Source organism: Ectothiorhodospira marina (assembly GCF_900109495.1).
GTDB classification, from domain to species: domain Bacteria; phylum Pseudomonadota; class Gammaproteobacteria; order Ectothiorhodospirales; family Ectothiorhodospiraceae; genus Ectothiorhodospira; species Ectothiorhodospira marina.
In genome coordinates this window covers 57,672-114,145 of record NZ_FOAA01000001.1, presented here as the reverse complement: position 1 = coordinate 114,145, position 56,474 = coordinate 57,672, and the positions used below count along the sequence as shown (strand labels likewise).

Below are 56,474 nucleotides of genomic sequence, written 5' to 3'. Positions count from 1 at the left end.
GTGATCAGGGTGACCCGGTCGCCCAGCCCCACGCCCAGGGCCAGGGCCAGCTCCTTGCCCAGCACGACGCCAAAGCCGCGGCCCCGTAGGTCGTTCATGCTACCGAAGATGATGTGTTCACCCACCTGGGAGACGCGTGCCTCCAGATCGGGTATGACCCCTCGCACCATGGCGCCACTGACCTGACGGCCACTGGAGAACATGCCCTCGCCCTCCACATAGGGTGCCACGCCCACCACCCTGTCAGCCTCTTCCGCCTGGGCCATCACAGATTCCCAGTTGCGCAGTTGGCCACCGAATTCGGCGATGGTGGCATGGGAGGCCATGCCCAGGATGCGTTCGCGCAACTCCTTTTCGAACCCGTTCATCACCGAGAGCACGGTAATCAGCGCCGTCACGCCCAGGGCGATCCCCAGCATGGAGATCAGGGAGATGAAGGAGATGAAGTGGTTGCGGCGTTTGGCGCGGGTGTAGCGCAGGCCGATGAAGATTTCCAGGGGTCGGAACATGACGGGATTAAATCACAGGTTGTGTGGGATGGATACGGGGGGGGGTTGGTTTGGGGACGTGGACCGCCCTTCCCTCACCCCAGATCCACCGGCAGGGCCCGGTGCAGTGTGATATCCCGGGTCGACACCCGGGCACCCAGGGCCAGGATCTCCACGCCGGCCTGGGCGGCGCGGCGCAGCCAGTGGCCGTAGTCCGGGTCGATCTCGTCGGCGGGGCGTACGCGGGTGACATCCTCCCGCTGCACGCAGAAGACCAGGGCGGCCCGGTGTCCGTCCTCAATCATGGCCATCAGCTCCTGCAGGTGACGGGTGCCCCGGGTGGAGACGGCGTCGGGAAAGATGGCGACGCCGTTGTCCACGGCCGCCGTGACGTTCTTCACTTCCACATAACAGGGGGTGTCATCCAGGGTGAGCAACAGGTCGATGCGGCTGCGGAGGCGGCCGTAGCGGACCTCTCGGCGCAGTTCGGTGGGGTCGGCCAGGGTGGGCAATTCACCGTTGCGGATGGCCTCTTCCACCAGGGCATTGCTGCGGCCGGTGTGGATGCCGACCAGGACGCCCTCCCCGGCCTCGACCAGTTCCCAGGTGTGGGGATATTTGCGTTTGGGGTCGTCACTGTGGCTGAGCCAGACCCGGGAACCCGGGGCCATGCAGCCCATCATGGAGCCGGTGTTGGGACAGTGAGCGGTGATGGTCTGACCATCGTCGAGTGTGACATCAGCGAGGAAGCGCTTGTAGCGTCTTTGCAGGGTGCCAGGGATCAGGGGGTCAGGCAGGATCATGGGCAACTCCGGTTAGGCGGCTGGGCATGATACCGCCGAATATCCCGCCCCACCCCCTTCACAAGGGCAAAAGCGACTCGAGCCGTTGCCCTTGTGAAGGGGGCGAAGGGCTGAGTGAGGCGTTTTCAAGTCCTCGGCGTGGTTTTCTCCCCTCAGAGCCAGTGCTATATTGAGGCCACCCCCTACCGCTGGAGTCCATGATGTCCAGAGTGTCCGCCTCCTGCACGGGTCTTGTCCTTGCCTTGTGCCTGGTGCCCGCGGCATCGGCGGATATCCTGATGCTGCCCAGCGGTGATCCCCAAGTGGTGGAAAAGCCCGAGCAGCCGGTGCGTGGCATGCATCAGCGCACCGTGGTGCAGCGCTTCGGTGAACCCCTCAGTCGCCACCCCACGGTGGGCGAACCGCCCATCACCCGGTGGGATTATGAAGGCTTCTCCGTGATCTTTGAGGGCCGTCACGTCATTCACACCGTGGTGGATGCCAAGCGCGTCGCGCTGCCGCGACGCTAAAACCCCTTCCCCCGAACATCCCGATGAAACACACCCTCCCCCCCGAATGGGCGCCGCAGGATGGCGTGATGCTCACCTGGCCCCATGGCGATTCCGACTGGGCCTCCATCCTGCCCGAGGCCGAGGATGTGTTCGTGCGCATTGCCCGGGAGGTGACCCGCCGCGAGTCCCTTATCGTGGCCTGCCGGGACGAGGACCACGAAATCCACGTGTGTGGCCAGTTGGCGCAGTCCCAGGTGGACATGGGGCGGGTGACCACGGCCCTGGCCCCGGGCAATGACACCTGGGCCCGGGATCATGGTCCCCTGACCATCCTGGAGAACGGCGTCCCCGTCATGCTCGATTTCACCTTCAATGGTTGGGGGGGGAAATATCCCGCGGAGGCGGACAATCGCATCACCGCATGCCTGCACGACCAGGGGGTCTTTGGCGAGCGGGCGCTGCGCCCGGTGGATTTCGTCCTGGAGGGGGGGGCCATCGAGTCCGATGGTCTGGGGACCTTACTGACCACCCACGGCTGCCTGATGACGCCCTCGCGCAATCCCGGGCTGGATACCCGGGCCGTGGAATCAGTGCTCAGACGTGAACTGGGTGCGCAACGGGTGCTGTGGTTGAAGCATGGCCACCTGGAGGGAGATGATACCGACGGGCATGTGGACACGCTGGCCCGCCTGTGCGACCCGGATACCATTGCCCATGTGGTCTGTGAGGATCCGGAGGATCCCCATCACGGTCCATTGCTGGCCATGACGCGGGAGCTGGCCGCCCTGCGCACGCCCCAGGGGCACCCTTACCGTCTGGTCCCCCTGCCCTTGCCGGCCCCCATCCACAACGAGGAGGGTCAGCGACTGCCGGCTACCCATGCCAATTTCCTGATCATCAACGGGGCCGTGCTGGTGCCCACCTACAACGACCCCGCTGATGAGGTGGCACTGGAGGCGTTGGCGGGGGTGTTTCCGGATCGGGAGATCATCGGCATCGACTGCCGGGCGCTGATCCGCCAGTTCGGAAGCCTGCATTGCGTAACCATGCAAATTCCCTCACTTCCCCCCTTACCCGGGCCATCATTGCCCACCCCCGAATAGCCACCCGGGCTGCGACGCCTCCTCCGGCGGCGTTTGCACGCCGCACTCGGAGCGCTGCGTGGGGGCTGAGCCATCGATGAACGGCATCCACTGGGCCGTTTCGCAGTCCTCCTCGGCCAGCAGGCCGGTGTCCTGGTCAATCAGACGCCAGGTCACGCCCTCGGGAACCGAAGGGACCAGGCCGCGGTGTGAAACCGCCTGCATCACATCACTCCACACCGGCAGGGCCCCGCTGGAGCCCGTCAGCCCCATGGGCTGATTGTCGTCCCGGCCCACCCACACCACGGCCAGGGCATCGCCGCTGTAGCCGGCAAACCAGGCATCCCGCATCTCGCCAGTGGTGCCGGTCTTGCCGGCCACGGCCAGTTCCGGGGGCAGACTGGATTGCAGCCTGCGGCCGGTGCCACTGCGGGTCACCTCGTGCAGCGCAGCAGTCACCAGATAGACGGCCTTGTCGTCCGCCGCCTTATTCAGCGACAGGGCATAACGCTGCAGCAATTGTCCCTCCCGATCCATCACCTCACGGATGGCACGCAGGGGCACGTGATACCCCCCGGAGGCCAGCCCCTGATACAGACCGGTCACCTCCAGCGGACTCATCTCCACCGCCCCCAGTAACAGCGAAGGATAGGCGGGCAGATCCTGCCTGATGCCCAGACGCCGCATCTGCTCCACTACCCGAGTCACGCCCAGATCCATGCCCAGACGGGTAGTGGCCACATTGTAGGACCGCACCAGGGATTCCTGGGCGGTGACCTGCCCATGGAATTCGCGGCTGGCATTGCGCGGTGTCCAGAGATCGCCGTTATCCAGTTCCACGGTGAAGGATTCGTCCTCCAGTAGGGTGGCCAGCGAGTAACGCTGTGGATGGGACAGCGCCGCCAGATAGACCATCGGCTTGATCACCGACCCCACAGGTCGACGCGCCTGCAAGGCCCGGTTGAAGCCGGCCTGGCGCACTTGGCGATCCCCCACCACAGCCAGCACCTCGCCATTGTCGGGGCGAGTGACCACCACGGCCCCCTGCAAGCTGCCTTCGGGCAGACCCCGGGACGCTTCCAGACGCGCCAGACGACGCACCAGGGCCTCCTCCGCGGCCAGCTGTTTGATGGGATCCAGCGTGGTGAAAATCAGCAACCCCTCTTCCTGGAGGTCTGCGTCCCGGTAATCCCGACGCAGCTGTTCCCTGAGCAGTTGCACGAAGGCCGGGAACGGCGTCACCCCGGAAGGCGGGTTGGCGCTGACGTTCAGCGGTTGCTGGCGTGCCTCGCGGGCCTGATCGGCCTCCAGGTGGCCCTCCGACTCCAGCAGGGTGAGCACCAGATTGCGGCGCTCCAGAGCCCGCTCGGGCCGACGACGCGGATCGTAGTAACTGGGACCGCGGATAATGCCCACCAGGAGAGCTATCTCGTCGGTGCTCAGTTCACTCAATTGGCGCTGGAAATAAAACTGGCTGGCCATGCCCACCCCATGGATGGCCCGCATACCATCCTGACCCAGGAAGACTTCGTTGAGATACGCCTCGAGGATTTCATCCTTGTCGTAGCGCCATTCCAGCAACAGGGCCATGATGGCCTCGTTGAATTTGCGCCTCCAACTGCGATCCTGGGTGAGAAAGTAGTTTTTCACCAACTGCTGGGTCAGGGTACTGCCGCCCTGCACGGTGCGACCCGCCCGCAGGTTGGCCAAGGCCGCCCGGGCAATGCCTGCCGGATCCAGCCCCCGGTGTTCGTAGAACTTCCTGTCCTCCACCGTGAGCAGGGTGCGGATCAGTTCCTCGGGGACGTCGTCCAGTTGCACCAGCAGGCGGTCTTCGCCGTGGCTGGGGTAGATATTGGCGATCAGTGCCGGTTCCATCCTCAGCAGGGGCAGAGAATCACCACTCTCCAGGTCCTCAAGCCCGGTCACATGGCCATCATTGAAGGACACGCGCACGCGACGTGGAGGCTCGTAGCCATCCGCAAAAGGAAACCCCCGGGTGTTGAGAATCAGGTGGCCGCGCTCCCGTGCATAACGGCCCACCCCCTCGCGCCCCGGATGGTAATGCAGCCACTGCAACTCCTGCTCCAGGGTTTCACGGTCCAGGTCCAGCCCCGCATAGATCTCCAGCGGGCGGGCAAAGACCCGAGCCGGCAGTGACCAGCGCTTGCCTTCGAACTGGGAGCGGATCTGCTGATCCAGGTGCAGCGCGTACCCTCCCAGCCCGACCAGAGCCACCAGCCCCACCAGGGCGGTGAACGCCAGCACGGGGCCCAGCCGGGAACGGCGGCTGCTGCGGCGCTTGCTGCGGGATGTGCGGTGACCCGATCCACGTCGGGAGGCGGGCTTGCTGTCCTTCTTGGACGACGTGCGTCGGGTGGTTCGTTTTGCCATGGTCCTGGGATCGGGTAGGATTCTTGGGGTTCCACTACACTATACCCACACAGGCCCTCACGCGGTCGAAGCCACATCACACAATCATGACCGATCAACGGACCCTTCAGCAGCGGCTGATCCACACCCTCGAACAGCCCCAGGTGTATCCCCATCCCGTGGAGAAGGTGGAGCACATCGAGACCCATATCTCCACGGTGCTACTGGCAGGCGACTTCGCCTACAAGATCAAGAAGCCTCTGGATCTGGGCTTTTTGAACTTCACTCAACTGGAGCGCCGCCGGTTCTATTGCGAGGAGGAACTGCGCCTGAACCGGCGTCTGGCCCCCCAGATCTACGATGATCTGGTGGCCTTCTCCGGCAGCCCTGAAGACCCGATCTTCAACGGCCCGGACACACCCTTCGAGTATGCCGTGCGCATGAAGCGCTTCGACACGTCGCTGATGCTGGACCGCCTGCAGTCCGAGGGCCACCTGCCCATCGAACGCATGGAGGATCTGGCGCGCCGCGTGGCCACCTTCCATGAGCGGATCGCCGTGGCCCCACCGGAGAGTGACTATGGGGAACCGGACAAGGTTCTCCATCCCATGCAGCAAAACGTCGACCAGATCCGCCAGCGGCTCGGCGATACCGACCGGCTGGCACAACTGGACCGGGTAGAAGCCTGGACCCTGGCACAGTTTGAGGCGCTCCGCCCCCTGTTATTGGAGCGCAAGCAGCGCGGCTTCATTCGGGAATGCCATGGAGACATGCATCTGGGCAACATGGCCCTGGTGGACGACGAGCCAATGCTGTTCGATGGGATCGAGTTCAATCCCTTCATGCGCTGGATCGACATCATCAGCGAAGTGGCCTTCCTCACCATGGACCTCAAGGACCGAGGCGCCTCGGCCCACGCCAATCGTTTCCTGAATATCTGGCTGGAACACACGGGGGACTACCGGGGGCTGCGCCTGCTGGACTTCTATCAAGTGTATCGGGCCATGGTGCGGGCCAAGGTGGCCGTGATCCGCCTGGGCCAGGACGCCTTGGCGGAGGATGAGCGGGACGAGCTCACCCAGGAATGCCACACCTATCTGGATCTGGCCGAGCACTTCACGCAATCCCGTGGCAAGGCGCTGTTCATCAATCACGGTTTCTCGGGCAGCGGCAAGACCACCCTGAGCCAGCCGCTGATGGAGGCCATTGAGGCCATCCGTGTGCGCTCCGATGTGGAGCGCAAGCGAATGGCAGGCATTCGCCCCACCGAGCGGCGCAGCAATGGGACCCATCAGGGCCTGTATTCACCGGACCTGACGGAAAGGACCTATGGGCGGCTGGGAGAACTGGCCACCGAGGTGCTGGAAGCCGGCTATCCGGTCATTGTCGATGCCACCTTTCTCAAGACGGCTCAACGGGCGCGTTTTGCCGACCTGGCCCGAACCCGCGGACTGCCCTTCCGGGTGCTGGACTATCGGGCGGACCCGGAACAGTTACGGGCCCATATCGCCGAGCGTACCCAGGCCGGCGATGACGCCTCCGATGCGGACATGAGTGTAGTCAATCATCAGTTGGACAGCCATGAACCCTTGCTGCCGGCCGAACCGGTGATCACCATCGACACCTCCGCCCCGCTGCCGCTGCAGCAGGTTCAAGCAGCCCTGGGATCGACAGCTCACGACCCGGGTAGCTCCGGCGACCCAGGGGGATGACGATGCCGGCCCGAAGCCCCGGATGGAAATGGAGGGGACGGATCACCGCAGGGATGGCCCGGACCCTCCGGGGCGGTGCCCTTTTCGCGCTCGGCATGACCCTGATGGCCTGCAGCACGGCGCCGGAACGCCCCGAGACAGCATTGCCACCGGTCAACTCCGATTCACTGTCGGAACAGCGTGCGGGAGTGGTGTTTGCCGCCCTGAATCAGGTGGGCACGCCCTACCAGTATGGTGGCCAGTCCCCCCGCGAAGGCTTCGATTGCAGTGGTCTGGTGTGGTACACCCATCAGCACGCGGGCCTCTCCGTGCCCCGCACCGCCCGCGAGCAGAGTGGCCGCATGAAACCGGTGGCCACCCGCTCGCTCAAGCCCGGTGATCTGCTGTTTTTCCGTACCAAAGGGGCGGGACCGAGCCACGTGAGCATCTACATCGGCGATGGCCATTTCGTGCATGCCCCCTCCAGTGGGCGCAGCGTCAGCACGGAGCGTCTGGACAACCCTTACTGGAGTCGCCGTTTCCTGCATGCCGGGCATTACTACGAGCAGGACTGAACTCACCCGGGTTGCAAGCCCCCCATTGATCCAATCCCCCATTGATCAAGGAGTCGACACCATGCCACGCACCCTCATCCTCCTGAGCGCCCTGATGGGCCTTATCCTTGCCGCACCTGCGCCAGCCACGGAACCGCATCGGGACACCGATCACCTGCGCGTCTACAGTATCGAAGGGGATTTCGAGTGGTATCGGGAGGCCCTGGAGATGGCCATCGTCAACCGGGGCATCGTGATCAACAACGTGGCCCACATCGGCGCCATGCTCTCACGAACCGGCGCCGATGTGGGCGGCGAAGCCTTGTTCAAGGATGCCCAGGCCCTGGAATTCTGCAGCGCCGGGTTGTCGCGGGGCATGATGGAGGCGGACCCGCACAACATTGTCTTCTGCCCCTACGTGGTGGCCGTCTATGAGACCGAGGAGGCCCCCGGCGTGATCCATTTGGGCTATCGTCGCCCCGCGATGGTAGGTGACGCGAACTCCCGACAGGCGCTGCAGGCGGTGGAAGATCTGCTGGACGATATCGTCCGCGAGGCCCTGATGTTCTGACCTTCACCCTTCACTCGCCACCGGCAGCACCGCACCCTCAGGTGTGGTGCGTTTCAGGCGCTGATGCGGCGCTTCACGAACCGAATGGCGGAGGACAGGACCGGGATCTGTTCATAGAGGTATTCGGCCGCATCCCAGTAATCCACATGGGTGATGACCAGGCCGGATTCATTGAAGAGCACCCGGCTCATGCCGTCCACATCCAGCCGCAAGCCGCCCACGCCATCATCCTGGCGATCCGTGAAGCGCCAGTGGAAATAGGCGGTGTTGTCCTTCAGTGCCCAGGCGTGGATGTAAAAGCGCGGGGCCGGACAGTTCTGGAACATGTGGCGAAACACCATCTCGATCTGATCCAGCCCGCTCACGTCGTTGAAAGGGTCCTTGAAGCGGGCATCAGGCGCGAAGACTTCCCCCAGCCGATTCAGGTCCGTCTCCTTGAGATGGGTAAAAAACCCCGCGTAGCGGCGTGCCCAGGACTCCATGACATCATTCATCAGTTTTCACCCTCATCGGCTTTCACCATCCTCAGGGTGAGCCACAGGAACAGACCATAAGGCAGCAGGCGCAGAGTCTTCATGATGATGGCAAAGGGCCTGGGAAAGCTGATCTCGAAACCCTTCCGATCCAGGCCTTTCATGATGGCATCCACCGCAGCATCGGTCTCGATGAGAAAGGGCATCTTGAACTGGTTCTTGTCGGTCATGGGCGTTTTCACGAAACCGGGGTTGATCAGCCTCAGGCTGACCCCCTTTTGCGCCAACTCAGGCTGCAGGGATTCAGCCAGATTGATCACCGCCGCCTTGGAGGCGGAATACGGAGCAGCCCGAGGCAGGCCCCGGTATCCGGCCAGACTGGCGGTGACCAGGATTCGCCCTCGGCCACGCTGGATCATGGGCGGCATGATCGCAGCCAGTCCATTCACCACACCCAGGTAATTGATCTCCACGATGCGCCTGAACAAGGCGGGGTCGAATGCCTCCAGTCCCATGGGTTCGTAGTCCCCCTGGTTGAGGATGGCCATGTCCACCGCCCCTAGCTGCGCCTCGATGTCCTCCACCAGCCCCTTCAGCCCGGCATCATCAGTGACATCTCCTGGAAACGCCTGGATGCGCCCTGATCCGGAGGCCTCGGCGGCCAGCGCCTCCAGTTTATCCCGACTGCGGGAGGTGACTGCCACGCACCAGCCGGCGGCTGCCAGGCGCAGGGCCAGGGCGCGTCCGATGCCGGTACTGGCTCCCACCAGCCATACGACCCCGGTAGGGTTGGCCGTGCCTTCCATTCGAGTCTGCTCTGCCATGGCCTGCTACCTCCCGCCTCTTGCAAGGCTACACAAAAATTATACAGCGATTGTACAATCACGAAATGACGCCCACACCCCGAGCCCAGGTCTCGCCGCCCGAAACCGATGGACTGTTCCCCATCCGTACGGTGGCCTCCATGACCGGGGTGCATCCCGTGACCCTGCGCGCCTGGGAACGGCGTCATGGACTGATCCGTCCGCAGCGCACACCCAAGGGACACCGACTCTACAGCACCGGGGACATCGACCGCATCCGCCAGGTGCTCGGCCTGCTGGAGCAAGGCATCTCCATCGGCCAGGTGGGCCAGCTACTGGACGCCCCCGACCCGGCAACGCTGGAGGACAACCCGCCCGCCCGGGGCCCTTCCGCCGCCTGGCCCGATTACCACTCCCGGCTGACCGCCGCGGCTCTGCAGTTCGACAGTCACACCCTGGAGCGGGTTTATGCGGATGCCATGTCGGTCTTCCCGGTGCAACAGGTCATCTCACAGTTGCTCTGGCCCACCCACACTGTGCTTGGGGATCAGGCCGGGGACTCGACCCTTTCGGCGGCGGCCCAGGCCTTCTTCCGGGGCTGGGCCCGCTACACCCTGGGATGCCGGTTTCGTCACGAACTGAGCCACGCCCAGGGACCGGCGCTGGTGCTCGCCCCCTTCCCGGAACAGGGCGATACTCTGGAGATGGACATGCTGGCCCTGCTGACCGCCACGCAGGGGGTACGGGTGTTGTGGCTTGCGGGGCCCATCACCCTGGACACACTGGAGGCAACGATGAATCACGTCCCGGCCCGGGGACTGACCCTGGTGGGGGAAAACCGCCTGTCCCGCGAGCTGCTCACCCGGGGCCTGCCGACGTGGTCGGGAAAGATCGGCAGCCCGGTTTTCGCCGCCGGCCCCAGCGCCCATCACCATCGCCGCGCCCTGACCGGGGCCGGCCTGATCCCCCTGGAGCGTGATCCCTGGCAGGCGACGCGGCAACTGGAGAAACATCTGCTCACCCCTCAGGCGGATTGACGCAGGGTCTCCCAGGCTGCCAGGGCCTGGCGGCGACTGGCGGCCAGATCCACGATGGGTTGCGGATAATCCCGCCCGAGCCGGACACCCGCACCGCGCAACACCGATTCCGGTGCCTGCCAGGGTTTGTGCAGGTATTTGTCCGGCAAGGCCTTGAGCTCCGGCACCCAATGACGCACATAGCCCCCACCGGGATCAAAACGCTCACCCTGGAGCACCGGATTGAAGACTCGGAAATAAGGGGCAGCATCCGCCCCGCAACCTGCCGTCCACTGCCAACCCAGGGTGTTGCTGGCCAGATCCGCGTCCACCAGGGTGTCCCAGAACCAGCGGGCACCCTCACGCCAATGAATGAGCAGGTTTTTGGTGAGCAGTGAGGCGGTGATCATCCGTACCCGGTTGTGCATCCAGCCGGTGGCCCACAACTCGCGCATCCCCGCATCCACGATGGGCAGGCCGGTACGGCCCCGCTGCCAGGCCCTGAGAGCATCGTCATCCCGCGGCGGCCAGGGGAAGTCCTCGAAACGGGCATCCAGGGGCTGCAAGGGGGTGTGGGGGAAATGAAACAACAGGTGATGCCCGAACTCCCGCCAGCCTATTTCGCCGAGAAACCCCTTCACCGAAGCATCCGCCCCCGAGTGCCTGCCCTCGGCCACGGCCCGCTGACAGGCATGCACCACCTGTCGGGGGCTGATCTCGCCAAAGTGCAGATGCGGTGAGAGATGGGAGGTGCCCAACCGGTCGGGAAGATTGCGGGCCTCCCCATAATCGGCCAGGGCACGGTCCAGGAAGGCCTCCAGCGCCGTGTGAGCCCCCTCCTCCCCTGGTGTCCAGGCCTTTGCCAGCCCCGCATCCCAGGGAATGAGGGGCAACAACCCCAGGCTTTCGAGAGGGTCGCTGCGACTCCCCTCGGCAGTCAGCACCCCTGGCCCGGGCCGGGGCTGCAAACTCACGTCCAGGGCGCCCTGGGCCTGACAGGCTTTCCAGTAGGGGGTGAACACCCGATAGGGCTCCCCGGAGCGGTTCTGCACCACCCATGGCTCCAGCAGCAGCGCAGCATTGAAACTGCGCACCTGCACCCCCTGTGCCTGCAGGGCCTGCTTGATATGGGTATCACGGCGGACAGTGTCCGGCTCATAAAGCCGATTCCAGTACACCTGCGAGGCACCGGTCTCACGAAGCAGCTCCTGGAGTGTGTCCAGGCTGGGGCCGCAACGCATCACCAGGGGGGCTCCCAGCGCCGCAAGGTCGTGGCCCAGTTGCTTCAGGCTGTGATGCAACCACCAGCGCGAGGCCTCACCCGGCGCCCAATCGCCCTCCTCGTCCCGGGCGTGAATATAGACCGGCACAACGCGCTCCGCCTGCTCCAGGGCCGCACACAGAGCGGGATTATCGGCCAGCCGCAGGTCACGTCTGAACCAGATCAGGGCAGTGCTCATCAATACGCTCCCTTGCTACGTCCGAATCCAGGGACAGGACGGCAAACCTCTTCAACGGTCGCGGCGGATCAGGTCCAGGAACTCCGCTCGGGTACGGGCATCATCACGGAAGTTACCCAGCATCACCGAGGTGAGCATGGCGGAGTTCTGCTTTTCCACGCCGCGCATCATCATGCACATGTGGCGGGCCTCGGCCACCACGCCGACCCCCCGCGCGCCGGTGACGTCCATCACCGCCTGGGCAATCTCGCGGGTCAGGCTCTCCTGAATCTGCAGGCGCCGGGCAAACATGTCCACGATGCGGGCGATCTTGGACAGACCGATCACCTTGCCATCGGGGATATAGGCCACATGACACTTGCCGATGATCGGCAACAGATGATGTTCGCAGATGGAATAGAGCTCGATGTCCTTGACCAGCACCATCTCGTCGCTGTCCGACGTGAACAGCGCCCCGTTCACCAACTCGTCGAGGGACTGATGATAGCCACTGGTGAGATATTGCATCGCCTTGGCAGCCCTGAGCGGTGTGCCCTTGAGCCCTTCGCGCCCCGGATCCTCCCCCAAGCCCGCAAGGATCAGGCGATAGTGTTCGGCAAGTTCATCGGCCGACAGGGATGCATCAGCTTCCACCGGATCTTCGCCTCCGGCAATCTTCGCGACAGTCTTTGTCATGGCCTTTTCCCCGTGCAGGTGACAGCATGTATGTATTCTCGGTGCATGTTCCCATTGCCCAGGCATCGGGCATCGCCCTGTGCTCTGGGTTGACGCGATCACCGGTGCTCAACCCTTGTACCGGGTCTTGCCACCATCGTATGGTCACGGTCTGCGGAACCACCCTCGAAAACCTTGTACAACAAAAATCAAAGCTTGTACAGTTAATGTATAAGAATCCTTTTTCAGGACCAGGGGAATGACATGGCTCGCGAACGTATCGCCATCATCGGCGCAGGGATCTCGGGATTGGCCAGCGCCTGGCTGCTGTCACCACAACATGATGTGACAGTATTCGAGAAGAATGATTACATCGGCGGCCACACCCATACCGTCGATGTCCCCGGGGATCAGGGGCCCCGGGGTGTGGATACCGGATTCATGGTGTTCAATCACCGCAACTACCCTCACCTCAAGGCCCTGTTTGCCCATCTGGGCATTGAATCCCAACCCACGGACATGTCCTTCTCGGCCTCCGTGGGCGAAGGTCGGCTGGAGTACGCAGGCTCGGACCTGAACACCCTGTTTGCCCAGCGGCGCAATCTGTTCAAGCCTCGCTTCCTGCGCATGCTGCGTGACATCGTCCGGTTCAACCGCACCGGCAAGGCCCTGCTTCAGCACGGCAGCGTGCCCCAGGTGACCTTGGGTGGCTATCTGATTCAGGAGCGGTACGGCCCGGGTTTCCGTGATGACTATCTGCTGCCCATGGCCGCGGCGATCTGGTCCTGCCCCACCCATCGCATGCTGGATTTCCCGCTGGAATCCTTCCTCAATTTCTTTTCCAACCACGGGCTTCTGGATCTGGCCGACCGCCCCCAGTGGCATACGGTGAAAGGCGGGAGCCGACAGTATGTCCGGGAGATGCTCAAGGCCCTGCCCGACGATGTGCACGTGCGTCGACGGGTCGTGGCCGTGCAGCGTCAGGAGGCACAGATACGGGTGATCACCGATGACAGGGGCGAACATCGGTTTGACAAGGTGGTTTTCGGCTGCCATGCCGATGAGGTGCTGGGCATGCTGGAGGATCCGACCGAAGCGGAATCCCGCATACTGCAATGCTTCACCTACCAGCCCAACCGGACACTGCTGCACACCGATACCCGCCTGATGCCGCGCCTGAAGCGTGTCTGGTCCTCCTGGAACTACATGGCCCGGCAGCGCTCCGCCGATACGCCAGCCAACGCCGTCTCGGTGACCTACTGGATGAATCGCCTGCAGGCCCTGGAGGAATCCCGGGACTACCTGGTGAGCCTCAACCCACTGATTGAGCCGCGGGAAGACACCATCATCCGGGAGATCAGCTACCACCACCCGGTGTTCGACCAGCGCGCCATGGAGGCCCAGAAGCAGCTCCCCGACCTGCAGGGGGCCGACCGGATCTTCTTCTGCGGCGCCTGGACGGGATACGGCTTCCACGAGGACGGCCTGCGATCGGCCATTCAGGTGGCCGGACGTTTGGGTGTCTCTCCGCCCTGGAGCATTCCCCGCGAAACGGCTGGCGCCGAGGCAACGCAACCTTCCGGCGTGGTCGGCACGGAGGCATCATGAACGCGTCCGACGAAGACTCTGGCACCCCCTCGGGTCTGATGGACATCGTTGATGGGCGCCTCTACCGAACCCGGGTCATGCATCGGCGCCTTTTCCCAGTGGACTATCGCTTCATCTATCGGGTTTTCAGCCTGGTGGTGGACGTGGATCAGATGGATGCCCTGGATCGGCGCCTGCGGATCTTCTCGGTCAACCGCTTCAACCTCCTGAGCCTGGATGATCGCGACCATGGTGCCCGTGATGGCACGCCACTCCGCCCCTGGGCAGATGCTGAACTGGCCCGGAAGGGAGTGGACCTGGAGGGGGGGCGCATCTTCCTGCTGGCCTTCCCCCGTGTACTGGGCTATGTGTTCAACCCCCTGAGCCTCTGGTACTGCCTGCACCGGGACGGCAGCCCGCGCGCCATCATCTGCGAGGTGAGCAATACACTGGGGGATTGCCATCACTATGTGCTGCACAACGACGGTCAGCCCTTGGCCTGGCCGGTGCGGGCCAACCAGGACAAGCTGTTCTACGTTTCCCCCTTCATCGAGATGGATGCACGCTACCAGTTCCGGCTATCGGAACCCGGACAGGGTCTGAGCGTTCTCATCCATGAATACCAGCAGTCGCAACTCATGCTGGCCGCCAGCCAGACAGGGCAGGCGCGCCCGCTCACCGACCGGGAACTGCTCAAGGCCGTGGCGGCCATGCCCCTGATGACCTTCAAGGTGATCCTTGGCATCCACTGGCAGGCCCTGAAGATCTGGTGGCGCGGCGGGCGTTACTACAGCAAGCCCAGCTCATCCTCAGAGGAAATGAACTGATGTCCCTGGAACAGACACCCACCCAGACCCGCAGTACCCTGGGCGCCCGCACCGGCGGACTGGCCATGCGGTTTCTGCTTCGCCGGCTGCAGGGCCTGCACTCGGGGGAGTTGCTGATCATCGGCCCCGATGGCAGCGAGCACCGGGTGCAGGGCACCCACCCTGGAGGCCGGGGCACCCTCCGGATCCACCGTCCGGGTGTACTGGTGCGGCGCCTGCTGTCCCGGGGCCTGGTGGGCCTGGGCGAGGGCTACATGGTGGGGGACTGGGACACACCGGATCTGCAGGCCCTGCTGACCATGGGGTCGGTCAATCAGGAATACATCCGCAGCCTGGTTTACAGCGCCTTCTGGTCGCGCGTGGCGGATTTCATGCGCCACCGGTTCCGTGCCAACAGCCGCGATGGCAGCCGCCGCAACATCTCGTTCCACTACGACCTGGGGAACGACTTTTACCGCCTGTGGCTGGACGAAACCATGACCTACTCCTGCGCCCTGCTGGATCAGGAGGATGAGCCCCTGGAGGCCGCCCAGCAGCGCAAGTATGCCCGCCTGCTGGAGCACCTGGATGCCGCGCCTGGCGCGCACATCCTGGAAATCGGCTGCGGCTGGGGCGGCTTTGCCGAATACGCCGCCCGCCAGGGCTACCGGGTCACCGGCGTGACCCTCTCCCGCGAACAACTGGACTACGCGCAGGCACGCCTGGAGGCCGCAGGCCTGGCCGACCAGGTTGACCTGCGCCTGCAGGACTACCGGGACGTGGACGGACAATTCGACCATGTGGTGTCCATCGAGATGTTCGAGGCCGTGGGCGAACGCTGGTGGCCCACCTGGTTCGAGACAGTGCATAAAAGCCTGAAACCCGGTGGGCGCGCTGCCGTACAGGTGATCACCATTGATGAAGGCGCCTTTAGCTATTACCGCCGGGCCGCGGATTTCATCCAGTTGTACATCTTCCCCGGCGGCATGCTGCCCACGGTGGAGGTCTTCGGGGAATGCGCGAGCAAGGCTGGTCTGCGCCTGCGCCACAGTGAGTTTTATGGGGAGGCCTACGCACGCACCCTGGACCGGTGGTACCAGCGGGTGCAGGAACAATCCGCTGCGATCCTCTCCCTGGGCGCCTATGACGAGCGCTTTTTGCGCACCTGGCGTTTCTACCTGGCCTACTGCGAGGCGGGCTTCCGTTCCCGTAACACGGACCTGATGCATGCCGTGCTGGAAGCCCCCGCCTGATTCCGTTGCCGTCACCTTGGAGGTGAGCCATGAAGATCGAGGCATTCAAAGACCGCACCCCCGCCCTGGACCTGGAGGCCTATTTCGACGGCCCGGTAAAGGCCTGGGGCCTGTTCCAGGATCGATTTGGCACGGTGCACCGCCAGTTCACCGTGGATATTCAGGGGCGCGTCGAGGGGGATGAACTGATACTGGAGGAAGACTTCCTCTATGACGATGGTGAAAAGGACCGGCGCGTCTGGCGTCTCAAGCGCCTGGACGCTCAACATTACGAGGGACGCGCCGATGATGTGGAGGGGGCGGCCAAAGGCAAGCTCTGCGGCCAGGCCTTCAATTTCACCTATGTCCTGCGCCTTCCCATCGGCGGCCGCATCTGGCGGGTGAATTTCGACGACTGGATGTTCATGCATGAAGACGGCGTCTTGGTCAATCGTGCGGTGATGAGCAAGTTCGGCATCCGGCTGGGGGACGTCACGCTGTTCTTCCGTCGGGTCAGTGATACGCCCACCCAATGACCCCATGCCCGGGGTCAATCACTGCAGGATGATTTTCCCATCAAGACTAGCCCTGAGGCGCCATTTATTGGATACTTACCGGAATAAAGGTAAGGCCTTCAGGAATGATTTTTCTCAGTCACTGAAGGCTGTTAGCAAGACGGGCCCAGCCCGCTGAATCGGGATCACCGGATGATCGGGGCAAAGAACCCCGCATCGGCCCCGTTGATATCATCGCGAGACGCTAGGAGTAAGAGAATGAAAAAGCAAGATGTCAGCCGCAGAAGCTTCCTGAAATTCGGTGTCGCCGGCCTGGTGGCCGTGCCCGTGGCCGGCCTGGGCTGGACCACCACCGCTGCTGCCGCCGATCGCCTGGATCCCGAATCCGCCGAGGCCCAGGCCCTGCAGTACACCGCCAACTCCGAAACCGAAGGTCAGAGCTGCTCCACCTGCCTGCTGTACAACGACCCCACCCAGGAAGAGTGGGGCCCCTGCGCCGTATTCCCCGGTAAGGTCGTGTCCGCCAACGGCTGGTGCACTGCCTGGGTTGCCCGCGGCTGATCCAGCCTCGGATGACCGATCCGCAACAGCGCCTGCCTCCGGTGGGCCTGTTGTCCAAGACCCGCCCCGCGCGGGTCTTCTCGTTTGGAGGCCCTCACCATGTACGCCACCTCCGCTCAGCCCCTGATGGAACACCCGGAACACTATCTGCTCGGTCGGACGGATAGCGACATCACCCTGGACGCCCCTGAACACCTGCGCCTTGCCGTGCAACGTATGGTGGAACAGGCCCGGCGCAGCCTCTGGCTGACCAGCCGGCACCTGGATCCGGCCATCTTTGATGACCCGGCGGTAGTGGAACCCCTCTCCCGACTGGCTCGTCACAGTCGCCATGTGGACATCCGCATCCTGATCCAGGACAGCGATCCGCTTCGGGGCACCAGCCACCGTCTCATCCACCTGGCCCAGCGCCTGAGCAGTCGCGTACACGTCCGCCGCATGGGGGAACCGGATCGGCGTTCCGTGGTGGAGGCCTTTCTCATTGCCGATCGCCAAGGCCTCATCCACCAGCCTCAGGCCCTGCGTTATCAGGCGGTGGCCAATTTTCACACTCCCCGGCGATCCAGGCTCATGGGTGAACAGTTCATGACTCACTGGGACGCGGGGGAGCCGGATCCCCATCTACGGCGGTTGCACCTGTGATTGATCCTGCGGCATTGACGCCCGGTGCAACCCCCTCCTACTATGCCTTACCGCCGCTCAGGAACCACATCCCTCAATGACCTATTGCCTCGCCATCACCATGGACGCCGGGCTGGTATTCGCCTCGGACTCACGCACCAACGCCGGTGCCGACCAGGTGAGCACCTACAGCAAGATGCATACCTTCGAGGTGGATGAGGACCGTGTCTTCGTCCTGCTCACCGCCGGCAATCTGGCCACCACCCAGGCCGTACTGGCCCGGCTCAAGCGTGACATCGAAGACAATGTAGAGGAAAGCCTGCACACCGTACGGGGCATGTCCGACGCGGCCGAGTACCTGGGCCGGGTGAATCGCGAAGAGCAGGAAAAACATGGTGAGGCCCTCACCAAGGCCGGCTTCCGGGCCGATGCCTCGTTCATCATCGGCGGCCAGTTCGCCGGACAGGAACCGGAGATCTACCTGGTCTATCCCCAGGGCAATTTCATCACGGCATCCTCTCATACCCGCTTCCTGCAAATCGGCGAGAGCAAGTACGGCAAACCCATCCTGGATCGCATCGTCAGCCACGACGGCGACCTGGGTGACGCCGCGCGCTGCGCCCTGGTGTCCATCGACTCCACCATGCGCTCCAACGTCACGGTGGGCCCGCCCATCGAGGTGATCGTCTACGAGCGCGACAGCCTGACCTTTGAGCACTATCTGTGCCTGGAGGCAGACGATACCTATCTCACCGACCTGAAGCGGGCCTGGGACGACAACATCAAGGCCGCCTTCCGTGACCTGCCCCGCTTTGACTGGGAAGCGGCCCGTGGAAGCAAACGCCGCGGCACAGAGGTCACGGTCAACCGGCGCAGTACCCGCAAACCCTCCAAGAAAACCGGCTGAGCGCCCTCGGGGCGCCCCGCCCCGGGGGCGCCTGCCTCAGGCCGCCTTGTCCAGGCGGAACCAAGTCTCCGCCACGAGGCCATGCAGTTCCGCCATCTCCTTTTGCAGGTCATCGATGAAGCGATGCAACTCCTTGGGCTCAAGCAGCTTGTCCACCTGGGAGTCCACGGCATGGCGCTTCACCTGCATGGCCATGCGCAGGGGGATGTCATTGCGAGGCAGGTTGGCCAGGCTGTGCTCCACCTCCGCCAGGGCATGACCGATGGAGCGCGGAAACTCCGGATCCTGCACCAGGAAACGCAGCACGTCGGCCGCGTTGATCCGCCGCCGTACATGCTGACGGTACATCTGGAAGGCACTCAGGGATTTGAGGATGTTGATCCACAGCAAGCCTTCAAAGGGTGAGATATCCTCATCCACCTCCTTTCCACGGGCCAGCAAGCCCACTGCCCCCACATCCAACAGGCGTGATGTCATATCCGCCCGTTCCAGATTGCGCCCTGCCTTGATCAGATCATAGGCATGGTCGTGGCTCATGGTGCCCGCCAGCATCCCGGTGATCTGCTGGCAGCGGCTGCGGATCTGAGACAGGTAACGATAACGCCCCCGCTTACCCTCTCCCGCATCCAGGTTGAAGCGGGCGTAGAGGTGCAGTTCGTTCACTGTCTCCCAGACCTCGGTGGGCACCCGATCCCGCGTGGTCCGCACATTCTCGCGGGCGCTGTTCAGGGCATTGAGGATCGACCCCGGGTTGGCCGGGTCCCCCAGGAGAAACTTGACCACATTGGCCTCGTTGTACTCGGAGTAACGGTCCTCGAACACCGCCTCGCTACCCGTGATGGATACCAGCCCCGCCCAGGAGACCCGGGTTTGATAGGGCATGTCCAGGGCCAGATGATTGAAGGCGGTGACCATGCGGGCCGTGTTTTCGGTCCGCTCGATATAGCGGGCCATCCAGTAAAGCCGTTCTGCGACGCGTGAAAGCATGTGTCAGTCCCGGGTATCCGTGTCAACGATCCAGGTGTCCTTGCTGCCGCCCCCTTGAGAAGAGTTCACCACCAGGGAGCCCTTGCGCAAGGCCACCCGTGTCAACCCCCCCGCGGTCACATCCGTGCGCACCCCCTGGAGCACGAAGGGGCGAAGATCCAGGTGCCGCGGCTCCAGATGCCCGTCACACAACGTGGGGGATGTGGACAACTTGAGCGTAGGTTGGGCGATATAGTTACGCGGATCGCGCTTGATGAGCTCGGCAAACTCCTCCAACTGGGTGGGCGTGGCATGGGGGCCGATGATCATTCCATACCCTCCCGACTCATTGGCCGGTTTGACCACCAGTTGATCCAGGTTGGCCAGTACGTGTTCCCGCTCCTTATCGTCCATGCACAGATAAGTGGGCACATTGGACAGGATGGGTTCCTCGTCCAGATAGTAGCGGATCATCTTGGGCACGAAGGCATACACCACCTTGTCATCGGCCACACCGGCCCCTGGAGCATTCACCAGTGCCACGTTTCCAGCCCGCCAGGCCCGCATCACGCCCGGGACGCCCAGCATGGAGTCAGGGTTGAAGGCCTCCGGATCCAGGAACAGGTCATCAATGCGACGATAGATCACGTCCACCCGTTCCAGACCGTCGATGGTGCGCATGTAGACGCAATCATCATCGCAGACCACCAGGTCGGCCCCCTCCACCAACTCCGCTCCCATGCGCTGGGCCAGATAGGCATGCTCGAAGTAAGCGGAGTTATAAATACCCGGGGTGAGGACAACCACCTCGGGATAATCCAGCGGGCGGGGCGAGAGGCTGGCCAGCATGTCGAAGAGCTGGGAGGGGTACTCATCCACGGGCTGGATGCTGTAATTCTCGAACAACTCCGGGAACACCCGCTTGGTCACCTGGCGGTTCTCCAGCATGTACGACACCCCCGAGGGGACGCGCAGGTTGTCCTCCAGCACATAGAAGCTGCCATCGGCATCCCGCACCAGGTCGGAGCCGCAGATATGCGCCCATACCCCATGGGTGGGCTGAATGCCTCGACATTGCTCACGGAAATTGCGGGATTGGGACAGGATCTCGGCCGGAAAGATCTTGTCCTTGACGATGCGCTGTTCGTTGTAGATGTCGCTGATGAACATGTTCAGGGCCGTAAGGCGCTGGCGCAATCCAGCCTCCACACGGCGCCATTCAGTCCGCGGGATGATTCGGGGGATGATGTCGAAGGGCCAGGCACGGTCGATATTGCCGCCTTCCGTATACACCGTGAAGCTGATGCCCATCTCCATGATGGCGTGTTCGGCCGCCTGCTTGCGCTCGTGTATCTCGGCGTCGCCAAGGGAGCGCAGATAATCGGTCAGGGTCTTGGCTGCCGGACGCGGGATGCCCGGGGCACTGATGAGTTCATCGTAAAATCCGTTGGGGTCGTACGCCTTCCAGTCGATGCTCATAGGGGACTCTTGAATGGATGGGTCCATCATCCCCACCGGGGACGCAGGACAGGTCGCGATGGGGATCAGCCGGGCTGATCCGCCGCGCGAGGCGTCAGGGACTGCTCCGCTTCCGCCAGGGGCGCCTCGCCATTGCGGTAATGCACCAGCTTCCAGTAACCGAACAGGTTGGTCTTGTGCACACCCACGCGGTTGAGACCAGGAAGCTCGGGCAGGCTGTCCAGTTCCATGTCGGGCCTGAAACCCACCAGGCGTGACAGGGGCCGCAAGGCGCGTTCCACGCGGCGCACAATGGGATGGCTGGAGGCAAAATGGTTGATCACCAACACATCACCGCCAGGAACGCAGACACGCTGCATCTCCCGCATGAGCTTGTCGGGGTTGGGCACCACCGAGGCCACGTACATGGCCACCACACAGTCGAAACTGTCATCGGCAAACGCCAGGGATTCCCCATCCATCTCCATGAGGGATTCCACCTGCTTGAGCTGGCCATCCTCGGCCCGACGCTTGGCGATCTGGAGCATCTCCGGGCTCACATCGATACCCACGACCCGGGCGTCTGCCCGGTAATCCGGCAGGGACAGGCCGGTCCCCACCCCCACCTCGAGTACGCGTGGCGCCGTTTCCGCGTTCACCATCTCCATTGCCATTCGCCGGCCACCGGCGAAGATGGGGCCAAACACGGCGTCGTAATATCGCGCGTAACGCCGATAGGCGCTCTTGATCGAGGAGAGATCCATGAGATCCTTTCCAGTATGGGAATATCCACCTGTTGTAACGACTCGAGTCCTCAGTTTCAAGTGACCGGACCGAGAAAACCACCATCCATCGGGGATTGATGACCGTTCCCGAAGCTCAGCCGGGAAACCGACGACCATGATCACGCAGGCCGATTTTCACCCGGCGCGCTGGTTACGGGGCAGCCATGTGCAAACCATTCTGCCCAACCTGTTGCGCCCTCGTCATTCCATCCCGCTGCGCCGCGAGCGCCTGGAACTGCCCGACGGCGATTTCCTGGATCTGGACTGGGCCCCCACCATGGACGGCCCGCTGGTGATCCTGTTTCACGGTCTGGAAGGCTCCAGCCGGTCCCCCTATGCGGCCGGGCTGATGCGCCGCTTGCACGACCAGGGCTTTCAGGCCCTCACCCTGCACTTTCGTGGCTGCAGCGGCGAACCCAACCGTCTGCCCCGCAGCTATTTCGCCGGCGACACCGGAGACATGGCCTGGGTCGTGGAACAACTGACCCAGCGCTTCCCCGAACGGCCGGTGGCAGGCATCGGCGTCTCCCTCGGCGGCAACGCCCTGCTCAAATGGCTGGGTGAGACGGGTGACACCAATCCGTTATCCGCAGCGGTGGCCATTTCCGTCCCTTTCGATCTGGACAAGGCTGCACGGCGCATGGAGCGGGGGCTCTCGCGCCTCTACCAGGGCTATCTGGTGGGACGCCTCCGCCGTTCCACTCAGGCCAAGTGCCGCCGCATGCCCCTGCCCATCGACTGCACTGCCCTGCCGCAATTACGTACCTTTCGGCAGTTTGATGATGCCGTCACCGCCCGCCTGCATGGTTTCAGGGATGTGGATGACTACTATGGTCAGTGCAGTTGTCGGCAGTACCTGCATGGCATCCGCACCCCCACGCTGATCCTGCATGCCATCGACGACCCCTTCATGAGCCCGGAGGTCATTCCCACCGAACCGGAGTTATCGTCCACCGTGCACCTGGAACTGGCTCACCATGGTGGCCATGTGGGCTTTGTGGAAGGCTGGGGTCGTTACTGGCTTGAGCGGCGTGTGCCTCACTGGCTCCAGCAGAGCCTGACAATGAGTGTTTGAGACTTGACGAGCAACCATTAAACTCTCCGCTGACGTGCATCAATAAAACCAACCAGAATATTCACCTGCTCAACAGGGGAGACAATACGTCATGATGCAAGGACTTCTCGCGGTCAACGACTGGGTCAACGGCATCGTCTGGGGCCCTCCTTTCATGATCCTGCTGGTGGGCACGGGGCTGTATCTCACCATTCGGTTGGGCTTTTTCCAGTTCACACACCTTCGCTTTGCCTGGCAACGCACCTTTGGCACGCTGTTCCGCCGTGATCAACAGGTGGAAAAAGGCGCCATCACGCCATTCCAGGCCGTCACCTCCGCCATGGCCGCCACCATCGGGGTGGGCAATATCGCCGGGGTGGCCACAGCCATCGCCCTTGGGGGACCCGGTGCCGTATTCTGGATGTGGATCGTGGCCCTGGTGGGCATGGCCACCAAGCTGGCTGAGGCCACCCTGGGCTTGAAATACCGCCAGGTCGACTCGGACGGCCGGGTCTCGGGGGGTGTTTTCTATTACATCGAATACGGCCTGGGCCGGAAATGGAAGTGGCTGGCCCTGGTCTATGCTTTCCTGGCTGGCCTGGCGGCCTTTGGCATCGGCAACATGGTACAGGCGAATACCATGGCCCACGCCCTGGAAACCAGCATGGGCGTGCCCAATTGGGCCACCGGCCTGGTGGTGATGTTCCTCGTGGGCCTGGTCACCCTGGGGGGGATCAAGCGCATCGCCGTGACTGCCGAACGCATCGTCCCCACCATGGCGCTGGTCTATATCATCGGCGCCGTGGGCATTCTGGTCAGCTTCTATGATCAGATCCCGGGGGCGTTTGCACAGATCTTCAACGGCGCCTTCACGCCAACCTCGGCCATCGGCGGTTTTGCCGGCGCCACGGTGGCCGGTGCCATCCGATACGGCATTGCCCGAGGCATTTTCTCCAACGAGGCGGGCCTGGGTTCGGCCTCCATCGTCCATGCGCAGGCCCGCAACAAGCCTTATGCCCAGGGTTTGTGGGGGATGTGGGAGGTCTTCGTCGATACGTTGGTGGTATGCACCATGACGGCCCTGGTGATCCTGGTCACTGGCGTGATCCAGACGGGGCAGACCGGAGCGGAACTCACCAGTAGCGCCTTCTCCACCGGCCTGCCGGGCCTGGGCGGATGGATCGTCCTGCTGTCCATTGTGCTGTTCTCCTACACTACCATGCTCACCTGGAATTTCTATGGTGAGAAAAGTTGGGAGTATGCCTTCGGCAAGCGGGTCGTCCTGCCCTACCGGATCATTTTCGTGTGCTTTTTATTCCTGGGTGCGATTGGCGGCCTGACCACCGTCTGGGACGTCTCGGACACCCTCAATGGCCTGATGGCGGCGCCCAATCTGCTCGCCCTGGTGCTCCTGGCCGGCGTACTGGTCAAGGAGAAGGTCCAGTATCTGAAGGAAGAGCGCGAGAAGGCCATGGCGGCCCGCAAGGGTTCGGGTGATAGCCAGGACGGCGGGTAAGCAGCATTCGTCACCAGGCACGCCCCACGGACCGCCTGTGAACGGTCCGTGGGGCTGGGGCGACAAGGCGGCCCTACGTCCCGGTCAGTCGCTGGACGTCTGGGCCTCGTTGCCCGGGCCCCAGGCGAAGATCCCCAACCCCAGCACGATCACCAGCAAGGCGGGGATCAAGTAGCCGATCACCCCCAGCCCCCCCATCTCGGGTGGGATATTTCCCACCCGATACAGCAACCAGGTCAGCCCCACCAGAAACACACCGATACCGATACCGATTCGCACGTCTGAAACCTCATTGACGGGGCGACGCGCCAGGCGCCGCCATTCAGGATGGATATCATCCAGACTCAGGATGCTAGCCGAGGAAGTCCGGGTACGCGACTCGTCCCCGCGTCATGATTGTCCGGGATCATTCAATCGCGCCTTCCGGGGTGGGAGGCTTATTCTCGGAGACTGGCTGATCCCTTAGTATGGGTCGGGTATGCTGGCGCGCCCAGGCCACCATCAATCACTACCGACTCCTGATAACCCCATCGAAGGATGACATCATGCCATCGACCCGCCGCGTCCGTTCCACCCCTCGCCGTCCATGGGAGACGACTGCGTTCGCGCTGGGGGCGCTCCTGATCCTGCCACTGGCCGCGCAGGCCGACGATCCCGCCCCATCACTGCCGGTGATCACTCAGGAAGAACTGGCGCAACATGATCAGCCTGAGGACTGCTGGAAGGCAATTCATGGCAAGGTCTACGACATCAGCGAGTATCTCCCCCAACACGCGGGTCCACCAGCGATGGTGGAGCCCTGGTGCGGCCGGGAGGCAACGGAGGCCTGGGAGACCAAAGGTTACGGAGCAGCGCACAGCGACGCCGCCAGGACCCTGCTGGAGGATTATCTCATTGGTATATATGAGGGGGAGCCGGAGGCGACGGCAGCAGATGGGCAACAGGACTGAACCTCGGGGCGTCCCGCCCCGCCCCTCATCCCCGGCCCTTCTCCCCAGAGGGGAGAAGGGAGATTCAAGGCTTCGGCCTGATGACAGGAAAAGGGAGATTCAAGGCTTCGGCCTGATGACAGGAGAAGGGAGATTCAAGGCTTCAGCCTGATGACAGGAGAAGGGAAACTCGGGGCTATGCCCTGATGACGGGAATGGCCAGGTTTTAGCCCCTCTCCCGCTGGCGGGAGAGGGGTTGGGGTGAGGGCGGTGGGGAAACTTACTCCCCCGACTCCACCGCCTTCATGCTCAGACGGATCCGGCCCTGCTTGTCCACTTCCAGCACCTTGACCTTGACCGTCTCGCCTTCCTTCACCTTGTCAGAGACACTCTCCACCCGCTCCTCAGAGATCTGGGAGATATGCACCAGGCCATCGCGGCCCGGCAGGATGGTCACAAAGGCACCGAAGTCCATGATCTTGGCCACGCGCCCCTCATAGACCCGACCCACTTCCACATCAGCGGTGATCTCCTCGATGCGGCGCTTGGCCTCCTCACCGGCTTCCTTGTCCACGGAGGCGATCTTGATCACACCCGAGTCATCGATGTCGATGGTGGCACCGGTTTCCTCGGTCAGGGCACGGATGGTGGCCCCTCCCTTACCGATCACATCACGGATCTTCTCCGGATTGATGCGCAGAGTGATGAAACGCGGCGCATAGGCAGACATCTCACCCCGCGGGGTGGTCATGACCTTACCCATCTCCTTCAGAATGTGCAGCCGACCTTCGCGAGCCTGGCCCAGGGCCTTTTCCATGATCTCACGGGTGATGCCGTCGATCTTGATGTCCATCTGCAGCGCAGTGACACCGCCTTCGGTACCAGCCACCTTGAAGTCCATATCGCCCAGGTGATCCTCGTCTCCGAGGATGTCCGACAGCACGGCGAAACGGTCCTGCTCCTTGATCAGTCCCATGGCAATACCGGCCACCGGCGCCTTCAGAGGCACACCTGCATCCATCAGTGCCAGGCTGGTACCGCAGACCGAAGCCATGGAACTGGAACCGTTGGACTCCGTGATCTCCGAGACCACCCGCAGCACGTAGGGGAAATCCTCGTCGGCCGGCATCACGCCCTGCACGCCCCGCTTGGCCAGACGGCCGTGACCGATCTCTCGGCGCTTGGGCGTACCCACCATACCGGTCTCGCCGGTGCAGTAGGGAGGGAAGTTATAATGCAGCATGAAGCGCTCACGACGCTCACCCTCGATGGCATCGATGACCTGGGAATCCCGGTCGGTGCCCAGGGTCGCGGTCACGATGGCCTGGGTTTCACCCCGGGTGAAGAGTGCCGAGCCATGGGTACGCGGCAGCACACCCACGCGCACGCCGATGGGACGCACGGTGGTGGTATCGCGCCCATCGATACGCGGCTGACCATCCAGAACCAGATCGCGCACAATGCGCTTCTCGATATCGTGGAAGATCTCCTTGATCTCATCAGCTTCGGGGGAGCCTTCCTCGCCATCGGCGAGGCGAGCCTTGACCTCATCGCGCAGTTCCTTGATGCGCGCGGTACGCTCCTGCTTTTCGGCGATCTTGTAGGCCTCGGTCAAATCCGACAGGCAGGCCTCCTCCACGCGGGCCCGCAGCGCCTTATCCTCTTCCGGCGGCTGCCAGTCCCAGGCGGGCTTGCCAGCCTCGGCCGCCAGTTCGCGGATGGCGTTGATGGCCACCTGCATCTGCTCGTGGCCGTACATCACGGCGCCCAGCATGACCTCTTCCGACAACTCCGTGGCCTCGGATTCCACCATGATGACGGCGTTCTGAGTGCCGGCCACCACCAGATCCAGCTGGGAGTCCTTCAGCGGGGTCAGGTCGGGGTTCAGCAGGTACTCGCCGTCCTGGTAGCCCACTCGAGCGGCACCAATCGGGCCGGCAAACGGCATGCCCGACAGGGCCACCGCAGCGGAGGCCCCCAGCAGGGCCGGGATATCCGGGTCCACTTCCGGATTCAGGGACATCACCGTGGCCACCACCTGCACCTCATTGGTGAAGCCCTTGGGGAACAGGGGCCGCAGGGGGCGGTCAATCAGCCGGCAGGTCAGGGTCTCTTTTTCCGAGGGCCGCCCTTCGCGCTTGAAGAACCCGCCGGGAATCCGCCCGGCGGCGTAAGTCCGTTCCTGATAGTTGACCGTCAGGGGGAAGAAATCCCGACCTGGCACGGCTTCCTTGCGGCCCACGGCCGTCACCAGCACCACGGTGCCGGCCACATCGACCATCACAGCGCCGGTGGCCTGGCGAGCGATCTCGCCGGTTTCGAAGGTGACGGTATGCTGACCGTACTGGAACGACTTGGTAATTGACGGCACGTTGTATCCCGGTTGGCTTGTTCTGAGTGGGCGCGGCAAAGGCCTTGCCGAAGACTTAGCGGCGCAGACCCAGGCTGCTGACCAGATCCTGATAGCGCTGCTGATCCTTGCTCTTGAGGTAGTCCAGCAGCTTGCGGCGCTGGTTGACCATCTTCAGCAGACCGCGACGGGAATGATGATCTTTCTTGTGCTTGGAGAAGTGCCCCATCAGGTGCTGGATACGTGCGGACAACAGGGCCACCTGGACTTCCGGGGAACCGGTGTCGGCGGCGTCGCGCTTGTACTTCTCGACGATATCTGACTTCACTTCACTGCTCAGGGACATTCTTGAAAACTCCTGGGATGGGATCTGGCCACACAGGGCCTCTGCATTCTTTTCTGAAGGCTCGCGATTCTATCACGCCCCCCCTTTGCAGAACAGGGGCTTGTGGATGCGGCCGGCGGGTCATGCGGGATCGTGAAAGGATCATCAGGTTGGCTGAACAATCAGCCGCTTGGGTGCCACCCGACCATCATCCAGCAGGCGGCCAACACCCAGGAAGCGGTCTCCGGGCCCGTACAGCCTCAAGTGCCCCCGGTGTGTCAGGCCAGGCACGAAGACCGCCTGCCCCTGCCCAAGATAAAAGGCGCTGTCGGCATCCAGGGTGACCGCCGGCCAGTGCTCCAGAGCCTCGTCCAGAGGCCTCAGAACCTCATCCAGGGCCTGGAAACCTTGCTCCGCCAGGGCCTCGATCTGCTCCAGGGTCACCATGTGAGGGTCTTCGAAGGGTGTCAGGCCGATGCGTCGCAAGGCAATCACATGGGCACCGCAGCCCAGGACTTCACCGATATCCTCCACCAGGGTACGGATATAGGTGCCCTTCGAGCACACCACATCCAGGGTGAGTGCCCCGTCGTCATGGGCCAGGCAGCGCAGGTCGTGAATGGTCACGGCCCGTGGTGGCCGCTCCACCTCCTGCCCCTTTCGGGCCAACTCATAAAGCCGCTGACCCTGGTGCTTGAGTGCCGAATACATCGGGGGGATCTGCTCGATGGGTCCACGAAACCTGGCCAGCGCCGATTCAATCCGGGCCGCATCCAGGTCGGGAACATCCCGGGTCTCAATCACCTCCCCCTCGGCGTCGCCGGTCAGGGTCTTCTGCCCCAGACGGCAGACCGTGTGATAGCGCTTATCGGCATCCAGAAGAAACCCGGAAACCTTGGTGGCCTCACCAAAACACAGGGGCAACAGGCCCGTGGCCAGCGGATCGAGACTGCCGGTATGGCCCGCCTTACGGGCACGGAGCAGATACTTGATCCGCTGCAGGGCCTGGTTGGAGGTGTAGCCCTGAGGCTTGTCCAGGAGGATCAGGCCGTGGACATCACGGCGCTGGATTTTCGGTTTGCTCATTGAGGGTCTTTGTCGTCGGAGGCATCCGGATGGCGAGCGCGATCACTGGCCACGGCCTCATCGATGAGAGCCGAGAGTCGAGCCCCCTTCGCCTGGGTATCATCATAGTGAAAATGCAGTTCCGGCACGGTGCGGATACGCATGCGCCGGCCCAGCTCGCGGCGCAGGAAACCGGCCGCCTGACGCAATCCCTGGGTGGTCCCCTCAATGGCGTCCTGATCCCCGAGCACAGTGAAGAAGACCTTCGCATGGGCCAGATCGCGACTCACCTCGACCCCCGAGAGGGTCAGCATCCCCACACGGGGATCCTTGACCTGCTCGCGGATCAGTTCGGCCAGTTCCCGCTGGATCTGGTCGCCCACTCGCTGTGAACGTGAAAAATCTTTGGGCATGTCAGAAACCCCGGGCGTTGGATGCCGTGGCGCGGCATCGATTCATATGGCGTGGCTCGGACTTCAGAGCGACCGCGCCACCTCAACTCGATGGTAGACCTCAATCTGGTCGCCGGGCTTCACATCATTGTAGTTTTTCACCGCAATACCGCATTCGGTTCCTGTCTTCACCTCGTTGACGTCATCCTTGAAGCGACGCAGGGACTCCAGCTCACCCTCATAGACGACCACGTTGTCACGCAGCACGCGGATGGGATTGCCCCGACGCACACTGCCTTCGATGACCAGACAGCCTGCAACCGCACCGAACTGGGAGGACTTGAACACATCCCGAACCTGGGCCAGACCAATGATCTCCTCGCGCATCTCCGGCGAAAGCAGACCGGAAAGGGCCTGTTTCACATCGTCGATGGCCTCGTAGATCACGCTGTAGTAGCGCAGGTCCACATCCATGTCGCTGGCCGCCTTGCGGGCGCCAGCATCGGCGCGAACGTTGAAGCCGATGATAATGGCCGTGGATGCGGTAGCCAGGTTCACGTCGGATTCGGTGATCCCCCCCACACCCGCTGACACGATCTTGACCTTCACCTCGTCGGTGGATAGCTTCTCCAACGAGTCGCGCAAGGCCTCGGCAGAGCCCTGAACATCCGCCTTGAGCAGGATATTGACCACCGAAGCAGCCCCCTCCTGCATCTGGCTGAACAGGTTCTCCAGCTTGGCCGCCTGCTGGGTGGCCAGCTTGGATTCGCGGAACTTGCCCTGACGGAACAGAGCCACTTCACGGGCCTTGCGTTCGTCCTGGACCACCAGCATGTCATCGCCGGCGTTGGGCACACCCGACAGGCCCAGCACCTCCACGGGCATGGACGGCCCCGCGGATTTCACCGGCTTGCCATTCTCGTCGAACATGGCGCGCACGCGGCCAAACTCCTGGCCAGTGAGGATCACTTCGCCCTTCTCCAGGGTGCCGGACTGGATCAGCAACGTGGCCACGGCCCCGCGCCCCTTGTCCAGCTTGGATTCCACCACCACGCCACGGGCCTGACCTTCGCTATGCGCCTTGAGCTCCATGAGCTCGGCCTGCAACTGGATGGCCTCCAGCAGTCGGTCAATGCCCTCGCCCGTTTTGGCGGAAACATGCACGAACTGGGTTTCGCCACCCCACTCTTCCGAAATGACGTTGTGCTGCGCCAGTTCACTCTTGACACGTTCCGGATCGGCTTCCGGCTTGTCGATCTTGTTGACCGCCACCACCATGGGCACTTCACCCGCCTGGGCGTGCTGAATGGCTTCCAGGGTCTGAGGCATCACGCCGTCATCCGCCGCCACAACCAGCACCACCACGTCGGTGACCTTGGCGCCACGGGCACGCATGGAGGTAAAGGCCGCGTGGCCTGGTGTATCCAGGAAGGTGATACCGGCACGATCCTTGAAGGGCACGTGATAGGCACCAATGTGCTGTGTAATGCCCCCGGCCTCGCCCTCGGCCACCTGGGTCAGGCGGATATGGTCCAGCAGGGAGGTCTTGCCATGGTCCACGTGACCCATCACGGTGACCACCGGTGGACGCAGCACCGCTTCCCCGCCCTGTTCGGTCTCCAGGGAAAGCTCTTCTTCCACCTCGGCTTCCTGCATGGGCTTGGCAATGTGCCCCATCTCCTCCACCACGAGGGTGGCCGTATCCTGGTCAATGGACTGGTTGATGGTGGCCATCACGCCCATGCCCATCAGGGTCTTGATCAATTCCGGCGCCTTGATGGCCATCTTCTGGGCCAGTTCGCCCACCGTCATGGTCTCGGGGATACCGACCTCGCGCACCACCGGCGCCGTGGGTCTTTCAAAGCCGTGCTTGCTAGGCGTGACAGCAGCCGCGGCGCGACCACCCTTGCCCTTGCCGCGACGTCCGCGCTTGTCGCTGGAGACGTGCAGCTCCTCGCGCTTGGACTTGCCGGCATCTTCCCGCTCCTTGCCACGACGACGCTTGCCACGGGGCTGGTCGGTGGAGGCCGGGGGCGGGGCCGCAGCAGGCCCCGGCGTGGGAGCGGGCGGCGCGGCAGCGGCGGCAGCGGCGGCACGCGCCTCGGCCTCGCGGCGCGCGGCCTCCTCGGCGGCCTGCCGGGTCTGCTGCTCGGCCTGCTGACGCGTTTCCTGTTCTGCTGCCTTGAGGACTTCAGCCTCCATGGCCTTGAGTTGTTCCTCGGCCAGACGCGCGGCCTCCTCAGCCTGACGCTTCTCTTCGGCGGCACGGGCATCGGCCTCGGCCTGTTCCTGCTCGGCCGTCTTCACTTCCTCGACAACCGGCGGCGTCTCGGGCTCGGGTGGCTGCTCAACGCTCCGCTCTGCCGGGGCCTTTGCCTGGACCTCGGCCTCAGGCTCGACAGCCTTCGTCTCGGGGGACTCGGGCAGGCTCTCAGGCTTGGCTTCCGGCGGGCTGGCCTCAGCCGACGAAGCGGCGGGGGCCTGCTGCTCGGGTTCAGCGGCCGCTCCACCACCCTTGACGTAGGTTCGGCGCTTACGCACCTCCACACTGACGGTCTTGGCACGCCCCTGGGCGCCCGCCACCTTCAACTCGGTGGTACTGCGGCGACGCAGCGTGATACGCCGCCCCTGGCCACCTTCTTCAGACTTGCCATGGGCCTTTCGCAGGTGCTCCAGCAGCTTGAACTTCTGCTCCTCGGTCACCATTTGATCGGGATCGGAGACGGACACGCCCGCTTCGGAGAGCTGCTCAAGCAGCCGCTCCACGGGCGTTCCCACCATCTCTGACAACTGTTTCACCGTAACGTCGGTCATGTGCCGTTACCTCCGATCTGAATGCTTCCGCGGACCGGGCCCCGGCCTGAGGCCTGGGGCGCGCGCACGGCAGGCGCGCTGGTCCTTCTTACTTACGCGTCTTTTGTCTGGTCCGCAAACCAGGGGGCACGGGCGGCCATGATCAGACTGGCTGCCTGCTCCGGGTCCACCGCTGCCTGTTCCACCAAGTCGTCCACCGACTGCTCGGCCAGATCCTCCATGGTGCAGATCCCGCGAGCCGCCAGGCGATGCGCCAGATCAGAGTCCATGCCATCCATCTCAAGCAGGTCGGCGGCTGGCACCCCCCCGTTGTGCTGCTCCTCCGAGGCGATGGCCTTGGTGAGCAAGGCGTCCCGGGCGCGGCGACGCAGCTCCTCAACGATATCCTCGTCGAATTCCTCGATCTGCACGATTTCAGCGGTGGGCACATAAGCCACCTCATCAATGCTGGAGAAGCCTTCTTGCACCAGGATGGCCGCCACCTCCTCGTCCACGTCCAGGCTGTCCATGAACATTTTCTGAAGCTCGGCGGTTTCGTGTTCGTTCTTCTCCACGGCCTGCTTTTCGCTCATCACGTTCAACTCCCAGCCCGTCAACTGCGATGCCAGGCGAACGTTCTGCCCCCCACGACCAATGGCCTGGGAGAGCTTTTCCTCGGACACGGCGATATCCATGCTGTTGCTGTCCTCGTCCACGACGATGGAGAGCACCTCGGCGGGGGACATGGCATTGATGACGAATTGGGCAGGATTGTCATTCCAGAGAATGATATCGATACGCTCACCGGCCAGCTCGTTGGAGACGGATTGCACCCGGGAACCCCGCATACCCACACAGGCCCCGACCGGATCCAGGCGAGGGTCGTGGGAGCGTACGGCGATCTTGGCGCGCATGCCCGGATCGCGGGCCGCCCCCATGATCTCGATCAAGCCCTGCCCCACTTCAGGCACCTCCAGCTTGAACAACTCCACCAGAAATTCGGGCACGGTCCGACTCACGAACAACTGCGGGCCGCGCTGTTCGGTACGCACCTCGCGCAGATAGCCGCGCAGTCGGTCATTGGGGCGCACGGTCTCCCTTGCGATCATCTCATCGCGGGGGATAAAGGCCTCTGCGTTGCTGCCCAGATCCAGAAACACGCCATTGCGCTCGGAACGCTTCACCGTGCCCATCACCAGTTCGCCCACGCGATCCTGGAACTCATCCACCACCTTGGCCCGCTCGGCCTCGCGCACCTTCTGCACGATGACCTGCTTGGCGGTCTGGGCGGCAATACGACCGAACTCCACCGACTCGATGGGCGTCTCGATGTATTCACCCACCTGAATGTCGGGATGATTCTGAATCGCGTAGGAATAGAGGATCTGCCGTTCGGGGCTTTCAAATTCCGGGTCTTCATCATCGACTACACGCCAGCGACGATAGGTCTCGTAGTCACCGGTCTCCCGGTGAATACTGACGCGCACGTCGATATCGCCGCCGTGCTTCTTGCGCGTGGCGGAGGCCAGAGCGGACTCGATGGCCTCAAAGATCACGCTCTTGTCGACGCCCTTCTCATTGGAGACGGCGTCCACCACCAGCAGGATTTCTTTGCTCATTCAAACGTCTCCACATGACTTGCCCCGGCGCGGCCTGCGCGGCGGCGTCCGGATCACAGCGCCCGGCGATTGGTCACCGCGGCGACATGGGGTGAATCCGACGCTGGACCCATCCGGTGTGATCCAGGCTTTCAGAAGCTGGGCACCAATCGCGCCCGAGACACTGATTCCAGGGGGATGCGCACGGCCCCTTCGCCATCGTCCAGGGCGAGCACCACGGCCTCATCCTCCACGGACTCGATCACGCCCTTGAAGTTGCGTTGCCCCTCTATGGGCCAACTGGTGCGGACCCGAACTCGAGCCCCCGGGTAACGCCGGTAGTGGGCCGATTCGAACAGTGGGCGGTCCATCCCAGGCGATGACACCTCCAGGCGATACGGCACCGGGATCGGATCTTCCACGTCCAGCACGCCGCTCACCTGGTCACTCACGGCAGCGCAATCATCCAGCGTGATGCCTTCCTGGCCGTCGATAAAGATCCTCAAAAAGGCGCTGGTACGCTGAACCCGATACTCCAGGCCCCACAACTCGTAACCGAGCCCCTCGACCACCGGACGAATCAGACGCGTCAATTCCAGGGAGTCCTGCCGCACATACACCCCACAAACAAAAAATGGGCCCCAGGGCCCATTCGAGAACACCGCCGTAGCAGTCTTTCTTCGCCCGGCGTCCCTGTCGGGAGCGCATGAAACGGACGTTGAAATCCCACCGCGGTTAAGAAAAAGGCCCCAAAAGGGGCCTTTGACGGTACCTGGTAGCGGGGGCAGGATTCGAACCTGCGACCTTCGGGTTATGAGCCCGACGAGCTGCCAGACTGCTCCACCCCGCAACTGAGGCTGTGAATACTACGCATCTTTCCCGAAGACTGCAACCCCTTATTCACGATTTTCCGTGAATCGGCCCCACCTACTCCGGGATGTCCGACGCGGCATGGGGCACTCGGCTGCGCTGGATCAGGTGCTTGCGCAAATCGTGACGGTAAATGAAGCCGGGGAAGGCAGACACCGCGAACAGGGAGAGGGTGATGGCATAGAACTGCCAGCCCTGTTCGTGGACCGTCCCGGTCATGTAATTCTCCAGGGCCCAACCCAGGGCCAGCGCCACCCCGTACAGCACCCCCCACTCCGCAAACCGCCAGCCGGGGACTTTACGCCCCCCGGGAGGGGAAAAGAAAAAGAACACCCTGTCAGTCATCCAGGGGAGATTGGCGGCCAGAATCATGGCGGCCAGGTAAACCCATACGGCAATCTGCAACACGTCCATCAATCAATTCCGGTTTTTGCGTGAGTTCAATCCCGCGCCGCGCAGGCGAGCCGCACAGCCTACCGTGCAGCCGTCGTCAGCGCCATCAGCAAACCAGGAAAGATTCCCAGGCCGATGACCAGCAGCCCATTAATGGACAACACCACGTTGATGCCGGTTCCCTGGGGCAGCGGCGCCGTGTCCGCCGGCTTGTCAAAGTACATGTACTTGACCACCCGCAGGTAGTAGAACGCGCCGATCACCGACATGAGCACCGCGAACACCGCCAGCCAGACCAACTCCACCTGCACCACGGACTGCAGAATCGCCAGCTTGGCGTAGAAGCCCACCGTGGGCGGCACCCCGGCCATGGAAAACATCAGCAGGAGCATGACGAAGGCAAACCAGGGACTGCGATCATTCAGCCCCTTGAAGTCCTCGATGGCGTCTGCCTCGAAACCCTTGCGGGACAGCAAGAGGATCATGCCGAAGCCACCCGCGGAGGTGATGGCATAAACGATCACATAGAACATGGCGGCGGCATAGCCCGCCTCGATGCCCGACATCAGACCCATGACGATGAATCCCACATGGGCGATGGTCGAGTAGGCAAACATCCGTTTGATGTTGGTCTGAGCGATGGCCACCACATTGCCCACGGCCAGGGAAAGCACCGCCAGGATCAGTAACATCCCTTGCCAATCCCCGTGCAAGGGACCCAGACCATCCACCAGCAGGCGCATGGCAATGGCAAACGCCGCAATTTTGGGGGCCGCGCCAATGAACAGGGTCACTGGCGTGGGCGCCCCGTGATAGACGTCGGGTAACCACATGTGGAACGGGACAGCCCCCAGCTTGAAACCCAGCCCCACCACCACGAACGCCAGCGCGAACACCAGGGCCACGCTGTGATCTGCCGAACCGGCGGCCGCGGCCACCACACCCTGGGTCACACCGGCAATATCCAGGGTGCCGGTAATACCATAGAGCAGCGACATGCCATAGAGCAGCATGCCCGAGGCGATGGAACCCAGCACGAAATACTTCATGGCCGACTCGGAGGCCACGGGAGAATCACGGTTGAACGCTACCAGGGCGTACAGGCAGAGCGACAGGAGCTCCAGCCCCAGATACAAGGTCAGCAGACTGTGGGCCGAGATCATGATCAACATGCCCAGCACCCCGAATAACCCCAGCACGTAAAACTCGCCCTTGTGCAGATCCCGACTCTGCAGATAGGGCCTGGAGTAGAGGAACACCGCCGCCGACACCAGCAGGACCATGGACTTGAGCAGATCCGACATCGGGTCGGCCACGAAACTGTCGCTGAAGGTGAACCGGGCCTCCGGAGACGCCAGGATCACCGTGAGCAAAAAGGTCCCCAGCAGGGTGAACTGAGCCAGGCCGTAGGTGATATCCCGACGCGCCTGGGGGATGAACAGGTCCGCCAAGAGGATGGCGCAGGCCATGCCCAGCAGGAACAGTTCGGGGATGACGGGAACGAAATCCGGAATCTCAAAGGTCATATCGGTATCCAGGAACGCTTAGAGCTTGGAGACGGCGATATGCCGCACCAGGTTTTCCACGGTGGCGTCCAGCACATCCAGCAACGGCGCCGGCCAGACCCCCAGCAGGAGGACGGCGAAGGCCAGCACGCCGAGGATCCAGAATTCCCGCCGGTTCAGGTCCTGCAATTGAGCCACATGGTCGTTGGCCACCTCGCCGTACACCACCCGCTTGACCAGCCACAGGGTATAGGCGGCAGCCAGGATCAAGGTCGTCGCCGCCAGCAGGGCAATCCAGAAGTCCGCGCGGAAGGCCGCCAGGATCACCATGAATTCGCCCACGAAACCAGAGGTACCAGGCAGGCCGGTGTTGGCCATGGCAAACAGCACGAAGAACGCCGCAAACCAGGGCATGGTATTGGCCACACCGCCGTAGTCGGCAATCTGGCGGCTGTGCATGCGGTCATAGAGCACACCCACACTCAGGAACATGGCCGCCGAGATCAAGCCATGGGAGACCATCTGCACCATGCCACCGCTGATTCCCAGCCCCGCGCCCTGCCAGTTGCCGGTGTTGTTGTAGATCATGAAGGCAAGGAAGAAGCCCAGGGTCACGAAACCCATGTGGGCGATGGAGGAGTAGGCGATGAGCTTCTTCATGTCCTTCTGCATCAGCGCCACCAGGCCCACGTAAACCACTGCGATCAGCGACAGGGTGATCATCAGCCAGTCCAGGGCCATGGCCGCGTCCGGGGTGATGGGCAGTGAGAACCGCAGGAACCCATAGCCACCGATCTTGAGCATGATGGCTGCCAGGATCACCGAGCCGCCGGTGGGCGCCTCCACGTGAGCATCGGGCAACCAGGTATGCACGGGGAACATGGGGATCTTCACCGCGAAGGCCAGCAGCATGGCCAGGAAGATCAGTGTCTGGGCAGTCATGCCCAGCGGCGTGTGATGGAAATCCAGGATCGCGAAGCTGCCCGCCTGGGTATACAGGTAGATCAGGGCAATCAGCAGGAACACCGACCCGAAGAAGGTGTAGAGGAAGAACTTCAGGGTGGCGTAGATCCGATTGGGGCCACCCCAGATGCCGATCACCAGGAACATGGGGATCAGCATGGCCTCGAAGAAGACGTAGAACAGCACCGCATCCATGGCCGAAAACACGCCGTTCATCAGGCCCGCCAGGATGAGGAACGAGGCCATGTACTGGGACACCCGGTACTGGATCACCTCCCACGCCGCCAGCACCACCAGCATTGTGGTGAAGGTGGTCAACAGGATCAGCGGCATGGAAATGCCATCCACACCCAGGTGGTAATGGATGTCGAAGGTGCTGATCCAGGGCACCCATTCCACGAACTGCATCTCGTGGGTGGAGCGGTCGAAGAGCACAAACAGCGGCAGGCTCAGCAGGAATGTCAGGACCGCAATCGACAGTGACAGGCGCCGGGATGCCTCCGGCATCCGATCACCCACGAACAAGACGATGAGTCCACCGATAATCGGCGTCCATATCACCAGAGACAAAAGTGGCCAGTCAGCAAACATGTGCTCTTCCCGTTGGAATCCCGCGTTTAACCGTATCGTGGTGCAAGAGGCCCTGATCCTAGAGGGCGAACGCCAGGATCAGCACCAGCAGGCCGATGATCATGGCGAAGGCATAGTGGTACAGGTAACCCGTCTGGCCGAGGCGCAGACGACCCGATACCCAGCCCACCGCGCGGGCACTGCCATTGACGATCACCGTATCGATCAGGAGCGTGTCGCCAAAGCGCCACAGCCATTCCCCCAGACGACGCGCCCCGCCGGCGAACACGGCATCATTGAACTCGTCGAACCCGTATTTGCGATCCAGGATGTTGTAGGCCCAGGGCAGAGTGTCGCGCGCCCTCTGGGCCAGGTCCGGCCGTTTCATGTAAACGAACCAGGCAGTCCCCAGACCCGCCATGGCCAGCCAGAAGGGAGGCATCATGACGCCATGAACCATGTGCCCCAGGACACCGTGATATCCCTCTCCCAGCATGGCCAGCACATCGCGACTCTCGTCCACATACAGGGCCTCGGCGAAGAAGTCACCAAACAGCAGGGGACCCACGAAGTACCCGGCCAGCACCGACGGGATAGCCAGCAGGATCAAAGGCACGGTGACCACCCAGGGTGATTCCTGAGGCGTACCGCCATGCCCATGTCCATGCCCGTGATCGTCCTCGTGCCCCCCGTGACCATGGTCCATTCCGGACGCCTGCCGGAAACGCTCCTCACCATGGAACACCATGAAGAACATGCGGAAGGTGTAGAGGGCTGTCACGAAGACGCCCGCCAGGATCAGCACGTAAGCCAGGCTGGCGCCCGGAATCGAGGACATATGCACCGCCTCGATAATGCCGTCCTTGGAGAAGAACCCGGAGAACCCCGGGAAGCCGATCAAGGCCAGGGATCCGATCAGGGCGGTGACATAGGTGATGGGCATGTACTTGCGCAATCCCCCCATGCGGCGCATGTCCTGCTCGTGATGCAGGGCCATGATCACCGACCCGGCGGCCAGGAATAGCAAGGCCTTGAAGAAGGCGTGCGTTGTCAGATGGAAGATGCCGGCGGCATAGGCCGAAGCCCCCAGGGCCACCGTCATGTAACCCAACTGGGAGAGGGTGGAATAGGCCACCACCCGCTTGATATCGTTCTGTACCAGGCCGATCAGCCCCATGAAGAAGGCAGTGATGGCGCCGATGATCAGGATGAAGCTCAGGGCCACCACCGAGTATTCATAGAGGGGCGACACACGGGCCACCATGAAGATACCCGCGGTCACCATGGTAGCGGCGTGGATCAGGGCCGAGATGGGGGTGGGCCCCTCCATGGAGTCTGGCAGCCATACGTGCAGGGGCACCTGTGCGGATTTGGCCATGGCACCGATGAACAGGAGAATGCAGGCCACGGTCAGCAGCGACCACTCGCTGCCCGGCAGGATGCTGATCGTGGCATCGGCCATGGTATCGGCCTGGGCGAAGACTTCCATGTAATCCAGGCTGGCGGTATGAAAGACCACGGCACCGATCCCCAGGACAAAGGCGAAGTCGCCCACCCGGTTGACGATGAAGGCCTTCATGTTGGCGTAGATGGCCGAGGGCCGCTTGAACCAGAAGCCGATCAGCAGGTACGAGACCAGGCCCACCGCCTCCCAGCCGAAGAACAGCTGCAGGAAGTTGTTGGCCATCACCAGCATCAGCATGGAGAAGGTGAACAGGGAGATCAGCGCAAAGAAACGCTGGTAACCCGGATCATCCCGCATGTAGCCGATGGTGTACACGTGCACCATCAACGACACGAAGGTGACCACCAGCATCATCATGGCGGTGAGATTATCCACCAGGAAACCGATCTCGAAACGGATGCCGTCACTCACCAGCCAGGTGTAAACGGTCTCGTTATGGATCGCCCCTCCGGCCATGGCGTGGTACCAGAAGACCACCAACGAGAGCACGAAGGAGAGGGCCACACCGGCCGTCGTGACACTGTGAGCACCCACGCGTCCTACCTGACGTCCGAAGAGTCCGGCAACGATGGCACCCAACAAAGGCGCCAGCACGATGGCAAGATAGAGCGTCTCCATGTCTTACCCCTTCATCTCGTCCAGATCCTGGACATTGATGGTCTCTCGGTTACGGAACACCAGGACCAGGATGGCCAGCCCGATGGCCGCCTCGGCAGCGGCCACGGTGAGGATGAAGAACACGAACACCTGGCCGGCGAGATCCCCCAGGTAGTGGGAGAAGGCCACGAAATTCATGTTCACCGCCAGGAGCATCAGTTCGATGCACATGAGCAGAATGATCAGGTTTTTCCGGTTCAGGAAGATCCCGGTCACGCTGAGCGCGAACAGAATCGCCCCCAGAACGAGGTAATGCGACAGAGGAATCATGCTTGGTCCCGTTGTTGGCCCTGCGCAGGTCTCTCGACGGTGCCCGCTCGGGTGGTTTTGTTCAGCCCTGACTTCCCGGCTCCGGCGGTGTCACCGGACCGGAGCGCCTTCTACCCTTATTTCTTTTCCGATTCCATTTTCACCATGCGTACCCGGTCTTCACGCCGAATACGGATCTGCCTGGCCGGATCCATGTAACGGCTGTCGGGGCGTCGCCGCAGGGTCAGCACGATGGCAGCGATGATGGCCACCAGCAGGATCACCGCGGCAATCTCGAACGGATAGACATACTCCGTATACAGCAACTGTCCCAAGGCCTCGGTGTTGCTGTAGTCGGCACCGGCCGGGGCCGGTGGTTCCACCTGGAACACCTTGGCGCCCACCACCATGGCCATGACTGCCATCATGCCCACGGCCACCACCAGGCCCACTGGCAGGAGCTTCATGAAGCCCTGGCGGATACGGGACATGTTGATGTCCAGCATCATGACCACGAACAGGAACAGCACCATGACCGCGCCCACGTACACCAGCACCAGGAGGATGCCCAGAAATTCCGCTTCCAACATGATCCAGTGGGCAGCCGTGGCGACAAAGGCGAGCACGAGAAACAGCGCTGAGTGCACCGGATTGCGCACGGTGATCACCGCCACGGCGGATCCCACCAGGACCACCGAGAAGAAATAGAACAGGAACGCTTCAAAAGTCATGTGATCCGGGGCCTCCTCATCAACGGTAGGGCGCATCGGCCGCCCGGGCCGCGGCGATCTCTTGTTCGTACTTGTCGCCGATGGCAAGGAGCTTGTCCTTGGTCATGATCTGCTCACCCCGGTTTTCAAAGTGATAATGCTGGATGTGAGTCTCCACGATCGAATCCACCGGACAGGCCTCCTCGCAGAACCCGCAATAGATGCACTTGAACAGATCGATGTCGTAGCGTGTGGTGCGCCGGGTGCCATCATCACGCGGCTCCGACTCGATGGTGATGGCCAGCGCCGGACACACGGCCTCGCAGAGCTTGCAGGCAATGCAGCGCTCCTCGCCATTGGGATAACGGCGCAGGGCGTGCAGGCCGCGAAACCGGGGCGAGATAGGGGTTGTCTCGTCCGGGTATTGCACCGTGATCTTGCGCTCGAACAGGTGGCGGCCGGTCAATTTCATGCCCAGCAGCAGCTCCCAGAGCAGGAAGGTCTTGAAGAACTGACGAATGGCCGTGCCCATGATGAAAACCTCCTTCACGCGAACCAGGGGCCGATGCCGATGGCCACGGCGGCGCCCGCGACAAACAGCCAGACAATGGTCACGGGAATAAGCACCTTCCAGCCCAGGCGCATGATGTGGTCATAGCGGTACCGGGGGAAGGTGGCGCGGAACCAAAGGAAACAGAACAGGAAGAAGGCCGTCTTCATCAGGAACCAGTGGATGCCACTGTTGAGAAGCCAGCCGAGCACCGGGATGGCGAAGACGGAGTCGGGCAGGATCCCCTCGAACGGCGACAGCCACCCACCCAGGAACAGCAGGGCCGTCAGGGCAGAGATCAGGATCATGTTGGCGTATTCAGCCAGGAAGAACACGGCAAACGCCATGCCCGAGTACTCCACATGGAAGCCCGCAACGATCTCCGACTCCCCTTCCGCCACATCAAAGGGGGCGCGATTGGTCTCTGCCACACCGGAGATGAAGTACACCAGGAACAGAGGGAACAGCGGCAGCAGGAACCAGTGATAGACGCTGCCCTGCTGAGCCATCACGATCTCCCCCACGTTGAGACTGCCGGCGGCCATGATCACCCCCACCAGGGCAAACCCCATGGCAATCTCGTAGGAGATGATCTGGGCCGCCGAGCGCATGGAACCCAGCAGCGCGTAGCGGGAGTTGGAGGCCCAGCCCGCGATGATGATGCCGTACACTCCCATGGAGGTGAGGGCCAGCAGGAAAAGCAGCCCCGCGTTGATATCCGCCAGCACCATCCCGTTGTCGAAGGGAACCACCGCCCACGCCGCCAGCGCCGGGGCAATCGACAGAACCGGCGCAATCAGGAATAGATAGCGGTTGGCATTGGTGGGGATCACCACTTCCTTGGTGAGCAACTTGAGTGCGTCCGCGATAGGCTGCAGCCAGCCCCGTGGACCGACCCGATTGGGGCCCACCCGCACCTGGATGTAGCCGATGATCTTGCGCTCGGCGAAGGTGGTATAGGCCACCGCCAGCATCAGCGGTGTCAAGATCGCCATGATCTTGAGGTTGATCTGCACGATCAACGGCAACCCTTCCCAGAACTGAATCATGGCTTGCTGCATGCTTGAACCCTGATCGTCAAACCTTGTGGAATTCCACCGGCCCGTGGGACGGCCCCAGGCCGCTGGTGACACTGACGCCCGCAGGCAGCCAGGCACACCCCTCGGGGATGCTCTCATCGATCACCAGCGACAGGCGGGCGGTCAGTTTGCCCTGGCGCACCACCACCTCGGTGGCGTCGGCCAGATCCAGGCTGCGCGCCTGGGCGGCATTGATCCGCGCCGCATCAGCGTCGCCGGCGTCTGGCGTGGCCTGCAGCGGCAGCGAGCGGCGCACCAGCGAATCCACGTCATATAGCCCCACGGATGACACCCGCTGCAGACCGGCCGCCTTGGGTGGTACCGGCAGCTTGCTGCCATCATGCTGAACCCGGGTGTCAAAATCGTTCACACCGGCCTCGGCCAGACGCGCCTTGACCTCATCGCGAACCTGTTCGGACGACAGATACTCAAAGCCGGCCAGATCGCTCATGTTGCCCAACACCCGCAGCACCTTCCAGGCGGGGCGTGCCTCACCCGGAGGCGTGGCCGCCCCCTTCACACTCTGCCAGCGACCCTCGGCATTCACGTAGGTACCGGCGGTCTCGGCAAAGGTGGATATGGGCAGGAGCACATGGGCCACCTTGCGCAAGGACTCCCCGGCAAAGGGCGTCAGGGCCACCACGAAGTCGGCCTGCTCCAGGGCCTGCATCGCCTGGGCGGGATCGGCGCAGTCCAGATCGGGCTCCACGTTCAGCAGAACGCACCCCTTGGGCGAGCCGGACAGCCACTCACCCGCCGACTGGCCGGCCGTGTCCAGGGACGCGCCCCCGGGCCCCCGATGGGGCACGGCGCCGACCAGCCAGGCACCCGAGGCGTTGCCACCCTCGGAGAGATACCCCAGGGTGGCCCCGGTCAGGTCGGCGATGACGCCTGCCAGGGCGCGCAGGAGCGAGAACTGGGGGTGATGCTGAGCCTGGATGCCCAGCAGGATGCGGGCACCCCCCTCCCCTGCCAGCTTTTCGGCCATGGTGCGGGCCTCATCGGTGACCTGGGCCGCTTTGAGCAGGTCCGCGAACCCGCGCGGGGTGCTGCCACCCGCCTTTTCCAGAGCCGCGGCGGCCACCGCCGCCAGCGTCATCACCATGCCCTGGGGATCGACCACCACCTGAGGGGCCACCGGGAAATGGAACGGGAAGTCGCGGGAATGGATGGCCATGATCGTCGCGCCCGCCAGCGCCGCCTTACGCAGACGATGCGCCGCCATGGGCTGATCCTTACGAATGTTGCTCCCCACCAGAAGACAGGCAGACACCTGCTCCAGGGACTCCAGACTCCCTCCCAGATAGGGGAATAGCGGGGCGCGTTCCTGATCCGAGAAGTCGGATTGGCGCAGGCGGTGATCCAGATGATGGATCCCCAGGCCACGCAGCCATTGCTGCGCCAGATAGAGTTCCTCCAGGCTGGCCTGGGGGGAAAGCAAGGCCCCGCAGGCTTCGGCGGGCTGGGCCCGCAATCCTTCCACCACCCGGGTCAGGGCGGTCTCCCAATCGGTGGGTACCCATTCACCCTTCTGGCGGATCATCGGTTGGGTCAGGCGATCCTCGGCGGACAGCCCGGTATAACTGAAGCGGTCCCGGTCAGAGATCCAGGTTTCATTGACGCCATCATTGCGCCGGGGCACAACGCGCATGGCCTGCCCGTTGTAGGTGTGCAGATAGAGATTCGACCCCACGCAGTCATGGGGGGCCACGGTGGCGTGCTGCATCAATTCCCAGGCCCGGTAGGTGAAACGCGAGGGCTTGGCAGTGAGGGCGCCCACCGGGCACAGATCGATCACGTTACCCGACAGTTCGGAGGCCACCGTCTTGGCCACGAAGGTGCCGATTTCCATGTTCTCGCCGCGGCCCGTGGCGCCCAGTTCGCGCATGCCGGCGATCTCTTCGCCAAAGCGCACGCAGCGGGTGCAATGGATGCAGCGGGTCATCTCCGTGGCGATCAGCGGACCGATGTCCTGGTCCTTGACCGCCCGCTTGGGTTCGCTGTAGCGGGAGATATCCTCCCCAAAGCCCATGGATACGTCCTGCAACTCGCACTCCCCACCCTGGTCACAGACCGGGCAGTCCAGGGGATGATTGATCAGCAAAAACTCCATGGTGGCCTTCTGTGCGGCCAGGGCCTTGGGCGAGCGCGTGTAGACCTTCATGCCCTCGGCCACCGGCGTGGCGCAGGCGGGCATGGGCTTGGGCGCCCGCTCCACCTCCACCAGGCACATGCGGCAGTTGGCGGCCACGGACAGCTTGTCGTGATAACAGAACCGGGGGATATGGATCCCCGCCGCGTCTGTCGCACGGATCAGCATGCTCCCCTTTTCCGCCTTCAAGGGGATACCGTCGACCTCGAAATTGACCAGATCCTCACTCATGCTTCGCTTCCCGTTGCACCGAACGCCATGGGTCAGGCCGCGTCTGCCACCAGACTACGGCCATGCTCGATGTAGTGTTGGAACTCGTGCCTGAAGTGCTTGACGAAACTGCGCACCGGCATGGCGGCAGCGTCCCCCAGGGCACAGATGGTGCGACCCTCGATCTTGGCGGCCACGTCGTCCAGACGTTCCAGATCTTCCATGCGACCCTGCCCCTCAACGATCCGGGTCAGCACACGATACAACCACCCGGTGCCTTCCCGGCAGGGCGTGCACTGGCCGCAGGACTCGGCGAAGTAGAACCGCGAGATCCGTTGCAGCGCCTTGACCATGTCGGTGGTCTCGTCCATCACGATGACGGCCCCGGATCCAAGCATGGAGCCCGCCTTGACGATGGCGTCGTAATCCATGTTGGTCTTGAGCATGATATCTCCGGGCACCACGGGCACCGAAGAGCCACCCGGGATCACGGCCTTGAGCTTGCGCCCCTTCCAGACGCCACCGGCCATCTCCAGCAATTCGCTGAAGGGCGTGCCCAGGGGCACCTCGAAATTGCCGGGCTTTTCCACATGACCGGACACCGAGAACAGCTTCTCGCCCCCGGATCGCTCGACCCCCATATCGGCAAACCACTGCCCACCCTCGCGGAGGATGATCGGCACCGAGGCCAGGGTCTCGGTATTGTTGATGGTGGTGGGACGACCGTAGAGCCCGAAGTTGGCCGGGAACGGCGGCTTGAAGCGCGGCATTCCCTTCTTGCCTTCCAGCGACTCCAGCAACGCGGTTTCCTCGCCGCAGATATAGGCACCGGCCCCCAGCGTGGGATACAGGTCGAAATCGATACCGGAGCCCTGGATGTTCCTGCCCAGCCAGCCGTTGTCGTAGGCCTCCTTCACGGCCTGAGCGAAACGCTGATAGGGCTCATCCATGAATTCGCCGCGCAGATAGTTGTAGCCCACCGTGGCGCCGATGGCGAAGCCGGCAATGGCCATGCCCTCCACCACCGCATGCGGGTTGTAGCGCAGGATATCGCGGTCCTTGCAGGTCCCCGGTTCGGATTCATCGGAGTTGCAGACCACATATTTTTGTCCCGGCGCCGTGCGGGGCATGAAGCTCCACTTGAGGCCCGCGGGGAAACCAGCCCCCCCCCGCCCACGCAGGTTGGAGGCCTTCACCTCCTCGATCACGGCCTCCTGGGACAACTCACCCTTGAGGATCTTTCCCAGGGCCTGGTAACCCCCCACCTTGAGGTAGTTCTCATAGGTCCAGGGCTCGTCATAACCCCGCGTGTTGAAACAAATACGATTCGCCATGGCCGCCTCAGTCCAGCTTGTCGAGAATCTCATCCACCTTCTCGGGGGTGAGATTCTCGTGATAGACGTGATCCACCTGCATCATGGGAGCGCCACAACAGCCGGCCAGGCACTCCTCCTCTCGCTTGAGGAAGAAACGACCATCCGGGGTCGATTCACCCAGGCCCACGCCCAGTTTCTGCTCCAGGTGTTCCAGGATCTTGTCCCCACCGCGCAGCATGCAGGAGATGTTGGTGCACACGGAAATGCTGTGCTTACCCACTGGCTCCAGTTCGAACATGGAGTAAAAACTCCCCACCTCATACACGGCGATCTCGGACATGCCGATATAGTCGGCCACCGCATCCATCATCTGTGTGGAGAGGTGACCCTGCTCGTGCTGGACCGCCCGCAGTGCGCCCAACACAGCGGATTGGCGCTGATCCTCCGGATAACGGGCAAGCCAGTCGTCGATCTCATGGCGGACATGCTCGCTGAGCAGGTCGGACTTACGTTGGGTCGGGTTGGCTGACATCAGCGGTCGATCTCCCCAAAAACGATATCCAGGCTGCCGATCAGGGTGACTACGTCGGCCAGCATGTGCCCTCGGGACATTTCATCCAGGGCCGAGAGGTGCACGTAGCCCGGCGGACGCACCTTCACCCGATAGGGCTTGTTGGCCCCATCGGAAATCATGTAAACACCAAACTCGCCCTTGGGATGTTCCACGGCCGCGTAGGACTCGCCTGCCGGCACGCAGTACCCCTCGGTGAACAGCTTGAAGTGATGAATCAGGGATTCCATGTCCGCCTTCATCTCTTCCCGGGGCGGGGCCATGATCTTGCGATCATCCAGGCGCACCGGGCCGGGGTTGTTCTTCAGCCACTCCACGCACTGACGGATGATCCGGTTGGATTGGCGCATCTCTTCCATGCGCACCAGATAGCGATCATAGGAATCGCCGTTCACACCCACCGGGATGTCGAAGTCCAGGCGATCGTAGGCGGCATAGGGTTGTTTCTTGCGCAGATCCCATTCCACACCGGAACCGCGCAGCATCGGCCCGGTAAAGCCCAGTTGCAGCGCTCGCTCCGGACCGACCACGCCGATGCCTACCGTGCGCTGCCGCCAGATACGGTTTTCGGTCAGCAAGGTCTCGTATTCATCCACCTTGGTGGGAAAGCGCTCGGTGAAGGATTCGATGAAATCCAGCAGTGAGCCCTGGCGATCCTGGTTAAGCACCGCCACATCCGCCTTGCTCTTCCAGCGGGAAGGCTGATACTGGGCCATGGTGCCGGGCAGATCCCGGGCCACGCCGCCGGGTCTGTAGTAAGTGGCGTGCATGCGCGATCCGCTCACCGCCTCGTAGCAGTCGATCAAATCCTCCCGCTCACGGAAACAGTAAAGGAACATGGTCATGGCACCCACGTCCAGGGCATGGGTGCCCAGCCACAGAAGGTGATTGAGGATGCGGGTGATCTCGTCGAACATCACCCGGATGTATTGGGCGCGCAGCGGGGGTTCGATGCCCAGCAGACGTTCGATGGCCAGGCAATAGCCGTGCTCATTGCACATCATGGACATGTAATCGAGCCGGTCCATGTAACCGATACTCTGGTTGTAGGGCTTGCTCTCGGCCAGCTTCTCCGTCCCGCGATGCAGCAAACCAATATGCGGATCGGCGCGTTGCACCACCTCGCCATCCATCTCCAGCACCAGGCGCAGCACGCCGTGGGCCGCCGGATGCTGGGGACCGAAGTTCAGGGTATAGTTGCGAATCTCAGGCATCGGCGGATGTCTCCTCGGCCGAGTCATCCAGATAACGGTGGTCGTTGCGGATGACCCGGGGCACCAGCACGCGGGGCTCGATGGTCACCGGCTGATAGATCACGCGCTGCTGTTCCGGGTCGTAACGCATTTCCACATGCCCCACCAATGGGAAGTCCTTGCGGAAGGGATGGCCCACAAAACCGTAGTCGGTGAGAATCCGACGTAAATCCGGGTGACCCTCGAAGATGATCCCGTAGAGGTCGAAGGCCTCACGCTCGAACCAGTTGGCGGAGGACCAGATCTCCACCACCGAGGGCACCGTGGGAAACTCGTCCTCGGGACAGAAGCAGCGCACCCGCAATCGGTGGTTATGGGAAATGGAAAGCAGGTGATAGACCGCGGCGAAACGCGGACCCTGGTGCTGTCCGGCATCCGGGGCTTCGTCGAAGGTGAAGCGACCAAAGGTGGCCTCTTCCACACCGCGGCTGAAACCCTCACTGCTGGACGTCTCCGTGGCCCACTCGGTCACACCATAGGCCATGTAGTCCACCCCGCAGACATCGACGAGCATCTCGAAGCGCAGCTCGGGATCGTCCCGTAGCATGCGCGCCAGAGGGTGCCAATCGCCTGGTGCCACCTGCAGCGTGATTTCACCACACTCCTGGGTGAGACCCTGCAGCCGGCCCTTGAATTTTTTCTCCAGGCACGCGGCCAGTCTGTCGAGTTTCTCGCTCATCATGAGATCCTGGCTGGAGACCGCCCGTCAGCGGGCGATGGTGTGAGTGCGACGGATCTTGTTCTGCAGTTGCAGGATTCCGTACAGCAGCGCTTCGGCAGTGGGTGGGCACCCGGGGACATAGATATCCACCGGAACAATGCGATCGCAGCCACGCACCACGGCGTAGGAGTAGTGATAGTAACCGCCACCATTGGCACACGACCCCATGGAAATCACCCATCGGGGTTCCGGCATCTGGTCATAGACCTTGCGCAGCGCGGGGGCCATCTTGTTGACCAGCGTCCCCGCAACAATCATGACATCCGATTGCCTGGGACTGGGACGGAACATCACGCCCATGCGGTCCATGTCATAACGTGCCGCACCGGTGTGCATCATCTCGATGGCGCAACAGGCCAGACCGAAGGTCATGGGCCACAGGGAACCCGTGCGGGCCCAGTTGATCAGTTTGTCGGCAGAGGTGGTGACAAAGCCTTTTTCAAGGACGCCTTCTATTCCCATTCCAGGGCCCCCTTCTTCCACTCGTAAATGAACCCGATCACCAGGATACCCAGGAACATGGCCATGGCGAGAAGCCCGAACAATCCTATGGAATCCAGGGAGACGGCCCAGGGAAAGAGAAACGCGATTTCCAGATCGAAGATAATAAAGAGGATGGCCACCAGGTAGAACCTGATGTCAAACTTGATGCGGGAGTCCTCAAAGGCCTCGAAACCGCATTCGTAAGGGGAACCCTTGGCGGCGTCAGGGCGATGGGGCCCCACTGCCATGCCCAGAGCGAGAGGAATCACCCCAACGAGCACGCCGATGCCGATGAATACCAGTATAGGCAGGTAGTTTTCGAGCATGTTCCTCTCCTCCCACCCCATGGCGATGCATGCGGCAGGCCTCGGTGATGCTATGTGTGCATGCGTTGGCACGCATGCCACTTAGTTTTTAGTTATCTGGGCCGCTGGAAAGTGCCCTGAATTCCTCAAAGCCCGGGGGAGTCTATGGCACCCGTTATAAGGGTGTCAAGCATTAGAATAAACTAATTCATTGATACTGCTGGATTTTTTTGTGCAGCGCCGCAAGAAATGGCCAGAACGGCTGCGTCGCTCGAAAAAGAATGGTGCAGATGGCCGGACTCGAACCGGCACGGCTTTCGCCACCGCCCCCTCAAGACGGCGTGTCTACCAATTCCACCACATCTGCACGATGCATCACGAACGCGGGGCCTTTGAGTTCCCGCTTCACCCAAGGCAACACGATGTCGCCATGGGTGACTCCTCCTCCCAACTCCTCTGGGCAGGCCTGTGGTGGCCTGCCTGGGTGGCGTCCCTCTTAGTTGGGGACGTCCACCGGACCGGTATCCTGCCCGGAATCATCATCTTCCGGAGGCATGGTGGCCGGCTGCTCAACACGCTGGGGTGTCGTATCGATCAGATCGATGACGCTCGGGGCCTCTGGTCGGTTGGCCACCATGTAGGTGAGCACCAGACTGCTGATGATGAACCCCGTGGCGGTCAGTGCCGTGGCACGGGTGAGCAGATTGGCTGACCCCCGGGCCCCGAAAACGGTAGCCGAAGCGCCGCTGCCAAAGGCCGCTCCCGCATCGGCTCCCTTGCCGTGCTGCAAGAGCACCAGCACGATCAAACCGATGGACAAGACTACCTGAACTACCAATAGAATGCTATACAGCATGGTTTATCCTGCTTGACTGGCGGCCTTGCAGATCGCAAGGAAGTCAGCCGCCTTGAGTGAGGCGCCGCCGATCAGGCCACCATCGATATCCGCTTGGTTGAACAACTCGGCCGCGTTGTCGGCTTTAACGCTGCCTCCATAGAGAATTTGCACACCTGCCGCCACCGCGGCGTCATGCTCAGCCAGACGCCCTCGGACGAAGGCGTGCACGGCCTGGGCCTGATCCGGCGTGGCGGTGCGCCCGGTACCAATCGCCCAGACGGGCTCATAGGCGACCACCGCGTCACGAAACGCCCCGATGCCCTCCAACTCCAGCACGGCATCCAACTGACGGGCCACCACCGCTTCGGTGACGTCCCGTTCGCGCTCATCCAGCAACTCGCCAACGCACAGGATGGGCTTCAGCCCATGACGGCGCGCCGCCGCGAACTTGCGGGCCGTGAAGGCGTCATCCTCACCATAGAGGGTACGCCGCTCGGAATGGCCCACAATCACGTACTGGCAACCCAGATCCTTGAGCATGGCCCCGGACACCTCACCGGTGTGGGCACCCTCATCCTGATCCGAGAGATCCTGGGCACCCAGGGCAATCCCTGGCCCCACCAGACCGGCCACCTGCTCCAGGTAGACGAACGGCGGACAGACTGCCACCTCGACCGAATCGAGATGACCCACCTGGGCCACCACATCCTGCATCAGGGCCTGGTTCATCGACCGTGAACCATTCATCTTCCAGTTACCAGCCACCAGGGGTCTACGCATGGATCATCTCCGTGAATTGGACACCCACCCGGCCGAACACAGAGGATACCTCACTCCCTGAAGGAAGCGATCCTTCCACTGTCATCCCCGGATCATGAAGCGGGGAATCCTACCTGCGCGCGGCCGATAAATCAATTTCAGGATGCGCGCTCGGCGGCCTGGCGAACACTATCCGCCAGATCCTGCGCCAGACGTCCCACCAGGGCCATGTCATATCCTTCCACCATCACCCTCACCAGCGGCTCGGTGCCCGACGGTCTGAGCAGCACACGACCGCGGCCGGAGAGGGTGGATTCCGCATCCCGAACCGCCTCGCAGACCGCTTGTGTCTCCAGCAGGCCATGCGGGCGGGCATTGGGATTGACGGGCACGTTCACCAGGGTCTGAGGATATTTTTCCATACCCCGCTGCAGTTCGGACAGGGGTCGCCCGGTGGCACCCATCACTTCAAGGATCTGCAGTGCCGAAATGATTCCATCGCCGGTACAGGTACGGTCCAGGCAAATGAGGTGCCCGGAAGACTCCCCCCCCAGCAGCCAGCCTTCGTGATGCAGAGCCTCCATCACGTAGCGGTCACCCACGGCCACCCGCCTGAAGGGAATGCCGGCCGAGTCCATGGCCTGCTCCAGGCCCAGGTTGCTCATCAGGGTGCCCACCACCCCACCATGCAGGATGCCATCCCGGTGGCGCGCCAGGGCAATGATACACAAGGCCTGATCCCCATCCACCACATCACCACGCTCGTCCACCAGGATGAGGCGGTCTCCGTCACCATCCAGGGCAATCCCCAGATCGGCCTTGTGGGACAATACGGCGGCCTGCAACTCGCGAGGATGCAGTGCCCCGCAGCCTTCGTTGATGTTGAAGCCATCGGGCCGGACCCCGACCGGAATCACCTCGGCGCCAAGTTCTTCAAACACATGGGGCGCCACGCCGTAGGTTGCCCCGTTGGCGCAATCCACGACGATCCGCAGGCCGTGAAAATGGGTGCCGGTGGGAATGGTGCTCTTGCAGAATTCGATATAGCGCCCGGCAGCATCCACCACCCGCTCCACCTTGCCCAGATCCGCGGAATCCACCGTCTCCATGGGCTGCTCCAGGGTGGCCTCAATGGCCAGTTCCACCGAATCCGGAAGCTTGTTGCCGTTGGTGGAGAAGAACTTGAATCCGTTGTCGTAGTAAGGGTTATGCGAGGCACTGATGACGATGCCCGCAGAAGCCCGGAAGGTACGGGTGAGATAAGCCACTGCAGGGGTCGGCATGGGCCCCAACAAGCGGATATCCACTCCAGCCGCCGACAGCCCGGCCTCCAGGGCCGATTCAAACATGTATCCGGACACACGGGTATCCTTGCCAATCAGTACCAGCCCTTCGCCGTCGGGCGCCAGCACCCGCCCCGCCGCCCAGCCCAGGCGCAGCGCAAAGTCCGGAGTCATCGGGTAACGCCCTACCCGTCCGCGAATGCCGTCGGTGCCAAAATACTGCCTTTCCTGAGTCATGTATCCAAGCCTGTCCTGATCAAGAGCTAGTGGGGGTGCGGTGGGGCCAGGCAACGCGCCTGCCCGACATTCAGAGGGTGAACGGCGGCCCGGCGGCCCTGAGCACACGCAGGGCGTCCCGGGTGGCAGCCACATCATGCACGCGAAGGATGGAGGCCCCACGCTGCGCGGCGAGCAGGGCCGCGGCCACGCTGCCCTGGATCCGCTCTGCCACCGGCCGTTCACCACCCAGCATCCGGTCGATCATGGTCTTGCGAGACATCCCCACCAACAGCGGCAAGCCCTCCACAGCCAGCTCCGGGAGACGTCTCAACAGAGTGAGATTGTGCTCCAGGTTCTTGCCAAAGCCAAAACCCGGATCCAGCAGCAGTCTCGCCGCAGGAATGCCGGCGGCGCGACAGGCCATCACGCGCTCCGCCAGAAAATCGCGCACCTCGGCCACCACATCCTGATACTGCGGATTCACCTGCATGCTGCGGGGCTGACCCTGCATGTGCATCAGGCAAACGGGCACCCCACACCGGGCGGCCATCTCCAGGGCGCCCGGATCCTGCAGGGCGCGCACATCGTTGATCAGGGTGGCGCCTGCCGCGCAGGCCGCCCGCATCACTTCGGCCTTGCTGGTATCCACGGAGATCGGCACCGGCAGTCGCGGCGCCAGGACCTCGATGATGGGCACCACCCGGGTCAGCTCCTCCTCGACAAGAACAGCACCCGCACCGGGTCGAGTGGACTCGCCCCCCACATCGATGAAATCCGCCCCCGCCTCCACCATGGCGAGCGCATGCTCGATGGCCTGGGCCGGATGGAGGTAGGCGCCCCCATCGGAGAAGGAGTCCGGGGTGACGTTGAGGATGCCCATGATACGGGGCTCGGTGAAATCGACGCTGTACTGACCAAACTGCATGACGAAACCCTGGCGGGGAAAGTCAGGGATCATAACCGGGCACGGGCCCTCATGGCCATGCCGGCGCCCAGACACAGCGAAGCCGCCCAGAACATAAGGGCGGCTTCGCTCTCTTGCGGGGCCAACGGGCCGCCAGAAGGCGGCCCAGCGACTCAGGTCTGGCTGGCGGGACCGCCAATCATGCCCTTGCCTTCCTTGTCCTTGCCCTGATCGTCGCCCTGAGCACTGGCATCACCATCACCGGAACCTGGCTCATCCCCGCCGGTCCAGCCGTCCGGGTCCCGGGGTTCACGACCTTCCATGATGTCGTTGATCTGCTCCACATCGATGGTCTCGTATTTCATGAGCGCCTGCGACATGGTGTGCAGTTTTTCCAGGTGTTCCTCCAGGATGCTCTTGGCCCGCTCGTAGCTGGTATCGATCACCCGGCGAATCTCCTCATCGATGGCGTGCGCCGTCTCGTCGGACATCTGCTTGTGCTGCGTGACCTGCCGCCCCAGGAAGACCTCGCCTTCTTCCTCACCATAGGACAACGGACCCAGGCGATCCGACAACCCCCATTTGGTCACCATGTTGCGGGCAATGGAGGTCGCCCGCTCGATGTCGTTGGAGGCCCCGGTAGTCACCTTGTCCGGCCCGAAGATGATTTCCTCCGCGATCCGGCCGCCGAACAGGGAACAGATCTGGCTTTCCAGTCGCGTCTTGCTGTGACTGTAGCGGTCTTCATCGGGCAGGAACATGGTCACACCCAGGGCCCGGCCGCGGGGGATGATGCTCACCTTGTAGACCGGATCGTGTTCCGGCACCAGGCGACCCACGATGGCATGACCCGCTTCATGATAGGCCGTGAGCTTCTTCTCGTCCTCACTCATGACCATGGACTTGCGCTCGGCGCCCATCATGATCTTGTCCTTGGCCCGCTCGAAGTCGATCATCTCCACGAGGCGCTTGTTGGCCCGCGCGGCGAACAGGGCAGCCTCGTTGACCAGGTTGGCCAGGTCGGCTCCCGAGAAGCCGGGGGTGCCACGGGCGATGAGGTCGGCCCGGACATTGTCATCCACCGGCACCTTGCGCATGTGCACCTTGAGGATCTGCTCTCGACCCCGCACATCCGGCAGGGGCACCACCACCTGGCGGTCAAAACGACCGGGTCGCAGCAATGCCGGGTCGAGCACATCGGGGCGGTTGGTGGCAGCAATGACGATGATGCCCTCCGTCCCCTCGAAACCATCCATTTCCACCAGGAGCTGGTTCAGTGTTTGTTCGCGCTCATCATGGCCACCGCCCATGCCAGCGCCACGCTGGCGACCCACGGCATCGATCTCGTCGATGAAGATGATGCAGGGCGCATGCTTCTTGGCCTGCTCGAACATGTCACGCACTCGCGAGGCGCCCACGCCCACGAACATCTCCACGAAGTCCGAGCCGGAGATGCTGAAGAAGGGCACCTTGGCCTCACCGGCGATGGCCTTGGCCAGCAGGGTCTTACCGGTACCGGGAGAGCCCACCATGAGCACACCGCGGGGGATCTTGCCGCCCAGCTTCTGGAACTTGCTGGGATCGCGCAGGAAGTCCACCAGCTCGCTGACCTCTTCCTTGGCCTCGTCACAGCCGGCAACATCGGTGAAGGTGATCTTCACCTGGTCCTCGCTCATCATGCGCGCCTTGCTCTTGCCGAAGGACATGGCGCCGCGACCGCCGGCGCCACCCTGCATCTGACGCATGAAGTAGATCCAGACGCCGATCAGCAACAGGAACGGGAACCAGCTGATGAGGATATCCGTCAACAACGAGCGCTCAGCCGGCTCTTCGACGCGGATCTCCACATTGCTGTTGAGCAGATCGCCGATCAGGCCCGGATCATTCGGGGTGTGGGTACGGAATTGTTCCCCATTGATGGTCTGCCCCTCAATGGTCTTGTCCTCGATAAAGACGCTATCGATGCGTCCGGCCTTCACCTCGCTGATGAATTCCGAATAGGACCAGGCCTGGGCTTCCTGCTGCTGCGGTGTGAAGTTATTGAACACCGACATCAGCACGATTGCGATAACCGCCCAGATAATCAGGTTTTTTACCAGCTCGTTCAAGGGTCTACCTCGACTATTCCGTGGTGTACTGTTGGTTTTACAGACCTTACACCAGTTTACGGCCCCTGGCCAACGCATACACCTCGCGGGAACGGGCCCGGGAGGCCTGGGGTTTGCGGATCTGCACCTTGTTGAATTGCCCGCGCAGGGTCTTCACGTACTCGTCGAACCCTTCGCCATGGAAGATTTTGACCAGGAAATCCCCACCGGGTTTCAATACGCGTCCGGCAGTATCCAGTGCCAGCTCCGCCAGGTACATGGCACGTGGCTGATCGACGGCGTCCACCCCACTGATATTGGGGGCCATATCGGAAAGCACAAGGTCAACGGGCTCATCTCCCATCTCGGCACCCATGGCAGCCAGGATGGCATCGAGCACCTCGTCCTCGCGAAAATCGCCCTGAACAAAGGTCACCCCCTCC

The 56,474-nt window shown here is 62.7% G+C and carries 55 protein-coding genes and 2 tRNA genes (2 of these 57 cut by a window edge); 16 read left to right on the top strand and 41 right to left on the bottom strand.

The features are described from left to right. Positions 1-509: the 5' end (the start) of a lipoprotein-releasing ABC transporter permease subunit gene (locus tag BMY52_RS00585; RefSeq protein WP_090249564.1), read on the bottom strand. It extends 739 nt beyond the left edge of the window; only the first 509 of its 1,248 coding nucleotides appear in the window; its start codon is at positions 507-509; the stop codon falls past the left edge of the window. 74 nt (positions 510-583) lie between these two features. Then, a complete protein-coding gene (gene sfsA, locus BMY52_RS00580; protein WP_090249561.1) occupies positions 584-1,291 on the bottom strand; it encodes a DNA/RNA nuclease SfsA in 708 nt (235 codons plus the stop codon). Positions 1,292-1,491: 200 nt separating this feature from the next. Here sfsA and BMY52_RS00575 point away from each other — a divergent pair, with 200 nt between their 5' ends. Next, the gene (locus tag BMY52_RS00575; protein ID WP_090249559.1) at positions 1,492-1,800 is read left to right on the top strand and encodes a hypothetical protein; all 309 of its coding nucleotides are present in this window, start codon (positions 1,492-1,494) and stop codon (positions 1,798-1,800) included. Positions 1,801-1,823: 23 nt separating this feature from the next. Next, the gene (locus BMY52_RS00570) at positions 1,824-2,885 is read left to right on the top strand and encodes an agmatine deiminase family protein (RefSeq protein ID WP_090249557.1); all 1,062 of its coding nucleotides are present in this window, start codon (positions 1,824-1,826) and stop codon (positions 2,883-2,885) included. Here the strand turns inward: BMY52_RS00570 and mrcB are convergent. Beyond that, positions 2,865-5,258 carry a penicillin-binding protein 1B gene (gene mrcB, locus BMY52_RS00565; protein WP_090249553.1) on the bottom strand — a complete coding sequence of 798 codons (2,394 nt, stop codon included), beginning with the start codon at positions 5,256-5,258 and terminating at the stop codon, positions 2,865-2,867. The genes BMY52_RS00570 and mrcB overlap by 21 nt on opposite strands. Positions 5,259-5,344: 86 nt before the next feature. On the opposite strand from mrcB, the gene BMY52_RS00560 reads away from it, so the two are divergent. From BMY52_RS00560 to BMY52_RS00550, 3 genes are all read left to right on the top strand, one after another. Continuing rightward, positions 5,345-6,949: a bifunctional aminoglycoside phosphotransferase/ATP-binding protein gene (locus BMY52_RS00560; RefSeq protein ID WP_090249550.1), complete on the top strand. Its 1,605-nt coding sequence runs from the start codon at positions 5,345-5,347 to the stop codon at positions 6,947-6,949. A 53-nt stretch (positions 6,950-7,002) separates the two neighbouring features. Next, the gene (locus tag BMY52_RS00555) at positions 7,003-7,503 is read left to right on the top strand and encodes a C40 family peptidase (protein WP_090249548.1); all 501 of its coding nucleotides are present in this window, start codon (positions 7,003-7,005) and stop codon (positions 7,501-7,503) included. Between the two features lie 61 nt (positions 7,504-7,564). After that, entirely contained in the window at positions 7,565-8,053 is a 489-nt protein-coding gene (locus BMY52_RS00550) for a DUF302 domain-containing protein (RefSeq protein WP_090249546.1), read from the top strand. Between the two features lie 53 nt (positions 8,054-8,106). Here the strand turns inward: BMY52_RS00550 and BMY52_RS00545 are convergent, their stop codons facing one another. Both BMY52_RS00545 and BMY52_RS00540 read right to left on the bottom strand, forming a co-directional pair. Beyond that, positions 8,107-8,547 carry a nuclear transport factor 2 family protein gene (locus tag BMY52_RS00545; RefSeq protein ID WP_238626596.1) on the bottom strand — a complete coding sequence of 147 codons (441 nt, stop codon included), beginning with the start codon at positions 8,545-8,547 and terminating at the stop codon, positions 8,107-8,109. Continuing rightward, a complete protein-coding gene (locus BMY52_RS00540; RefSeq protein WP_245740449.1) occupies positions 8,547-9,350 on the bottom strand; it encodes an SDR family NAD(P)-dependent oxidoreductase in 804 nt (267 codons plus the stop codon). Before BMY52_RS00540 ends, BMY52_RS00545 begins: the two co-directional genes overlap by 1 nt. 65 nt (positions 9,351-9,415) lie before the next feature. Here BMY52_RS00540 and BMY52_RS00535 point away from each other — a divergent pair, with 65 nt between their 5' ends. Next, positions 9,416-10,366, top strand: a complete 951-nt coding sequence (locus BMY52_RS00535) for a MerR family transcriptional regulator (protein ID WP_090249540.1) — start codon at positions 9,416-9,418, stop codon at positions 10,364-10,366. On the opposite strand, the gene BMY52_RS00530 is transcribed toward BMY52_RS00535, so the two are convergent. Next, positions 10,354-11,805 carry a cryptochrome/photolyase family protein gene (locus tag BMY52_RS00530; protein WP_090249537.1) on the bottom strand — a complete coding sequence of 484 codons (1,452 nt, stop codon included), beginning with the start codon at positions 11,803-11,805 and terminating at the stop codon, positions 10,354-10,356. The genes BMY52_RS00535 and BMY52_RS00530 overlap by 13 nt on opposite strands. A 51-nt stretch (positions 11,806-11,856) precedes the next feature. Further along, the gene (gene folE, locus BMY52_RS00525) at positions 11,857-12,480 is read right to left on the bottom strand and encodes a GTP cyclohydrolase I FolE (RefSeq protein WP_090249534.1); all 624 of its coding nucleotides are present in this window, start codon (positions 12,478-12,480) and stop codon (positions 11,857-11,859) included. A 243-nt stretch (positions 12,481-12,723) separates the two neighbouring features. On the opposite strand from folE, the gene BMY52_RS00520 reads away from it, so the two are divergent. From BMY52_RS00520 to BMY52_RS00490, 7 genes are all read left to right on the top strand, one after another. Further along, positions 12,724-14,067, top strand: a complete 1,344-nt coding sequence (locus BMY52_RS00520; RefSeq protein ID WP_090249531.1) for an NAD(P)/FAD-dependent oxidoreductase — start codon at positions 12,724-12,726, stop codon at positions 14,065-14,067. Beyond that, positions 14,064-14,873, top strand: a complete 810-nt coding sequence (locus BMY52_RS00515; RefSeq protein ID WP_425429212.1) for a DUF1365 domain-containing protein — start codon at positions 14,064-14,066, stop codon at positions 14,871-14,873. Before BMY52_RS00520 ends, BMY52_RS00515 begins: the two co-directional genes overlap by 4 nt. Next, positions 14,873-16,105, top strand: coding sequence for an SAM-dependent methyltransferase (locus BMY52_RS00510; protein ID WP_090249526.1), 1,233 nt, complete (start codon positions 14,873-14,875; stop codon positions 16,103-16,105). Before BMY52_RS00515 ends, BMY52_RS00510 begins: the two co-directional genes overlap by 1 nt. 29 nt (positions 16,106-16,134) lie before the next feature. Then, positions 16,135-16,620, top strand: a complete 486-nt coding sequence (locus BMY52_RS00505; RefSeq protein ID WP_090249523.1) for a DUF3833 domain-containing protein — start codon at positions 16,135-16,137, stop codon at positions 16,618-16,620. Between the two features lie 237 nt (positions 16,621-16,857). Beyond that, complete coding sequence (locus BMY52_RS00500) at positions 16,858-17,160, top strand: high-potential iron-sulfur protein (RefSeq protein WP_090249520.1); 303 nt, start codon at positions 16,858-16,860, stop codon at positions 17,158-17,160. A 99-nt stretch (positions 17,161-17,259) separates the two neighbouring features. Beyond that, entirely contained in the window at positions 17,260-17,802 is a 543-nt protein-coding gene (locus BMY52_RS00495) for a DUF7931 domain-containing protein (RefSeq protein ID WP_143050388.1), read from the top strand. A gap of 76 nt (positions 17,803-17,878) precedes the next feature. Then, positions 17,879-18,688 carry a proteasome-type protease gene (locus BMY52_RS00490; protein WP_090249514.1) on the top strand — a complete coding sequence of 270 codons (810 nt, stop codon included), beginning with the start codon at positions 17,879-17,881 and terminating at the stop codon, positions 18,686-18,688. A gap of 36 nt (positions 18,689-18,724) precedes the next feature. On the opposite strand, the gene BMY52_RS00485 is transcribed toward BMY52_RS00490, so the two are convergent. The 3 genes from BMY52_RS00485 to BMY52_RS00475 form a co-directional block, all read right to left on the bottom strand. Then, positions 18,725-19,675 (bottom strand): alpha-E domain-containing protein, encoded by a 951-nt coding sequence (locus BMY52_RS00485; protein ID WP_090249511.1) that lies wholly within the window; start codon positions 19,673-19,675, stop codon positions 18,725-18,727. A 3-nt stretch (positions 19,676-19,678) separates the two neighbouring features. Further along, the gene (locus BMY52_RS00480; RefSeq protein ID WP_090249508.1) at positions 19,679-21,133 is read right to left on the bottom strand and encodes a circularly permuted type 2 ATP-grasp protein; all 1,455 of its coding nucleotides are present in this window, start codon (positions 21,131-21,133) and stop codon (positions 19,679-19,681) included. A gap of 65 nt (positions 21,134-21,198) precedes the next feature. Then, entirely contained in the window at positions 21,199-21,876 is a 678-nt protein-coding gene (locus BMY52_RS00475; RefSeq protein ID WP_090249506.1) for a class I SAM-dependent methyltransferase, read from the bottom strand. 136 nt (positions 21,877-22,012) lie between these two features. On the opposite strand from BMY52_RS00475, the gene BMY52_RS00470 reads away from it, so the two are divergent. Next, complete coding sequence (locus BMY52_RS00470; RefSeq protein ID WP_090249504.1) at positions 22,013-22,972, top strand: hydrolase; 960 nt, start codon at positions 22,013-22,015, stop codon at positions 22,970-22,972. A 94-nt stretch (positions 22,973-23,066) separates the two neighbouring features. Further along, positions 23,067-24,467 (top strand): alanine/glycine:cation symporter family protein, encoded by a 1,401-nt coding sequence (locus BMY52_RS00465; protein WP_425429216.1) that lies wholly within the window; start codon positions 23,067-23,069, stop codon positions 24,465-24,467. A gap of 84 nt (positions 24,468-24,551) precedes the next feature. Here BMY52_RS00465 and BMY52_RS00460 read toward each other — a convergent pair whose 3' ends face one another. Continuing rightward, the gene (locus tag BMY52_RS00460; protein WP_090249499.1) at positions 24,552-24,746 is read right to left on the bottom strand and encodes a hypothetical protein; all 195 of its coding nucleotides are present in this window, start codon (positions 24,744-24,746) and stop codon (positions 24,552-24,554) included. 266 nt (positions 24,747-25,012) lie between these two features. Here BMY52_RS00460 and BMY52_RS00455 point away from each other — a divergent pair, with 266 nt between their 5' ends. Beyond that, the gene (locus tag BMY52_RS00455; protein WP_090250452.1) at positions 25,013-25,417 is read left to right on the top strand and encodes a cytochrome b5 domain-containing protein; all 405 of its coding nucleotides are present in this window, start codon (positions 25,013-25,015) and stop codon (positions 25,415-25,417) included. A gap of 259 nt (positions 25,418-25,676) precedes the next feature. On the opposite strand, the gene pnp is transcribed toward BMY52_RS00455, so the two are convergent. The 30 genes from pnp to rlmE all read right to left on the bottom strand — a co-directional run. Continuing rightward, positions 25,677-27,767, bottom strand: a complete 2,091-nt coding sequence (gene pnp, locus BMY52_RS00450; protein ID WP_090249497.1) for a polyribonucleotide nucleotidyltransferase — start codon at positions 27,765-27,767, stop codon at positions 25,677-25,679. 55 nt (positions 27,768-27,822) lie between these two features. Further along, positions 27,823-28,092, bottom strand: a complete 270-nt coding sequence (rpsO, locus tag BMY52_RS00445; protein ID WP_090249494.1) for a 30S ribosomal protein S15 — start codon at positions 28,090-28,092, stop codon at positions 27,823-27,825. Between the two features lie 144 nt (positions 28,093-28,236). Beyond that, entirely contained in the window at positions 28,237-29,157 is a 921-nt protein-coding gene (gene truB, locus BMY52_RS00440) for a tRNA pseudouridine(55) synthase TruB (RefSeq protein WP_090249492.1), read from the bottom strand. Continuing rightward, entirely contained in the window at positions 29,154-29,549 is a 396-nt protein-coding gene (gene rbfA / locus BMY52_RS00435; protein WP_090249490.1) for a 30S ribosome-binding factor RbfA, read from the bottom strand. Before rbfA ends, truB begins: the two co-directional genes overlap by 4 nt. Positions 29,550-29,612: 63 nt before the next feature. After that, the gene (gene infB / locus BMY52_RS00430; protein WP_090249487.1) at positions 29,613-32,342 is read right to left on the bottom strand and encodes a translation initiation factor IF-2; all 2,730 of its coding nucleotides are present in this window, start codon (positions 32,340-32,342) and stop codon (positions 29,613-29,615) included. Positions 32,343-32,434: 92 nt separating this feature from the next. Next, the gene (nusA, locus tag BMY52_RS00425; protein WP_090249482.1) at positions 32,435-33,940 is read right to left on the bottom strand and encodes a transcription termination factor NusA; all 1,506 of its coding nucleotides are present in this window, start codon (positions 33,938-33,940) and stop codon (positions 32,435-32,437) included. 131 nt (positions 33,941-34,071) lie between these two features. Beyond that, positions 34,072-34,518 carry a ribosome maturation factor RimP gene (gene rimP / locus BMY52_RS00420; RefSeq protein ID WP_090250449.1) on the bottom strand — a complete coding sequence of 149 codons (447 nt, stop codon included), beginning with the start codon at positions 34,516-34,518 and terminating at the stop codon, positions 34,072-34,074. Positions 34,519-34,692: 174 nt separating this feature from the next. After that, a tRNA-Met gene (locus tag BMY52_RS00415) sits at positions 34,693-34,769 on the bottom strand. A 77-nt stretch (positions 34,770-34,846) separates the two neighbouring features. Further along, on the bottom strand, positions 34,847-35,203 hold the full coding sequence (locus tag BMY52_RS00410) for a DUF2818 family protein (protein WP_090249478.1): 357 nt from the start codon (positions 35,201-35,203) through the stop codon (positions 34,847-34,849). Positions 35,204-35,262: 59 nt separating this feature from the next. After that, complete coding sequence (nuoN, locus tag BMY52_RS00405; protein ID WP_090249476.1) at positions 35,263-36,708, bottom strand: NADH-quinone oxidoreductase subunit NuoN; 1,446 nt, start codon at positions 36,706-36,708, stop codon at positions 35,263-35,265. A gap of 18 nt (positions 36,709-36,726) precedes the next feature. After that, the gene (locus BMY52_RS00400; protein WP_090249473.1) at positions 36,727-38,241 is read right to left on the bottom strand and encodes an NADH-quinone oxidoreductase subunit M; all 1,515 of its coding nucleotides are present in this window, start codon (positions 38,239-38,241) and stop codon (positions 36,727-36,729) included. Between the two features lie 58 nt (positions 38,242-38,299). Next, the gene (gene nuoL / locus BMY52_RS00395; RefSeq protein ID WP_090249469.1) at positions 38,300-40,303 is read right to left on the bottom strand and encodes an NADH-quinone oxidoreductase subunit L; all 2,004 of its coding nucleotides are present in this window, start codon (positions 40,301-40,303) and stop codon (positions 38,300-38,302) included. A 3-nt stretch (positions 40,304-40,306) separates the two neighbouring features. Next, on the bottom strand, positions 40,307-40,612 hold the full coding sequence (gene nuoK, locus BMY52_RS00390) for an NADH-quinone oxidoreductase subunit NuoK (RefSeq protein ID WP_025280946.1): 306 nt from the start codon (positions 40,610-40,612) through the stop codon (positions 40,307-40,309). A gap of 116 nt (positions 40,613-40,728) precedes the next feature. Further along, complete coding sequence (locus BMY52_RS00385) at positions 40,729-41,322, bottom strand: NADH-quinone oxidoreductase subunit J (RefSeq protein WP_090250447.1); 594 nt, start codon at positions 41,320-41,322, stop codon at positions 40,729-40,731. Positions 41,323-41,341: 19 nt separating this feature from the next. Further along, positions 41,342-41,833 (bottom strand): NADH-quinone oxidoreductase subunit NuoI, encoded by a 492-nt coding sequence (gene nuoI / locus BMY52_RS00380; RefSeq protein ID WP_090249466.1) that lies wholly within the window; start codon positions 41,831-41,833, stop codon positions 41,342-41,344. A 14-nt stretch (positions 41,834-41,847) separates the two neighbouring features. After that, a complete protein-coding gene (nuoH, locus tag BMY52_RS00375; protein ID WP_090249463.1) occupies positions 41,848-42,912 on the bottom strand; it encodes an NADH-quinone oxidoreductase subunit NuoH in 1,065 nt (354 codons plus the stop codon). Between the two features lie 16 nt (positions 42,913-42,928). Beyond that, positions 42,929-45,313: an NADH-quinone oxidoreductase subunit NuoG gene (gene nuoG, locus BMY52_RS00370; RefSeq protein ID WP_090249460.1), complete on the bottom strand. Its 2,385-nt coding sequence runs from the start codon at positions 45,311-45,313 to the stop codon at positions 42,929-42,931. Positions 45,314-45,345: 32 nt separating this feature from the next. Further along, the gene (nuoF, locus tag BMY52_RS00365; protein WP_090249457.1) at positions 45,346-46,626 is read right to left on the bottom strand and encodes an NADH-quinone oxidoreductase subunit NuoF; all 1,281 of its coding nucleotides are present in this window, start codon (positions 46,624-46,626) and stop codon (positions 45,346-45,348) included. Between the two features lie 7 nt (positions 46,627-46,633). Next, positions 46,634-47,140, bottom strand: coding sequence for an NADH-quinone oxidoreductase subunit NuoE family protein (locus BMY52_RS00360; RefSeq protein WP_090249455.1), 507 nt, complete (start codon positions 47,138-47,140; stop codon positions 46,634-46,636). Then, positions 47,140-48,393, bottom strand: coding sequence for an NADH-quinone oxidoreductase subunit D (locus tag BMY52_RS00355; protein ID WP_090249452.1), 1,254 nt, complete (start codon positions 48,391-48,393; stop codon positions 47,140-47,142). The genes BMY52_RS00360 and BMY52_RS00355 overlap by 1 nt, the downstream gene beginning before the upstream one ends. Further along, the gene (locus tag BMY52_RS00350) at positions 48,386-49,111 is read right to left on the bottom strand and encodes an NADH-quinone oxidoreductase subunit C (RefSeq protein ID WP_090249449.1); all 726 of its coding nucleotides are present in this window, start codon (positions 49,109-49,111) and stop codon (positions 48,386-48,388) included. Before BMY52_RS00350 ends, BMY52_RS00355 begins: the two co-directional genes overlap by 8 nt. Positions 49,112-49,138: 27 nt before the next feature. Continuing rightward, positions 49,139-49,615, bottom strand: a complete 477-nt coding sequence (locus tag BMY52_RS00345; protein ID WP_090249446.1) for a NuoB/complex I 20 kDa subunit family protein — start codon at positions 49,613-49,615, stop codon at positions 49,139-49,141. Beyond that, positions 49,606-49,962, bottom strand: a complete 357-nt coding sequence (locus tag BMY52_RS00340) for an NADH-quinone oxidoreductase subunit A (RefSeq protein WP_090249443.1) — start codon at positions 49,960-49,962, stop codon at positions 49,606-49,608. Before BMY52_RS00340 ends, BMY52_RS00345 begins: the two co-directional genes overlap by 10 nt. A 261-nt stretch (positions 49,963-50,223) precedes the next feature. After that, positions 50,224-50,308: transfer RNA gene (locus tag BMY52_RS00335), tRNA-Leu, on the bottom strand. Positions 50,309-50,437: 129 nt separating this feature from the next. After that, the gene (secG, locus tag BMY52_RS00330) at positions 50,438-50,797 is read right to left on the bottom strand and encodes a preprotein translocase subunit SecG (RefSeq protein ID WP_090249441.1); all 360 of its coding nucleotides are present in this window, start codon (positions 50,795-50,797) and stop codon (positions 50,438-50,440) included. A 3-nt stretch (positions 50,798-50,800) separates the two neighbouring features. Then, positions 50,801-51,559, bottom strand: coding sequence for a triose-phosphate isomerase (gene tpiA / locus BMY52_RS00325; RefSeq protein ID WP_090249439.1), 759 nt, complete (start codon positions 51,557-51,559; stop codon positions 50,801-50,803). A gap of 137 nt (positions 51,560-51,696) precedes the next feature. Further along, on the bottom strand, positions 51,697-53,058 hold the full coding sequence (gene glmM / locus BMY52_RS00320) for a phosphoglucosamine mutase (protein WP_090249437.1): 1,362 nt from the start codon (positions 53,056-53,058) through the stop codon (positions 51,697-51,699). Between the two features lie 70 nt (positions 53,059-53,128). Continuing rightward, on the bottom strand, positions 53,129-53,965 hold the full coding sequence (gene folP / locus BMY52_RS00315) for a dihydropteroate synthase (protein ID WP_090250444.1): 837 nt from the start codon (positions 53,963-53,965) through the stop codon (positions 53,129-53,131). A 152-nt stretch (positions 53,966-54,117) separates the two neighbouring features. Beyond that, complete coding sequence (gene ftsH, locus BMY52_RS00310; protein WP_090249433.1) at positions 54,118-56,052, bottom strand: ATP-dependent zinc metalloprotease FtsH; 1,935 nt, start codon at positions 56,050-56,052, stop codon at positions 54,118-54,120. Positions 56,053-56,098: 46 nt separating this feature from the next. Beyond that, positions 56,099-56,474, bottom strand: partial view of a 23S rRNA (uridine(2552)-2'-O)-methyltransferase RlmE gene (gene rlmE / locus BMY52_RS00305; protein WP_090249430.1) — the 3' portion only. The gene runs 260 nt beyond the window's last position; the window shows 376 of its 636 coding nt (coding positions 261-636); the start codon falls outside the window, past its right edge — the gene reads right to left on this strand; its stop codon occupies positions 56,099-56,101.

Coding starts and splice junctions, on each gene's coding strand:
- sfsA (WP_090249561.1), bottom strand. CDS start 1,291: ATGATCCTGCCTGACCCCCTGATCCCTGGCACCCTGCAAAGACGCTAC.
- BMY52_RS00575 (WP_090249559.1), top strand. CDS start 1,492: ATGTCCAGAGTGTCCGCCTCCTGCACGGGTCTTGTCCTTGCCTTGTGC.
- BMY52_RS00570 (WP_090249557.1), top strand. CDS start 1,824: ATGAAACACACCCTCCCCCCCGAATGGGCGCCGCAGGATGGCGTGATG.
- mrcB (WP_090249553.1), bottom strand. CDS start 5,258: ATGGCAAAACGAACCACCCGACGCACGTCGTCCAAGAAGGACAGCAAG.
- BMY52_RS00560 (WP_090249550.1), top strand. CDS start 5,345: ATGACCGATCAACGGACCCTTCAGCAGCGGCTGATCCACACCCTCGAA.
- BMY52_RS00555 (WP_090249548.1), top strand. CDS start 7,003: ATGGCCCGGACCCTCCGGGGCGGTGCCCTTTTCGCGCTCGGCATGACC.
- BMY52_RS00550 (WP_090249546.1), top strand. CDS start 7,565: ATGCCACGCACCCTCATCCTCCTGAGCGCCCTGATGGGCCTTATCCTT.
- BMY52_RS00545 (WP_238626596.1), bottom strand. CDS start 8,547: ATGAATGATGTCATGGAGTCCTGGGCACGCCGCTACGCGGGGTTTTTT.
- BMY52_RS00540 (WP_245740449.1), bottom strand. CDS start 9,350: ATGGCAGAGCAGACTCGAATGGAAGGCACGGCCAACCCTACCGGGGTC.
- BMY52_RS00535 (WP_090249540.1), top strand. CDS start 9,416: ATGACGCCCACACCCCGAGCCCAGGTCTCGCCGCCCGAAACCGATGGA.
- BMY52_RS00530 (WP_090249537.1), bottom strand. CDS start 11,805: ATGAGCACTGCCCTGATCTGGTTCAGACGTGACCTGCGGCTGGCCGAT.
- folE (WP_090249534.1), bottom strand. CDS start 12,480: ATGACAAAGACTGTCGCGAAGATTGCCGGAGGCGAAGATCCGGTGGAA.
- BMY52_RS00520 (WP_090249531.1), top strand. CDS start 12,724: ATGGCTCGCGAACGTATCGCCATCATCGGCGCAGGGATCTCGGGATTG.
- BMY52_RS00515 (WP_425429212.1), top strand. CDS start 14,064: ATGAACGCGTCCGACGAAGACTCTGGCACCCCCTCGGGTCTGATGGAC.
- BMY52_RS00510 (WP_090249526.1), top strand. CDS start 14,873: ATGTCCCTGGAACAGACACCCACCCAGACCCGCAGTACCCTGGGCGCC.
- BMY52_RS00505 (WP_090249523.1), top strand. CDS start 16,135: ATGAAGATCGAGGCATTCAAAGACCGCACCCCCGCCCTGGACCTGGAG.
- BMY52_RS00500 (WP_090249520.1), top strand. CDS start 16,858: ATGAAAAAGCAAGATGTCAGCCGCAGAAGCTTCCTGAAATTCGGTGTC.
- BMY52_RS00495 (WP_143050388.1), top strand. CDS start 17,260: ATGTACGCCACCTCCGCTCAGCCCCTGATGGAACACCCGGAACACTAT.
- BMY52_RS00490 (WP_090249514.1), top strand. CDS start 17,879: ATGACCTATTGCCTCGCCATCACCATGGACGCCGGGCTGGTATTCGCC.
- BMY52_RS00485 (WP_090249511.1), bottom strand. CDS start 19,675: ATGCTTTCACGCGTCGCAGAACGGCTTTACTGGATGGCCCGCTATATC.
- BMY52_RS00480 (WP_090249508.1), bottom strand. CDS start 21,133: ATGAGCATCGACTGGAAGGCGTACGACCCCAACGGATTTTACGATGAA.
- BMY52_RS00475 (WP_090249506.1), bottom strand. CDS start 21,876: ATGGATCTCTCCTCGATCAAGAGCGCCTATCGGCGTTACGCGCGATAT.
- BMY52_RS00470 (WP_090249504.1), top strand. CDS start 22,013: ATGATCACGCAGGCCGATTTTCACCCGGCGCGCTGGTTACGGGGCAGC.
- BMY52_RS00465 (WP_425429216.1), top strand. CDS start 23,067: ATGCAAGGACTTCTCGCGGTCAACGACTGGGTCAACGGCATCGTCTGG.
- BMY52_RS00455 (WP_090250452.1), top strand. CDS start 25,013: ATGCCATCGACCCGCCGCGTCCGTTCCACCCCTCGCCGTCCATGGGAG.
- rpsO (WP_090249494.1), bottom strand. CDS start 28,092: ATGTCCCTGAGCAGTGAAGTGAAGTCAGATATCGTCGAGAAGTACAAG.
- truB (WP_090249492.1), bottom strand. CDS start 29,157: ATGAGCAAACCGAAAATCCAGCGCCGTGATGTCCACGGCCTGATCCTC.
- rbfA (WP_090249490.1), bottom strand. CDS start 29,549: ATGCCCAAAGATTTTTCACGTTCACAGCGAGTGGGCGACCAGATCCAG.
- infB (WP_090249487.1), bottom strand. CDS start 32,342: ATGACCGACGTTACGGTGAAACAGTTGTCAGAGATGGTGGGAACGCCC.
- nusA (WP_090249482.1), bottom strand. CDS start 33,940: ATGAGCAAAGAAATCCTGCTGGTGGTGGACGCCGTCTCCAATGAGAAG.
- BMY52_RS00410 (WP_090249478.1), bottom strand. CDS start 35,203: ATGGACGTGTTGCAGATTGCCGTATGGGTTTACCTGGCCGCCATGATT.
- nuoN (WP_090249476.1), bottom strand. CDS start 36,708: ATGACCTTTGAGATTCCGGATTTCGTTCCCGTCATCCCCGAACTGTTC.
- BMY52_RS00400 (WP_090249473.1), bottom strand. CDS start 38,241: ATGTTTGCTGACTGGCCACTTTTGTCTCTGGTGATATGGACGCCGATT.
- nuoL (WP_090249469.1), bottom strand. CDS start 40,303: ATGGAGACGCTCTATCTTGCCATCGTGCTGGCGCCTTTGTTGGGTGCC.
- nuoK (WP_025280946.1), bottom strand. CDS start 40,612: ATGATTCCTCTGTCGCATTACCTCGTTCTGGGGGCGATTCTGTTCGCG.
- BMY52_RS00385 (WP_090250447.1), bottom strand. CDS start 41,322: ATGACTTTTGAAGCGTTCCTGTTCTATTTCTTCTCGGTGGTCCTGGTG.
- nuoI (WP_090249466.1), bottom strand. CDS start 41,833: ATGGGCACGGCCATTCGTCAGTTCTTCAAGACCTTCCTGCTCTGGGAG.
- nuoH (WP_090249463.1), bottom strand. CDS start 42,912: ATGCAGCAAGCCATGATTCAGTTCTGGGAAGGGTTGCCGTTGATCGTG.
- nuoG (WP_090249460.1), bottom strand. CDS start 45,313: ATGAGTGAGGATCTGGTCAATTTCGAGGTCGACGGTATCCCCTTGAAG.
- nuoF (WP_090249457.1), bottom strand. CDS start 46,626: ATGGCGAATCGTATTTGTTTCAACACGCGGGGTTATGACGAGCCCTGG.
- BMY52_RS00360 (WP_090249455.1), bottom strand. CDS start 47,140: ATGTCAGCCAACCCGACCCAACGTAAGTCCGACCTGCTCAGCGAGCAT.
- BMY52_RS00355 (WP_090249452.1), bottom strand. CDS start 48,393: ATGCCTGAGATTCGCAACTATACCCTGAACTTCGGTCCCCAGCATCCG.
- BMY52_RS00350 (WP_090249449.1), bottom strand. CDS start 49,111: ATGAGCGAGAAACTCGACAGACTGGCCGCGTGCCTGGAGAAAAAATTC.
- BMY52_RS00345 (WP_090249446.1), bottom strand. CDS start 49,615: ATGGGAATAGAAGGCGTCCTTGAAAAAGGCTTTGTCACCACCTCTGCC.
- BMY52_RS00340 (WP_090249443.1), bottom strand. CDS start 49,962: ATGCTCGAAAACTACCTGCCTATACTGGTATTCATCGGCATCGGCGTG.
- secG (WP_090249441.1), bottom strand. CDS start 50,797: ATGCTGTATAGCATTCTATTGGTAGTTCAGGTAGTCTTGTCCATCGGT.
- tpiA (WP_090249439.1), bottom strand. CDS start 51,559: ATGCGTAGACCCCTGGTGGCTGGTAACTGGAAGATGAATGGTTCACGG.
- glmM (WP_090249437.1), bottom strand. CDS start 53,058: ATGACTCAGGAAAGGCAGTATTTTGGCACCGACGGCATTCGCGGACGG.
- folP (WP_090250444.1), bottom strand. CDS start 53,965: ATGCAGTTTGGTCAGTACAGCGTCGATTTCACCGAGCCCCGTATCATG.